Consider the following 57671-nt stretch of genomic DNA (forward strand, 5'->3'; position numbering starts at 1 on the left):
CGGCGCCTTGTTTGGTTGTTTGTTGCGGCGGGTGGCGGGTTGTCTGGGGGTTGTTATTGGGCTCACTTCCCCCCAGCCCTAGAACCCACACTCCTACATGGAGCAAGCGGTGTTACGGCTTACTTGGCAGACTTGATCGCAGCGCCCAGCTTCTTCGCCGCGTCGGCCGGATCGGCTTTCGGGTCGTTGATGAAGTTGGTTACGACGTCAAAGAACGCGCCCTGCACGGCCAGTGTGGTGGCCATGTTGTGCGCCATGCTTGGTTGCAGGCCGCCGGTTTTGGCGTCAGCCAGGAAGTCCTTGGCAGCGGTCTGGGCGCACGAGTCGAAACCGTACTTGCCCATGTCAGCCAGCATGTCGTTGCGAACAGGAATCGAGCCCTTGTTGATGCTGAAGACTTTCTGGAAGTTTTCACCCAGCACGACCTTGGCGATGTCCTGCTGACCGGCAGCAGTACCCGCGTCCTTCTGCTTGAACACAGCCAGGGAGTCGATGTTGTAGGTGAATGCCTTGTCGGTGCCCGGGAACGCTACGCACTCGTAGTCCTTGCCGGCGACTTTCTTGGCGGCGGTCCATTCACTCTTGGCCCAGTCACCCATGATCTGCATGCCGGCCTTGCCGTTGATGACTTTGGCGGCTTCCAGGTTCCAGTCCTGGCCTTTGCCGTCGACATCCATGTAGGTGGCGACTTTCTTCAGTTCGGTCAGCGACTTGACCATTTCAGGACCGGTCAGCGCACCGTTGTCGAGGTCGACCAGTGCCTTCTTGTAACCGTCAGCGCCCATGACAGAGAGAACGACGGCTTCAAAAACGGTGCTGTCCTGCCAAGGCTGGCCTCCGTGGGCCAGAGGGATGAAGCCTGCCGCTTTGAGCTTGTCGCCCGCTGCGTAGAATTCTTCGAGGGTGGTAGGGGCTTTTTCGATACCGGCTTTCTTGAAGACTTCCGGGTTGATCCACAGCCAGTTGACGCGGTGGATGTTCACCGGAACAGCGACGTAATCACCTTCGTACTTCACGGTGTCGGAGACTTTCTTGTCCAGCAGGCTGTCCCACTTCTCCTCTTTGGAGACGTTTTTCAGCACGTCGGTATCAAGCAGGCCGGTAGAGGCCCATTCCTGGATGTCCGGGCCTTTGATCTGGGCAACGCCAGGCGGGTTGCCAGCAACGGCGCGGCTCTTGAGCACAGTCATTGCAGTTGCACCGCCGCCGCCTGCAACGGCGCCGTCTTTCCAGGTGAAACCGTCTTTTTCAACTTGCGCGCGGAGCACATCGACAGCGGCTTTTTCGCCACCGGACGTCCACCAGTGCACAACTTCGACAGTGCCTTTGGCATCAGCCGCCATGGCGCTCAGAGGCAACAACGAGGCGAGGGAAATAAGTGCAGCGAGACGGGAAATCGAATTCATATCTGACCTTTCTTGTTGTTATGCATGAGCAAGTCGTGGCGCTTGCGCTGCGTGGATTCTAACCAAGGGGTTAGAGCGGACGGTAACGAAGGGATGCGCAAATGTCACAGAGCTGTGACATTGAGGAAAGGGACCGGATTACTCCACACCACGCGGCAGATAGAGTGTGACCCGCAACCCGCCTTCGCGCATGTTCTGCAAGGTCACTTCGCCGCCATGGCTGTGGGCAATATTGCGGGCGATTCCGAGCCCTAGCCCATAGCCCTGCTGGTGTTTGCCGGCCAGCCGGAAGTGCGGCTCGAAGACCTGTTCCATTCGCTGTTCAGGCACGCCCGGGCCTTCATCTTCGACGTGAAGAATGAACGCATCGGCGTCGTCTTCAACGAACAGGTGCGCACGGTCGCCGTATTTGATGGCGTTGTCGATCAGGTTGCCCATGCACCGGCGCAGCGCCAGGGGCTTGCCGTAGTACATCGACATCGCCTTACCGTGCAACGTGACACGACCCGCACCGTCGGCAGAGAGATAGGGCTCGATCAGGCAATCCAGCGCGTGATTGAGGTCGACCGGCTCGATGTTCTCGTGAATGTCGGTGTCCTTCACGCACTGCAACGCGCCTTTGACCAGCAACTCCAGCTCATCCAGGTCACGGGTGAATTTGGCCTGCATCTGTTCGTCTTCGAGCAGCTCGACGCGCAGCCGCAAGCGAGTGATCGGGGTGCGCAGGTCGTGGGAAATCGCGCTGAAGAGCTGGCCGCGTTCGGTCAGGTAACGGCTGATGCGATCGCGCATGGTGTTGAACGCGCGGGTCACTTCCACCACTTCACTGCCGCCGCCCTCCACCACCGGCTCGACGTCTGCACCCAACGACAGATCCCGCGCAGCATGGGCCAGACGCTTGAGCGGACCGCTTTGCCAATGCACGAGCAGACCGATGAAGACCAGCAGAAAGATACTGGTCAGCGCGATGAACCAGACCTGCTGGGAGGGCAGACCCTCCGACTCGAGCATGGTGTAGGGCTCAGGCAGCAGCGAGGCGATGTACAGCCATTCCCCCGGCGACAGCTCGATCTGCGTGACCAGCACGGGCGGGTTCACCGGTTCGAGGGTCAGCGCGTAATGGGCCCATGAGCGTGGCAGCTCGTCGAGCCTCAGGCCGCTGTTGAAAATGCGCAGGTCTTCGGGACGCACGAAGCGCACGAGGATGTCGGGATCAGCGCCCAGGTTCTGCCGCAGTACCTGACCGACCACATCGATGACCGCTGTTTTGCGCACGGTAGGCTCAAGCACCTGCATTTCCAGCGGACGATCGTTGAGCGAGACGAAGAAACGCGTGCCGCCCATGCTGCGCAGCTGATCGAGCACCAGCGGCCGGAACGCGACCGGCAGCGAGCGGAAGTAACTCACGCTCGCCGCCATGGAAAAACCCAGACTGCGGGCGCTGGTGACCAGGCCTTCCATCTGCGTGGCGCGCAATTGCGAGAGCCAGATCAGGCTGGACAGGGTTTGCGCCAGCAACACGGCGAGCAAGGTCAGCAGCAGCATGCGTCCGAGCAGCGAACGCGGCACCGGCAAGCGGCGTTTCCTGTCGGTCACCATTGAGTATCAGTAACCGTTGCCGGCTTGGGGCAGCACATTGGCCGCCAGCAGATAGCCACTGCCTCGCACGGTGCGGATCAATCGCGGCGCCTTGCCAGTGTCACGCAAACGCTGACGCAGGCGGCTGACCGCCATGTCGACGATGCGCTCCAGCGGCATCAGCTCACGGCCGCGGGTGGCGTTGCCGATGGTGTCGCGATCAAGGATCTGTTGGGGGTTGTCGAGGAACAGCTTGAGCAGCGCGAAATCGGCGCCGGACAAGATCACCTCTTCGCCGTCGTTGTGAAACAGCCGATGGCTGACCATGTCCAGCCGCCACTCATCGAACACCAGCACTTCACCGCCGCTGCGCTCCTGGCCGAACTGGGCGCGGCGCAACAGGGCCTTGATCCGGGCCTGAAGTTCGCGTGGGCTGAAGGGTTTGGCCATGTAGTCATCGGCGCCAAGTTCCAGCCCGATAACGCGATCGGCCTCGTCGGAGCTGGCGGTGAGCATGATGATGGGAATATGCGGCTGACGCGGATGCTGCCTGACCCAGCGACACAAGCTGAAGCCGTCTTCATCGGGGAGCATGACGTCGAGGATCAGCAGGTCGCTGGCCTCTTCGTTGAACGCCTGACGAAACTCGGCCCCATCGCCGACCGTGCGCACCTGAAAACCGGAACGGCTCAGGTAGGCTTGCAGCAACTCGCAAATCTCCTGGTCATCGTCGACCACCAGAATCGATTTACTGACAGCGTTCACATGGTCGTCCTTGTGAGCAATGGATTGTTGTTATAGGTGGGGCAGTTGCAAGCTTCAAGCCGCAAGCTCAAAGCTGCAAGTCAGACGTGCACGGTCTTTACTTGCAGCTTGCCGCTAGCGACTCGCCGCATATTGATCCAGCGCCACGCCTGCGCCCATCAGGCCGGGGTACTCGGCCGTGACCAGCCAGACCGGCACGTCATTGAAGTAATCCTTCATCAGTCCCTTCTCGGCGAACGCCTTGTTGAAGCCGCTCTGCATGAAGAAATCAACGAACCGCGGGATTACGCCACCGGCAATATACACGCCGCCGCGTCCGCCGACAGTCAGTACGTTGTTGCCCGCCACGCGGCCAAGGAATACACAGAACTGCTCGAGCACCGCGCTGGCGACCGGATCGCCTTTGAGCGCCGCCGAGGTAATGGCCGCCGGGGATTTGAGTTCCGGCTCGATCTCGTCCAGTCCGCAGCTGACTTGATACAGCAACAACAGCCCGGCGCCACTCAAAATCGTCTCGGCGCTGACGTGCTCATGGGTTGCCATCAACCGCATCCACAGCAGGGCTTCGCGAGGCGTACCGATCGGCAGATCAACGTGACCGCCCTCCCCGGGTACGGCTGACCAGCGGGCTTCGCCAGAGCGGATCAACGTGCCGACGCCAAGGCCGGTGCCTGGCCCGATCACCACCCGCGCGCCGCGAGGATCGCCCTTGCCATGACGCACGGTCAGGTACTCGTTGTCCTTCAGGCGGGTCATGCCCAAGGCCATGGCGGTGAAGTCGTTGACCAGGATCAGGTGGTCGATCTTCAGCTCGGCGCAGAATGTCTGCCGATTAATCTTCCAGTGACTGTTGGTGAAGTGGAAATCGTCGCCGGTCACCGGCCCGGCCACGGCCAGGCAAATGGAAGTGACATCACCGCGCTGCAATTCCAGGTCCTGCAGATAGACCGTCAGGGCCTTTTCAGGACTGGCGTAATCGACCGTCGCGAATACGCGAATCGAATGCAACTGGTCGTCTTCCCAAATGGCAAACCGCGCATTTGTGCCGCCGATATCACCCACCATCGCCAATGTCACTTGAGCGTCTCCAGATTCGAAGTAAAGGCGCTGGCGCCCTTCTCTGCCGAGCTGAAGGCCATGCGCATGAAGCCGAACAATTCACGCCCGCTGCCCACGTTATGGGACAGGCGACCGATCGCCGGTTCTCTGGCGGCCAATTCTGCCGGTTCGACCAGAACTTGCAACGTTCCTTTCACGCCATCGACACGAATGAGATCCCCATCACGCACCAACGCCAGCGGTCCGCCATCAGAGGCTTCCGGGCAAACGTGAATCGCCGCCGGAATTTTTCCGGAGGCGCCGGACATGCGCCCGTCAGTAATGAGCGCCACCTTGAAGCCACGGTCCTGCAGCACGCCCAGGAACGGCGTCATCTTGTGCAGCTCCGGCATGCCGTTGGACCGCGGCCCCTGGAAGCGCATCACCGCCACGAAATCGCACTCCAGCTCACCGGCCTTGAAAGCGTCGGCAAGGTCCTGCTGGTCTTCGAATACCTTCGCGGGGGCTTCGACGATCTGATGCTCCAGCGCAACGGCGGAGACTTTCATCACGCCACGGCCCATGTTGCCTTCCATCACCCGCAGGCCGCCCTCGGCCGAGAACGGACGTGCGATCGGACGCAGGACGTTTTCGTCGAGGCTTTCGACCGGGCCGTCGCGCCACACCAGTGTGCCTTCTTCCAGGAACGGCTCCTGGGTGTAGCGACGCAGACCACGGCCCATGACCGTGTTGACGTCTTCGTGCATCAGGCCCGCGTCGAGCAGCTCACGGATCAGGAACGACATGCCGCCGGCAGCCTGGAAGTGGTTGATGTCGGCTTTGCCGTTCGGGTAGACGTGGGACAGCGTCGGCACGACTTCCGACAGATCGGCCATGTCCTGCCACGTCAGTTGAATGCCCGCGCACTGGGCAATCGCCGGCATGTGCAGCGTGTGGTTGGTAGAACCGCCCGTCGCGTGCAGGGCAACAATCGAGTTGACCAGCGAACGTTCGTCCACAATCTCTCCGAGAGGGATGAAGTCGCCGCTTTGTTTGGTCAGACGCGTGACCTGAAATGCCGCCTCGCGTGTCAGGGCATCGCGTAGCGGTGTGTAGGGATTGACGAAAGAGGCGCCCGGAAGATGCAGACCCATGACTTCCATGAGCAACTGATTAGTGTTCGCCGTGCCGTAGAACGTGCAGGTGCCCGGGCCGTGGTAGGACTTCATCTCCGAGTCCAGCAGCTCTTCGCGGGTCGCCTTGCCTTCGGCGTAGCGCTGACGCACGTCGGCTTTCTCCTTGTTGGAGATGCCCGAGACCATCGGCCCGCCCGGCACGAAGATCGTCGGCAGATGACCGAAACGCAGCGAGCCCATCAGCAGGCCCGGAACGATCTTGTCGCAAATGCCCAGCATCAGCGCGCCGTCGAACATGTTGTGGGACAACGCCACCGCCGTTGCCATCGCAATGACTTCTCGGCTGGCGATACTCAATTCCATGCCCGGCTCGCCCTGGGTGACACCGTCACACATGGCCGGAACGCCACCGGCAAACTGCCCCACCGAGCCAATTTCGCGCAGCGCTTTTTTGATCTGTTCGGGGAAGTGTTCGTACGGCTGATGCGCCGAGAGCATGTCGTTGTAGGAAGAGACGATGGCAATGTTGGCCGCATTCATCATGCGCAGGCTGTTCTTGTCTTCGGGACCACATGCCGCGACGCCGTGGGCGAAGTTGGCACATTGCAACTTGCCGCGCATCGGCCCGTCGCTCGCCGCACCCCGGATCAATTGCAGGTAGCGTTGACGGGTTTCACGGCTGCGAGCAATCAGCCGTTCGGTTACCTCAAGGACGCGGGGATGCATGTCATGGACTCCAGGCTAGCGATGTGGTCACTCGTTCAGGCGCTTTCACCAGGCTGCGATCAAATCCGTGGCTCAGACGAGAGCGGCGGCAAGCACTTGATTTTCAGCCAGTTGTGACGGCCAGACGGGTTTCTATTTGTAGATAAAACAAAATACTGCCACTAAAAGGGGTTGTTTTCTATTTTTATGAGAATAATCTTGTAATTCCAACAACAAATTCTTGAGGACGGGTGTATGACTCTCCGCATCGCAATCAATGGCTTTGGCCGAATCGGCCGCAACGTCCTACGCGCACTCTATACCCAAGGCTACCGCCAGGACCTGCAAGTCGTCGCCATCAATGACCTGGGCGACAGCGAGATCAACGCCCACCTCCTGAAATTCGACACCGTGCACGGGCAATTCGACGGCACTGTTGAACACGATCAGGAAAGCCTGACCGTCAATGGTGACCGAATTGCGGTCAGCGCGATTCGCAACCCGGCCGAGCTGCCTTGGAAATCCCTGGACATCGACGTGGTGTTCGAATGCACCGGCCTGTTCACCGATCGCACCAAGGCTGCTGCCCACATCACCGCCGGCGCCAAGAAAGTGATTATTTCTGCACCGGCCAAAGGCGCCGATGCGACGATCGTCTACGGCGTTAACCATGATGTGCTGCGCCAATCCCATCAGGTCATCTCCAACGCATCCTGCACCACCAACTGCCTGGCGCCGGTCGCTCAGGTGCTGAACCGTGAACTGGGCATCGAGAGCGGTCTGATGACCACCATCCACGCCTACACCAACGACCAGAACCTGATCGACGTCTACCACACCGACCCGTACCGCGCGCGTTCGGCTACCCAGTCGATGATCCCGAGCAAGACCGGCGCTGCCGAAGCGGTCGGTCTGGTGCTGCCGGAACTGGCGGGCAAGCTGACCGGGATGGCCGTGCGTGTGCCGGTGATCAACGTGTCGCTGGTCGACCTGACCATTCAGCTCAAGCGCGACGCGACGGCCGAAGAAGTCAACGCGATCATGAAAGAAGCGGCCCAGCATTCGAAAATCCTCGGCTACAACACCCTGCCGCTGGTGTCCCACGACTTCAATCACAACCCGCTGTCGTCGATCTTCGATGCGAACCACACCAAAGTCAGCGGTCGCCTGCTGAAGGTGCTGGCGTGGTACGACAACGAATGGGGCTTCTCCAACCGCATGCTGGATAACTGCCTGGCGTTGATGAACGCCGAGTAAGTAACGAGATCATTCTGTGCAGGAGCGAGCTTGCTCGCGAAGACGGACTTCTGGCCGCTGGACAGTCAGCGGATTTACCAGGCCCTTCGCGATCAACTCCCTCCCCGGTAATGACTGCCGTCCCGGTGAACGGCCCTTACAATCTGTGCAAATCCCTGCCTTGACCTGACGTCCAGATGATAAGCATTATCATCTACTGAATTCCCGTCGGGTGTCCCCGTGACTCAGTCGCACTTCAATACCGTCTTCCTCGCCCGGCGAACCATGCTGTTGCGCACGCTTCAGCGCATGGTCCGCAATCACACCACCGCCGAAGACCTGCTCCAGGAAACCTACCTGCGTGTCACCCGCGCGCTCACCGAGCGAGCCATCGAACACCTCGAACCCTTCGTCTTCCAGACCGCGCGCAATCTGGCCCTGGATCATCTGCGCGCCCGCCGCGTTCACGCGCGCACCATCAATGACGATGCGCCCATCAGCGATATTCATAATGTCGTCGCCCCTCACTCCGCGCTGGAGGACGCCGCCCACGCCAACCGTTTGCTGGAAAGCCTGAGCGCGAGCCTGGAAACCCTGTCGCCCCGGCAGCAGAAAATCTTCACCCTCAGCCGGCTCCATGGCGCGAGTTATCTGGAGATCGCCGAACAGTTGGGGGTGTCCACCAGCACCGTGCAAAAAGAACTCAAGCTGGTCATGACCCTTTGCATGAGTGTGGCCGCGCGTCTGGATCACTGAGCTTCACCCGTCAGAATCGTCAGCTGGCGCTCCAGAGTGACGCTACACTGCCGCCTAAACCGTGGACCCGAGAACGCTCCTTGACGGACTCCCAATCACCCCGCCGCGCTCCAACCGGCGCAGCGCGCGCTGCCGAGACGATGGACCAGGCCCTGACCTGGCTGATCGAGCTGGAAATCGCAGATGCCGCAACCCATGCGCGCTTTCTCGAGTGGCTCGAAGCCGATCCCGCCCACCGCGAAGCGTTCGCCAGCGCAGAAGCAGTCTGGCACTCGCAAACGGTATTCGACGCAGCAGAGGTGCTGGCTGTGCGGAAAAAAACCTAGCGCCGGAAAATGTGCTCGCGAAACCCGGGCGCCATTGCGTCGAACCTGATGATCTGACACTCACCGAAATTATTTTTACGCGATAGCCGCGACCCGTACGTCTAGTCATAGCCAATGCAACTGATTCCTATTTGAATCATCTCGCAACAACTATGACGACCCGCACGACAGGGAGCGCTATCCATGCTGTCCAGCTTCAACCCCGCCTCACCCACCTCGCCGAACACCACTCACCACCTCGGGCTTTCGCTGCTGACCATCGCCGTTTTGGCTGCAGCGGTGCATAGCCCCGCCGTCGCTGCCGCCGAGCAAGCCCGCGCGCTGGAACTGGAGCAGATCACGGTCAGCGCCACGCGTCAGGCGCAGTCGGTGGGTTCGGTACCCGGCACGGTGACCGTGCAGGACCGAGCGTCCCTGGATCGTCGCAACGTCAACAGCATTCGCGACCTGGTACGCGACGAGCCTGGCGTTTCCGTGGGCGGGGCCGGCCAGCGTGCGGGCACCAGCGGCTACAACATTCGTGGCATCGATGGCGACCGGATCCTGACGCAAGTGGACGGCGTCGAAGTGCCGGACAACTTCTTCCAGGGCCCCTTCGCCAACACTCACCGCAATTACGTGGATCCGGAGATCATCAAGCGCGTCGAGATCCTGCGCGGGCCTGCGTCGGCGTTGTATGGGAGCAGCGCCATCGGCGGCGCGGTGAGCTATTACAGCCTCGACCCCGAGGACATCATCAAGCCGGGCAAGGATGTGGGCGCCCGCCTGAAAACCGGCTACAGCTCGGCGGACAACAGCTGGCTGAATTCATCTACGGTTGCCGGCCGCGCGGGGGATGTCGACGGTTTGCTGCACGTCAGCCAGCGCAACGGCCACGAGACCGAGTCCTACGGTGAGCATGGCGGGACCGGGCTGTCCCGTACGGCGGCCAATCCGGAGGACGCCCGCGCCACCAATGTGCTGGCCAAGCTGGGCTGGAACTATGGCGACAATGATCGTCTGGCGTTCACTTACGAGAAGTACAAGGACGATACCCATACGAATCAGAAGAGTGTGGTGGGTGGGCCTTTCAGTAATGGAAGGGGCATGGGCATGTACACCAGCAGGGAGGGCAACGATGTCATTACCCGCGAGCGGTTTGGCCTGGAAAACAGTTTCGCGCTGGACAGCGTATTAGCTGACAACGCCAAGTGGAGCTTGAATTACCAGATTGCCAAGACCGATCAAAATACCCTTGAGCGTCTCCTCGTTCCTGATCGCACGTTTCGTCCCGATCGCGACATCTGGCGCACCCGCGACACCCACTATAAAGAACGCCAGTGGATCCTCGACGCCCAGTTGGATAAAGCGTTCGACATTGGCGACACCCAGCACTTGCTGACGTACGGCACGACCCTCAAGCAACAGAAGGTGACAGGGCTTCGGACAGGATCAGCCACCTGTGCGTCGGTCGTCGGAACCTGCCGCACCCTCGGCGCAGTCAGTGCCAGCGCGAACGACATCGTGGCACCCACCAACGACTTCCCGAACCCGACGATCACCTCCTACGCGCTGTTCGCCCAGGATCAGATCAAATGGGGCGACTGGACCTTCATGCCCGGCGCCCGCTACGACTACACCACGCTCGAACCAGACGCCACAGATTCATTCCTCAAAAGCGTGAACCTGAAAAGCAAGAGCGAGTTCGACGACAGCACGAAAAAATGGCATCGCCTGTTACCCAAGCTGGGCCTGACGTATGCGTTCAACGACGCCTACACCTGGTTCGGCCAGTACGGCGAGGGTTTCCGCACGCCGAGCGCCAAGGCCTTGTATGGCCGCTTCGAAAACACCCGGGGCAATTACGTCGTCGAGCCCAATCCCGACCTGAAACCGGAGACCAGCAAGAGCTACGAAACCGGGCTGCGCGGTCACTTCGACGAGGGCACGTTTGATCTGGCGGTGTTCTACAACACGTATCGCGACTTCATTAATGAGGACGCAGTGATTCCAGCCACCTCCACCACCACGACCTTCCAGTCCAACAACATCAAGCACGCCACGATCAAGGGCATTGAGCTCAAGGGTCGTTTGAACCTGGACAGCTTCGGCGCACCCGAAGGCCTCTACACCCGAGGCTCGCTGGCCTATCTGTACGGCCGAAACAACGACACCGGCCAGCCCATCAACAGCATCAACCCGCTCACCGGCGTAGTCGGGCTGGGTTATGACCAGAACAGCTACGGCGGTTTGCTGAACTGGACGCTGGTCAAGCGCAAGACGCGGGTCGACACCAGCAACTACTACGCCCCCGACGGTGCCACCCGGTTCAAGACGCCGGGCTTTGGCCTCGTCGATCTGACGGGCTATTACAAAGTCACCAACGACGTCACCGTCAGCGGTGGCCTGTACAACCTCGCGGACAAAAAATACTGGCTGTGGGACGACGTGCGCGGCTACGACAGTGTCGGCGAAGCAGGCGCCACTGCTCCCGCCAACCTCGACCGCCTGACCCAGCCAGGACGCAATTTCGCCGTCAACGTGGTGTGGGACATCTGACCGATCCCCGTTGCAGGCGCGTGTTTTTTTACGGGCCTGCAACGCTCGTTCGTCTTGTTAACAAGCGCCTCATTTACAAGGAAGACCCTATGACCGACAACGCCATTCGTCGCTCGCAACGACTGAACCAGATCACCCATGCCCCCCATGAACAACTGGACAAGGCGGTGAAAGCCAACGCGCCGTTCGAGACACTGGCCAGCTACCGCCGATTCCTCAGCGCCCAATACCTGTTCCAGGAAGAGCTGAAAACGCTGTACACGCACCCGCAGTTGATCGAGCTGATTGCCGACCTGCCGGATCGATGCCGCGCCGAACAGGCAAAAGCCGATCTGCTTGATCTTCAGGCTGACATCCCTGCCCCGGTCGCCGGCGCGGTCGATGGCCCCAGCCTTGCCGGGGCGCTGGGCTGGCTGTTCGTGTCGGAGGGTTCGAAGCTGGGCGCCGCCTTTCTGATCAAACGCGCCGTGGCCTTGAACCTCAGCGGCACGTTCGGCGCCCGCCATCTGGGTGAGCCGTCAGGCGGTCGCGCCGATGGCTGGAAACGATTCATCCGGATCATTGACGATCTGCCGTTCAACGCCGAGCAGGAGCGCGAGATAGACCGTGGCGCAGTGGCGGCCTTCGAACGTTTCAACGTGCTGCTGCAACACGCCTACGCTGCAGCGTCTGAAGCGGAACCCGCCTGATGCCGGGCCTTTTGCGCCCGGCACTGATAAGCTGATCGCCTTTGCGGGACCTGAAAATCCCGCAACACCTGCTCACTCTGCATTACCGAGACCATGACCCGTACTCCACCCGGCAGCAAATTGTCCCGCATCCTGTTTGGCATCCTCGCCTACGTGAGCCTGACCATCGGCATCATCGCGATTTTCATTCCGGGCCTGCCCACCACCGAATTCATTCTGCTGGCGGCATGGGCGGCGACGCGAAGCTCGCCGCGCTTGAGCGCCTGGCTGGAAAACCATCGGCTGTTCGGACCGATGCTGAGCAACTGGCGAAACGGCAAGATGATTGCGCGCAGGGCCAAGATCAGCGCCACGGTCACCATGTTGATCTGCGCGGTCATGATGCTGGTGCTGCTGAAACACAATTGGTGGATCTACTTCGCGGTCACCGGAATGGTGCTGGTCAATCTGTGGATCTGGTCACGGCCCGAGCCTCCGCGCCTTTCGCCCGCACAGCCGCTGTCGCCGTCGCCGTCGCCCAATCGTCACGACACTCCCGGACACTGAAATGTAGGACCGGCTTCAGCCGGGAAGAGGCCGGTTTGAACGCTGCTGGTCAAGCGCTGCTGCGCCTGACGCTTTCCCGGCTAAACCCGTCCCACCAACAGCGCGCTGCATATGAACCTGAACCCGAGGCAGCCCGCAGCGGTCTGTCCTCTTAGGTCCATCACCTTTCCCAGGAGCCATCGCCATGTTCGAGCCAGGTCATCTGCACATCGTCCACCCCGCTCTGCAACCACACGATGTCGGCTACGACCTTCACATTCGTTACGAAGTCAGCCAGACCGATTCGGGGCCGGGCATGCAGTTCAGCCTGGAAGGCGACATCAATGGCCAGGCGGTCAGCGAAACATTCGAGCTGCCGAAGGACAAGGCCTACAACTTCGCCAGTGATGCCTCGCGCAGACTCGAAAAGCATGGCCTGCCGAGAACCACTGACCTGCACGCGATGCACGGCGAGTACGACCGGATGTTCGAAGACATCCGCCATAAGCTCGACATGAAATCCGGTGATCCGGTGAAGCCGGAGCACCTGGAATAGACCAGCACGCTGGCACCGTCTCGGGACCGCGATGGGCAATGAGATTACTGGCATAATCGCCTCCCTCACTTCCGCGGGTCCTTTCTCTCCCCATGCGCATTCACGTCACGTTCATTGACCGCGTCGGCATCACTCAGGAAGTGCTGGCCATCCTCGGCGCGCGCAACCTGAACCTCGATGCCGTGGAAATGGTGCCGCCCAACGTCTATATCGACGCGCCGACGCTGAGCCATGACGTGCTTGAAGAACTCAAGGACCGGCTGTTTCGCGTGCGAGGCGTGGAAGCGATCACAGTTGTCGACATCCTTCCCGGCCAACGCCGACATTTGCAGTTGGATGCCCTTCTGGCAGCGATGACCGACCCGGTGCTTGCCCTCGACGGCGCCGGCCATGTGCTGCTGGCAAACCCGGCGCTGGTTGCGTTGTATGGCCGGGAACCGGCGGGGGAATCGATTGGCGAACTGTTCTCCGATGATGGCCTGCAATCGGCGCTGCTGGAAAACGGCTTTCGTCTGCCACTGCGCGAAGTCACGCTCAACGGCGAGGCCTTGCTGCTCGATGCCACACCCATCACCGACGCGGGCGCATTGCTGACCCTTTACCAACCGAGCCGAATCGGCGAACGCCTGTCGGCACTGCACCATGATCACGCCGAAGGCTTCGACGCGCTGCTGGGCGATTCCGCGCCGATCCGCACACTCAAAGCCCGCGCACAGCGGGTCGCGGCACTGGATGCGCCGCTGCTGATTCAGGGCGAAACCGGGACGGGCAAGGAACTGGTGGCGCGGGCGTGCCATGCCGTGAGCGCGCGCCATGGAGCGCCTTTTCTCGCGCTGAACTGCGCGGCGCTGCCGGAGAACCTCGCCGAAAGTGAACTGTTCGGCTACGCCCCCGGCGCCTTTACCGGTGCGCAGCGGGGCGGCAAACCCGGGCTGATGGAACTGGCCAACAAAGGCACCGTGTTCCTCGACGAGATCGGCGAGATGTCGCCGTACTTGCAAGCCAAATTGCTGCGCTTCCTGAATGACGGCAGTTTTCGGCGGGTCGGCGGCGACAAGGAAGTGCAGGTCAACGTGCGCATCTTGAGCGCTACCCACCGCGACCTGGAAAAAATGGTCGCCGAGGGCACCTTTCGCGAAGACCTCTTTTATCGCCTCAACGTGCTCAATCTTGACGTGCCGCCTTTGCGTGAACGAGGTCAGGACATCCTGATGCTGGCGCGCTATTTCATGGAGCAGGCCTGCACGCAGATTCAGCGACCGGTCTGCCGTCTCGCCCCGACCACCTACCCTGCCCTCCTTGGCAATCGCTGGCCGGGCAACGTGCGTCAGTTGCAGAACGTGATTTTCCGCGCGGCGGCCATCTGCGACAGTTCGCTGGTCGACATCGGCGACCTCGACATCGCCGGCACGTCAGTGGCGAGGGGCAGTGATGGCGAAATCGAAAGCCTTGAAGCGGCGGTCGAGGATTTTGAAAAGTCCCTGCTGGAAAAGCTCTACAGCCAATACCCATCCACCCGGCAACTGGCCGCGCGGCTACAGACATCCCACACGGCGATCGCCCATCGGCTGCGCAAATACGGCATTCCCGGAAAAAGCTGAAAAGCTCGACGGAGATTCACGGTCGCTCAAGCGCCGCCATCTCGGATCAATCCCCGGTCGGGTGGGAGCGAGCTTGCTCGCGAAGACATTATCCCTGCCGCTGCATATTCGGCGACTGTACCTGCCCCTTCGCGAGCAAGGTGGAGCGCCACCCCGGTCGCTCCCACAAGTCCGAGACACCCCACTCACCCCACGGCGCCCGGAACGATATCGAAACACCGTACTGAAATCGTTCCGCTCGCCTCATTCCAGCGCTCTTCGGCATGGCAAAGCTCCGGTCAGCCCGAAGTGCTAAAACCGCGTATCGATTTCGTTCCAGCCACGATCACTCAAGAACCACAGCTAGCGCGCAGAGCCCAACGTTTACGCCCCCTTCCCCACCTTGGCCGCAAACTTGCTATGCACTCACCCCATCACGCCCGGGCATAACGGGCGATTTACCATCTGGGGAGATTTCATGAGCGAGTTGCGTTTTACCGAAGACCACGAGTGGCTGCGCGCCGAAGCTGACGGCAGCGTTACAGTCGGCATCACCGCCTTTGCGCAGGACACACTGGGTGACGTGGTTTTCGTGCAACTGCCGGAGCTGCAGGCCTACGTTAAAGGCGCAGAAGCGGCCACCGTCGAATCGGTCAAAGCCGCCAGCGGCGTGTACATGCCCCTTGATGGCGAAGTCGTCGAAGCCAACCCCGCGCTGGACGCCAACCCGGAGCTGGTCAACGAAGACCCGCTCGGCCAGGGCTGGTTCTTTCGCTTTATTCCTTCCAATCCCGATGCTGTCGGCCAACTGCTGACCCAAGACGCCTATGATCGTCTGATCAAAGCCAACGCCGAAGCCTGAGGAGCGCGCAATGACTGACCGTATTGAACTGAGCACCGCCAACGAGTTCATCGCCCGCCACATCGGCCCGCGTGCCGCTGATGAAAAAGCCATGCTGACCACGCTGGGCTATGACTCCCTCGACGCGTTGACCGCCAGCGTCATCCCTGAGTCCATCAAGGGCACCAGCGTTCTCGGCTTGTCCGCCGGGCAAAGCGAAGCCGACGCGCTGGCCGACATCAAAGCCATCGCCGGCAAGAATCAGCTGTTCAAAACGTACATCGGCCAGGGTTACTACAACACCCACACGCCAGCGCCGATCCTGCGCAACCTGCTGGAAAACCCGGCGTGGTACACCGCTTACACGCCGTATCAGCCGGAGATTTCCCAAGGCCGTCTGGAGTCGTTGCTGAACTTCCAGACCCTGATCAGCGACCTGACCGGCCTGCCGATCGCCAACGCCTCGCTGCTCGACGAAGCCACCGCCGCCGCCGAAGCCATGACCTTCTGCAAACGCCTGAGCAAGAACAAGAGCAGCAACAAGTTCTTCGCCTCCGCCCATTGCCATCCCCAGACCCTCGACGTGCTGCAAACCCGCGCCGAGCCGCTGGGCATTGAAGTGGTCGTCGCGGACGAAGCTCAACTGACCGACGTCAGCGAGTTCTTCGGCGCGCTGCTGCAATATCCCGCCAGCAATGGCGACGTGTTCGACTACCGCGAGCTGGTCGAGCGCTTCCATGCGGCCAATGCCTTGGTCGCCGTGGCGGCAGACCTGTTGGCCCTGACCTTGCTCACCCCGCCCGGCGAATTTGGCGCTGACGTGGCCATCGGCAGTGCGCAGCGCTTCGGCGTGCCGCTGGGTTTCGGCGGCCCGCACGCGGCCTATTTCTCTACCCGCGACGCCTACAAGCGCGACATGCCAGGCCGGCTGGTCGGTGTGTCCATTGACCGCTTCGGCAAGACCGCCCTGCGTCTGGCCATGCAAACCCGCGAGCAACACATTCGTCGCGAGAAGGCCACCAGCAATATCTGCACCGCGCAGGTGCTGCTCGCCAACATCGCCAGCATGTACGCCGTTTACCACGGCCCGCGCGGCCTGACCCGCATCGCCAACCGCGTGCATCACCTGACCGCGATTTTCGCCGAGGGCTTGAATCAGCTGGGTTTGAAGGCCGAGCAGTCGTTCTTTTTCGACAGCATCACCCTGAACACCGGCGCGAAAACGGCCGACCTGCACGCCAAGGCACGCGCCCACGAAATCAACCTGCGTGAAGTAGACGCCGAGCGTCTGGGCGTTTCGCTGGACGAAACCACCAAGCAAGCCGACGTCGAAGTGCTGTGGTCGCTGTTCGCTGCAGAAGGTCAGGCCCTGCCTGACTTCGCCGCGCTGGCAGATAGCGTCCAAGCGCGCCTCCCTGCCGAGCTGAAGCGCCAGTCGGCAATCCTCAGCCATCCGGTGTTCAATCGCTACCATTCCGAAACCGAGTTGATGCGCTACCTGCGTCGCCTGGCGGACAAGGACCTGGCGCTGGATCGCACGATGATCCCGCTGGGCTCGTGCACCATGAAGCTCAACGCCGCCAGCGAAATGATCCCGGTGACATGGGCCGAATTCGGCAACCTGCACCCTTTCGCCCCGGCCGAGCAAAGCGCCGGGTATCAGCAACTGACCGATGAACTGGAAGCGATGCTCTGCGCCGCTACCGGTTATGACGCGATCTCCCTGCAGCCGAACGCTGGCTCCCAGGGCGAGTACGCCGGTCTGCTGGCGATCCGCGCTTACCACCAGAGCCGTGGCGATGAGCGTCGCGACATCTGCCTGATTCCGTCCTCGGCCCACGGCACCAACCCTGCAACCGCCAACATGGCCGGGATGCGCGTGGTCGTGACCGCCTGCGATGCCCGCGGCAACGTCGACATCGAAGACCTGCGCGCCAAGGCTATCGAGCACCGCGAACACCTCGCCGCGCTGATGATCACCTACCCGTCGACCCACGGCGTGTTCGAAGAAGGCATCCGCGAAATCTGCGGCATCGTTCATGACAACGGCGGCCAGGTGTACATCGACGGCGCCAACATGAACGCCATGGTCGGCCTCTGCGCACCGGGCAAGTTCGGCGGCGACGTGTCTCACCTCAATTTGCACAAAACCTTCTGCATCCCCCACGGCGGTGGCGGGCCGGGCGTTGGCCCGATCGGCGTGAAATCGCACCTGGCGGCGTTCATGCCGGGTCACGCGAAGATGGAACGCAAGGAAGGCGCGGTCTGCGCGGCGCCGTTTGGCAGCGCGAGTATCTTGCCGATCACCTGGATGTACATCCGCATGATGGGCGGCGAAGGCCTCAAGCGCGCCTCGCAACTGGCGATCCTCAACGCAAACTACATTTCCCGTCGTCTGGAAGAGCACTACCCCGTGCTCTACACCGGCAGCAACGGCCTGGTCGCCCACGAATGCATTCTCGACCTGCGGCCGCTGAAGGAAACCAGCGGCATCAGCGTTGATGACGTTGCCAAGCGCCTGATCGACTTCGGCTTCCACGCACCGACCATGTCCTTCCCGGTCGCGGGTACGTTGATGATCGAGCCGACCGAAAGCGAATCGAAAGAGGAGCTGGACCGCTTCTGCGACGCGATGATCAAGATCCGCGAAGAAATCCGCGCGGTCGAAAGCGGCGTACTGGACAAGGACGACAACCCGCTGAAAAACGCGCCGCACACCGCCGCTGAACTGGTGGGCGAATGGAGCCATCCGTACAGCCGCGAGCAGGCCGTGTACCCGGTGGCGTCGTTGATCGAAGGCAAATACTGGCCGCCGGTCGGTCGCGTCGACAACGTGTTCGGCGACCGCAACCTGGTCTGCGCCTGCCCGTCGATCGAAGACTACGCTTAAAACAGCCACGAGCTTCACGCTGCAAGCTACAAGTGAGAGCCGACCCGCTTTTGCTTGCGGCTTGTAGCTTGCTGCTTGCTACTGCTTCACCTCCCGGAATCCCATCATGTCGCTGAGCGTATTTGACCTGTTCAAGATCGGCATTGGCCCCTCCAGCTCTCATACGGTGGGCCCGATGCGAGCGGCGGCGCGTTTTGCCGAAGGCTTGCAGCGCGATGGCCTGCTGGAAACCATCATCTGCGTCAAAGTCGAGCTTTACGGCTCACTCGGTGCCACCGGCAAAGGCCACGGCAGCGACAAGGCCGTGTTATTGGGCCTTGAAGGTGAGCACCCGGACACCGTTGACACCGAAACCGTTGCGGCGCGCCTGCAGCAGATCCGCAGCAGCGAGCGCCTGAACCTGCTCGGCCAGCACAGCATCGAATTCATCGAAAAGCATCACCTGGCGATGATTCGCAAGCCCTTGGCCTACCACCCCAACGGCATGACTTTCCGCGCCTTCGATGCCTCCGGCATACAGGTCCGCAGCCGCGAGTACTACTCCGTCGGCGGCGGCTTCGTGGTGGATGAGGACGCCGCTGGCGCGGATCGCATCGTGGAAGACCAGACGCCGCTGGTGTATCCCTTCAAAACCGCACGGGATCTGATGGTGCATTGCACTGCCAGCGGTCTTTCCATCAGCCAGATCATGCTGGCGAATGAAGCCGCGTGGCGCCCCGAAGCCGAAACCCGTCAGGGCCTGTTGCACATCTGGCAGGTCATGCAGGACTGCGTCGAAGCGGGTTGCCGCAACGAAGGCATTTTGCCGGGTGGCCTGAAGGTCAAACGGCGTGCGGCGGCGCTGCATCGCCAGCTGTGCAAAAACCCGGAAGCCGCGCTGCGTGATGCATTGTCGGTGCTCGACTGGGTCAACCTGTACGCGCTGGCGGTCAACGAAGAAAACGCCAACGGCGGCCGTGTGGTCACCGCGCCCACCAACGGCGCGGCCGGCATCATTCCGGCGGTGCTGCATTACTACATGCGCTTCATCACCGGAGCGAACGAGGACGGCGTCGTGCGTTTCCTGCTCACGGCGGCGGCGATCGGCATTCTTTACAAAGAGAACGCGTCGATCTCCGGCGCCGAAGTCGGCTGTCAGGGCGAAGTCGGCGTGGCCTGCTCCATGGCGGCCGGCGCCCTGTGCGAAGTCCTGGGCGGCAACGTTCAACAGGTGGAAAACGCCGCTGAAATCGGCATGGAACACAACCTCGGCCTGACCTGCGACCCCATCGGCGGCCTTGTTCAAGTGCCGTGCATCGAACGCAACGCCATGGGTTCGGTGAAGGCCATCAACGCGGTGCGCATGGCCTTGCGCGGCGACGGCCAGCACTTTGTCTCGCTGGATAAAGTGATCCGCACCATGCGCCAGACTGGCGCCGACATGAAAAGCAAATACAAGGAAACAGCCCGTGGCGGGCTGGCCGTGAACATCATCGAGTGCTGACATCAGCCCGAATTCATAGGGTCCCTGCCCTGCGCGGGTAACCCGGAACCGCTTTCAAGGAGTGACCCATGACCACCGAATTGCTGAAGACCCCGCTCAACGCCCTGCACCGTGAACTCGGCGCGAAGATGGTCGAGTTCGCCGGCTACGACATGCCCGTTCAGTACCCCGCTGGCGTCATGAAAGAACACCTGCACACCCGCGATCAGGCCGGCCTGTTCGACGTTTCGCACATGGGTCAGATCCTGTTGAGCGGCGCGAACGCAGCGAACGCACTGGAAACCCTGGTGCCCGTAGACATCATCGACCTGCCGGTCGGCATGCAGCGCTACGCGATGTTCACCAACGAGAACGGCGGCATTCTCGACGACCTGATGGTTGCCAATCTGGGTAACGATCAGCTCATGCTGGTGGTCAACGCCGCCTGCAAGAACCAAGACTTGGCGCACCTGCAGCAATACATCGGCAATCAGTGCGAGATCACGCCGCTGTTCAACGAACGTGCATTGCTCGCGCTGCAAGGTCCGCAGGCGGTCACCGCACTGGCGCGACTGGCACCGGAAGTCGCGAAAATGACTTTCATGCAGTACACCTCGACCAAGATCGACGGCATCGACTGCTACGTCAGCCGCTCGGGCTACACCGGTGAAGACGGCTACGAAATTTCAGTGCCGGCAGATCAGGCAGAAGCTCTGTCACGTCGACTGCTCGCGGAGCCCGAAGTGGCGCCGATCGGCTTGGGCGCACGCGACTCGCTGCGACTGGAAGCCGGCCTGTGCCTCTACGGCCACGACATGGACACCGACACCACGCCGATCGAAGCCAGCCTGCTGTGGGCGATTTCCAAGGTTCGTCGTGCCGATGGCGCCCGTGCAGGCGGCTTCCCCGGTGCCGACAAGATCTTCACCCAGCACCAAAGCGGTGCGGCGCGCAAACGTGTCGGCCTGCTGCCACAGGAACGCACACCCGTGCGAGAAGGCGCTGAAATCGTCGATGCCGATGGAAAGCCCATCGGGACTGTCTGCAGCGGCGGTTTTGGCCCGACGCTGGGCGCTCCATTGGCGATGGGCTATGTCGACGCCAGTTTTACCGCGCTGGAAGCACAGGTGTGGGCAATCGTCCGCGGCAAGAAAGTCCCGATGCAAGTGACGAAAACGCCTTTCGTTCCGCCACGTTACTTCCGCGGCTAAGTAACATCGTCAAAAAATGCGGCACCGCAACAGTGCATAACACTGTGCGTGTGTCGCAGTCGGGCGCCAATGTTTACAACCGTTAAACTGTCAAAATATTGAACTTAGATACCCCTCTAAACATTAAAAACTATCGATCTTGCGAACGTGGTTAATGTTTTCAAAAAAGCCGAAAACCCCCGTGAACACTGGCCCAGCCGGGGCTTGTTTTTTCGACGAGAGTTAGCGTAGAGTTTCCCGACTGTGTTTGCATGGGTCGCTGGGATCGTGACCCGGGCAGTAGCGCCAAAAGCAATGCTACATCCCGCTCTACGTTTCTTCTTCCTGCAACCAGCCCAGTACTCTTTCGCGTGAAAGAGGCTGTCATTAATTTAATGCGTCAAGGAATAAGAAAATGTCTACACGTCAGAGCGGCACCGTTAAGTGGTTTAACGATGAAAAAGGTTTTGGTTTTATCACGCCTGAAAGCGGTCCGGATCTGTTCGTCCACTTCCGCGCTATTCAGGGCAATGGCTTCAAAAGCCTGAAAGAAGGCCAGAAAGTGACGTTCGTCGCAGTGCAGGGCCAAAAAGGCATGCAGGCTGACGAAGTACAAGCTGAAGCCTGATCAGCCGACGCAAAAAGCCCCTGATGGCCAACATCAGGGGCTTTTTTATGCCTGCGATTCCGTAAACTGCCGCTCCCGTGTGAATGTGCGCTGCCATGACCTCAGCTAACAATAATGCGCAGATGTTACGCCCCCTAGGCGACTTTCCCGCCGTGGGATTGGGCCGGCGCATGGCTGCGATCAGCTACGACGCGCTGCTGTGCGTGGCATTGCTGATGGTCACTACGTTTATCTACAAGCTGGTCTGGATGGGCTTCATCGGCGAAGCCAGACTGCGCCAGCTCTCCGAGTCCGGCGCGCTCGACGCCGACCCGCTGCTGTCATCGATTTTGCTAGTGACGCTGTTCGGCTTCTTCGCCAAGTTCTGGACCCATGGGGGCCAGACGCTGGGCATGCAGGTATGGGGAATACGCGTGCAGAACGCCGACGGAACTGCCATCAGCCTGTGGCAAGCGCTGCTGCGCTTCGTCGTCGCCATCGCATCGTGGCTGTGTGTCGGGCTGGGTTTCTTCTGGAGCCTGTTCGACAAACAGAAACGCTGCTGGCATGACCTGTATTCCGAGACGCAACTGGTGCGGGTGCCCCGCACCAGGAAGTGAACCCTCTGCATCTCGCCCACAAAAAAGCCGACCCAGGGGTCGGCTTTTCATAACGCGGTGAGTATCAGCCCGCGCGGCGCAGCAACCAGATCCCCGCCAGGGCGCACACACCCGCCGGCACCAGCACGGCGAAGAGTGGCGAAAAGCCGAATACAAGGCTCGACGGGCCCAGCAGATCCTGAGCGATGCGGAAGGTGAAGCCCACGAGCACGCCCGTGAACACCCGTTGCCCCAGCGTCACCGAGCGCAACGGACCGAAGATGAAGGAAATCGCCATCAGCACCAGCGCCACAGTCACCAGCGGCTGCAGAATCTTGGTGTAGAACGCCAGCCAGTAGCGACCGTTGTTCAACCCCTGATCGGCCAGATAACGCGCGTAACCATAAAGGCCAGTCATCGACAGCGACTCCGGCGGCAGCACCACCGTGCTCAGCAACTGCGGGCTCAACGCGACGTTCCAGCGCTCTTCGGGTGCAGTGACCACTTCGGTGCGACCGTCGTGGAAGACCGTCGTGGTGACGTCCTTCAGCAACCAGTAATCGGTCTTGAAGTTGGCTTGCTTGGCAAAACTCGACGTCAGCATGTGGCGCTGGTCGTCGAAATGGTAACGGGTCACGCCATACAGCAGGCCGTTCGGTTGCACCGTGTTGATGTGGATGAACTCCTCACCCTGACGGTGCCACAGGCCGTGTTTGGCGCTCTGGGCGTCGCCGGTGCCTTGAGCCAGCGAGCGCGCGGCCTGGGCCGAGGCTTCGGTCACCGGCGCGACGTACTCGCCGATCAACAGCCCGGCCACCATCAACACCAGCATGGGTTTCATGACCGCCCAGACGATACGGCCGATCGACACACCGGCGGCACGCATGATCGTCAGTTCGCTGCTGCTCGCCAGCGCGCCGAGACCGATCAGGCAACCGATCAGCGCGGCCATCGGCAGCATGTCGTAGAGCCGACGCGGCGCCGTCATCACGACAAAACTGCCAGCGTCCCAGAAGGTATAGGTATCGCTGATGTCGGCCATTTCATCGATGAAGGCAAACAGCGATGCGAGCCCGAGGATGATCCCCAGTACCGCCAGGATCGCCATGAACACGCTTTTGCCGATGTAACGATCGAGCTTAACCATGAGCCACCCCCGACACGCTGCGGCGACTCGCGATCTTCAGACGCAGAGGCTCCCAGTAGAGCAACCCCAGTCCGATGGACAGAAACAGCGCATGCACCCACCACAGGCCGAGGCCCATCGGGATCTTGCCCTTCTCCAGCGCACCGCGCGCGGCGATCAGGATGGTGAGATAAGCCATATAAAGAAGAATCGCCGGAAGGAGCTTGAGGAAGCGGCCCTGACGCGGGTTCACCCGTGCCAGTGGCACCGCCATCAGCGTCACGATGAACACCAGAATCGGCAGCGAGACCCGCCATTGCAGCTCGGCCCGGTTGCGCAGGGTGTCTTCGCCAGTCAGCAGCTCGCTCGTGGAGATGGCATCGCGGTCAGTGACCTCATCGCTGATGTCCGGCTTGGGCAGCAAGGCGCCGTAGGTGTCGTATTTGATCGCGCGGTAATCGGCCTGGCCGGGGTTGCCGTCGTAGCGATAGCCGTTATCGAGAATCAGATAGCGCGTGCCGTCAGGTTTGATTTCCTGCCGGCCCTTTTCCGCGACCAGCACGGTGATGCCGTGGTCTTTCTTCTCGTCGAGCTTCTTCTCGGAGATGAACACGCCGCCCAGGTTGATGCGGTCGTCGCTCATGGTCTCGGTGTAGGTCACGCGGCTGCCGTCACGCAGAAGCTGGAAACGACCCGGCACCAGCGTGTCGAATTCGGTCATCGCGTCCTGCTTGTTGATCAGCAACTGGAACTGGGTCGCGCCCTGGGGGGCGAGGCTGAAGCTGAGCCAGGCCACCAGCAGTGACACCAGCGCAGCCGGCGCGAGGGTAATCAGCAGCAGGCGTTGCTGGCTCATGCCGGTGGCGGCCAGCACGGTCATTTCGCTTTCGAGGTACAACCGGCCATAGGCCAGGAGAATCCCGAGGAACAACCCCAGAGGGAGGATCAGCTGCAGGAAGCCCGGCAGACGGAACCCCATGATCAGAAACAGGACACCCGGATCGAGTGCACCCGATGCAGCCTGGGCCAGGTATTTGATGAAGCGGCCACTCATGATGATTACCAGCAGCACGGCACTGACAGCGCTCAGGGTAACCAGCACTTCTCGGGACAGGTAACGGAAGACAATCAAACCAGACACTCCAGGGTTGTCACGCTAAGGCGGCATGACAATGAAATGAATCAGCCATGATGCGCGCGACGGCGTACCACCAAAAAAATATGCGGCATTATCCTGTGATTGGGTGTGTCTGTCACTGCGCGCGCGGGATACTTCTGCAACCGGCACACGCGCGCACCCGGACGGGGTTGTCATCCATTGGCTCGCAGGGTCAAACTGCGGGCCTTGCCGCAGGCATGCCGGTGTAAATACCTCTGCGCCGCTGCCGAGCCGTGTGCTCAAGTGCGATAACTCACAGTTTATTCGGGGACCCCGACATGGAATTGGTTGTTAAAAGCGTCAGTGCAGAAACCTTGAAGACCGCCACGCTGGTGGTCGCCGTCGGTGAAGGCCGCACGCTGAGCGACACCGCGAACACCCTCGACACCCTGAGCGGCGGCGCCATCAGCGCGGTCCTCAAGCGCGGCGACCTGTCGGGCAAGATCGGCCAGAGCCTGTTGCTGCACAGCCTGCCCAACCTGAAAGCCGAACGCGTATTGCTGGTCGGTTCGGGCAAAGAGCCGGAACTGAACGATCGTCAATTCCGCAAAATCATCAGCGGCGCGCTCAGCACCCTGAAAAGCCTGGGTGGCGTTGATGCCGCCTTCGCCCTCGATCAGTTGAATGTCAAAAACCGCGACGTGTATGGCAAGAACCGCCTGCTGGTCGAATCCCTGGCCGACGGCGAATACGTCTTCGATCGCTTCAAGAGCCAGAAAGTCGATCCCCGCGCCCTGAAAAAAGTCACCCTGCTGACCGCCAAAGCCAACGTCGCCGACGTCGAGCGCGCGGCCAAGCATGCACAGGCCATCGCTGCCGGCATGGCCGTGACCCGCGACCTGGGCAACATGCCGCCGAACATCTGCCACCCGACCTACCTGGGCGAGCAAGCCAAGGCGATGGGTAAAGCCAACAAGGGCCTCAAAGTCGAAGTCTTCGATGAGAAAGACATCGAAAAGCTGGGCATGGGTTCGTTCCTGGCGGTTGGTCAAGGCAGCGCTCAGCCGCCACGTCTGATCGTCATGCAGTACTCCAACGGCAAGAAAAGCGAAAAGCCCTTCGTGCTGGTGGGTAAGGGCATCACCTTCGACACCGGCGGCATCAGCCTCAAGCCAGGCCTGGGCATGGACGAAATGAAATTCGACATGTGCGGCGCCGCAAGCGTGTTCGGCACGTTGAACGCCGTGCTCGAACTGCAACTGCCGATTAATCTGGTGTGCATCGTCGCGGCGGCTGAAAACATGCCGAGCGGCAACGCCACGCGTCCGGGCGACATCGTCAAGACCATGAGCGGCCAGACCGTCGAGATCCTCAACACCGACGCCGAAGGCCGTCTGGTGCTGTGCGACGCGCTGACCTACGCCGAACGCTTCAAACCACAAGCCGTGATCGACATCGCTACGCTGACCGGCGCTTGCGTCGTTGCGCTGGGCGGTCACACCTCCGGCCTGCTGGGCAACAGCGATGCGTTGATCACTCAAGTGCTGGAAGCGGGCAAACGCGCCGACGACCGTGCCTGGCAGCTGCCGTTGTTCGATGAGTATCAGGAGCAACTGGACAGCCCGTTTGCCGACATCGCCAACATCGGCGGTCCGAAAGCCGGCACCATCACCGCGGCGTGCTTCCTCTCGCGCTTTGCCAAGGCCTACGAGTGGGCGCACCTGGACATCGCCGGTACGGCATGGCTGAGCGGCGGCAAGGACAAAGGCGCCACGGGCCGTCCGGTTCCGCTGCTGACCCAGTACCTGATCGACCGCGCTGGCGTTTAAGCCGCTGCAAACGCGCCGGCCTCCCCGGTCGGCGCGTCCAGCGCTCTGGAATCACCCATGACCCAAGTCGATTTCTACATTCTGCCGAGTGCCGACCCCGTCGCGCGCCTGGACTTCGCCTGCAAACTCACGGACAAGGCCTGGCGCCTCGGCCATCGGGTGTACCTGCATTGCAGCGATGCCGGGCAACGCGATGAACTGGACGCCCGACTGTGGCGGTTCAGGGGGGAAGCTTTCGTTCCCCATGGCGCGGTCGAAGACGACCAGGACGCACCCGTGGCACTGGGTATCGGCAGCGACCCCGGCCAACATCAGGATCTGCTGGTCAATCTTGACCTGCGCATCCCGGAATTCTTCAAACGATTCGCGCGTGTCGCCGAGATCGTTGTCGAGGATCCCGCCATCCGCCTCGCGGCGCGCGAGAGTTTTCGCTTCTACCGCGAACAGGGCTATCCTCTGCAAGATCACCGGCTGCAGCGTCTTTGAGCACACGATGGATAATTCAAAACACCTGAAAGATTCAGCGCACCTGCTGGATGACCTCGAGTCGATTCGCCAGTTGTTGGGCGATGATCCGGCCCAGCCGCCCCTGCTGACCGAGTCCGTGCACAGCGACGAGCAGATCCCGCTGCTGTTCGACGTGGTCACTGGCCAGGTCATGACGCTCGATGAGCACGAAGCCGACATCGACAATATTCCCCTGCTCACCCCCGAGCCGGTTGCGGCGACACCTCCCGCGCCAGCTGCCAACGCGTCGAGCGCGTCGAGCGCCAAAGCACCGAATGCAGAGGCGCTGCTGCATCTGGACGCCGAACTGCGTGCCGCCGCGCAGTTGATCATGCAAGACGTGATCGACGATTTCGCCCCGTACATCGAGAACGAGATCAAACGCCGCCTTGATGCGCGAATGGAACGGCTGCTGAGTCAATACAACAACTGAAGCTGTCTTCTTCCCCGACCCGGGAACGTGCGCAAGCACAGTCCTACAGATGCCCGCGATGATTCCGGGCATCACCGCTCGTAGCACCCGACCTACCGCTTGTAGCTTGACGCCGCCTTGAAAAGCTATACTCGTCGGCTTTTCCGACTCAAAGCAGATCAGGTTCCCGCCTCGCATGGACAAGACCTACCAGCCGCACGCCATCGAATCTTCCTGGTACCAGACCTGGGAGTCCGAAAACTATTTCGCTCCGCAAGGCGCGGGCGACTCGTACACCATCATGATTCCGCCGCCGAACGTCACCGGCAGCCTCCACATGGGGCACGGTTTCAATAACGCGATCATGGACGCCCTGATCCGCTTCCGCCGCATGCAGGGTCGCAACACCCTGTGGCAGCCGGGCACCGACCACGCCGGTATCGCCACGCAGATGCTGGTGGAGCGCCAACTCGAAGCCCTGGGTCAGAGCCGTCACGACCTGGGTCGCGACAAATTTCTCGAAAAAGTCTGGGAATGGAAGGATCAGTCCGGCGGCAACATCAGCCGCCAGATCCGTCGCCTGGGCTCGTCGGTGGACTGGAGCCGTGAGCGCTTCACGATGGACGACGGTTTGTCCGAAGCGGTTAAAGAGGCGTTCGTGCGTCTGCACGAAGACGGCCTGATCTACCGTGGCAAACGTCTGGTCAACTGGGACACCAAGCTGCACACCGCAATCTCCGACCTCGAAGTGGAAAACCACGACGAAAAGGGACATCTGTGGAACCTGCGCTACCCACTGGCCGATGGCGCGAAGACTGCTGAAGGTCTGGACTATCTGATCGTCGCCACGACCCGTCCGGAAACCATGCTCGGCGACGCCGCCGTCGCCGTTAACCCGAGCGACGAGCGCTACAAGGCGCTGATCGGCAAATTTGTCGAGCTGCCGCTGGTAGGCCGTCGCATCCCGATCATCGCGGACGACTACTGCGACCCTGAATTCGGCACCGGCTGCGTGAAGATCACCCCGGCCCACGACTTCAACGACTACGACGTCGGCAAGCGCCACAACCTGCCGCTGCTGAACATCTTCGACAAGAACGCTGCCGTTCTGCCCGCTGCCCAGGTGTTCAACCTCGATGGCACGCTGAACGACACCGTCGACGGCACCCTCCCCGCCGAATACGCCGGCCTTGACCGCTTCGAGGCGCGCAAGCAGATCGTGGCCGCCTTCGACGCCGCCGGGCTGCTGGTCAGCGTCGACGACCACGGTTTGAAAGTGCCGAAGGGCGACCGCTCCGGGACCATCATCGAGCCGTGGCTGACGGATCAGTGGTACGTGTCGACCAAGCCGCTGGCCGAACCGGCCATCGCCGCCGTTGAAGATGGCCGCATCGCCTTCGTGCCCAAGCAATACGAGAACATGTACTTCTCCTGGATGCGCGACATTCAGGACTGGTGCATCAGCCGTCAGCTCTGGTGGGGCCACCGCATTCCGGCCTGGTACGACGAGTCCGGCAAGGTTTACGTCGGCCGCGACGAAGCCGAAGTCCGCGCCAAGCACAACCTGGGGCCTGACGTTGCCCTGCAGCAGGACAACGACGTGCTCGACACCTGGTTCAGTTCCGGTCTGTGGACGTTCTCCACCCTGGGCTGGCCGGAGCAGACCGACTTCCTGAAAACCTTCCACCCGACCGACGTGCTGGTTACCGGTTTCGACATCATTTTCTTCTGGGTTGCCCGGATGATCATGCTCACCATGCATCTGGTGAAGAACGAAGACGGTACGGCGCAAGTGCCGTTCAAGACGGTTTATGTCCACGGCCTTGTGCGTGATGGTCAGGGCCAGAAGATGTCCAAGTCCAAGGGCAACGTCCTTGATCCGCTGGACATCATCGACGGCATCGAGCTTGAGGCCCTGGTGCAGAAACGCACCTCCGGCATGATGCAGCCCAAGCTGGCCAAGAAGATCGAGAAGCAGACCCGCGACGAATTCGCCGACGGCATCGCCAGCTACGGCACCGATGCCCTGCGCTTCACCTTCTGCTCGCTGGCGTCCACTGGCCGTGACATCAAGTTCGACATGGGTCGCGTCGAAGGTTATCGCAACTTCTGCAACAAGATCTGGAACGCCGCGCGGTACGTGCTCGACAAGGGTGAAGACTGCGGTCAGAACGGCGAGGCGTTCGAGCTCTCGCTGCCGGATCGCTGGATCATCTCGCAGCTGCAACGCACTGAAGCCGAGGTGACCCGTCAGCTGGATCAGTTCCGTTTCGACCTCGCGGCCCAGGCGCTGTACGAGTTCATCTGGAACCAGTATTGCGACTGGTACCTGGAGCTGTCCAAGCCGGTTCTGTGGGACGAGACGGCGCCGATCGAGCGTCAGCGTGGCACTCGTCGCACGCTGGTTCGCGTGCTGGAAGTCGCACTGCGTCTGGCCCATCCGTTCATGCCGTTCATCACCGAAGAAATCTGGCAGCGCCTTGCGCCGCTGGCCGGCATCGAAGGCAAGACCATCATGCTGCAACCGTGGCCGGTGGCAAATGATGCGCGCATCGACGTCGCGGCCGAAGGCGATATCGAATGGCTCAAAAGCCTGATGCTCGGCGTGCGCAACATCCGTGGCGAAATGAACATCGGCCCGGGCAAGCCGCTGCAGTTGTTCCTCAAGAACGTCAGCGCCGAAGACCAGCGCCGCCTCAACGAGAACGAGCACCTGCTGAAGAAGCTGGCCAAGCTTGAATCGTTCACCGTGCTGGAAGCCGGCGCCGAAGCACCGCTGTCCGCGACCGCGCTGGTCGGTGAGATGGAAGTGCTGGTGCCGATGGCCGGATTGATCGACAAGGACGCCGAACTGGCGCGTCTGGACAAGGAAATCCAGCGTCTGCAGGGCGAAGTGCAGCGAGTCGGCGGCAAGCTGTCCAATGCCGCGTTCGTCGACAAGGCGCCGCCTGAGGTCATCGCCAAGGAACGCGCGAAGATGGCCGAAGCCGAACAAGCGCTGGGCAAACTGGCCGAACAGCACGCGCGCATCGCGAGTTTGTAATCCGATAAAATCAGCCAGCCTGAATCGCAGGCCGGCTGACGATCACGCCCCTGTAGGCGTGAGCGTGCTCGTGATAGCGGTAAATCAGCAACCTAACCGTTGACTGACACACGGTTATCGCGAGCACGCTCACTCCTACAGGGGTTGTGCTTTCACGAGAATCGCATCACCGATGACCAGCCCCGACGCCCCCAAGCCCCAACGCAACACCCCACGCAAGAAAGCCAAACCTGCTCAACAGGCCAAGCCTGCCGCGCTGCGTGAGAAAGCCACCCTGCACCCGCGCAACCGCCATCAGGGGCATTACGACTTTCCGCGCCTGATCAAAAGCAGCCCGGAACTGGGCCAGTTTGTGATCCTCAATCCCTACGGCAAGGAAAGCATCGACTTCGCCAATCCGGCCGCGGTGCGGGTGTTCAACCGCGCCTTGCTCAAAGCGTTCTACGGCATTGTCCATTGGGATATTCCGGCGGACTACCTCTGCCCGCCAATTCCGGGGCGCGCGGACTACCTGCACTTTCTCGCGGATCTGCTGGCGGAACGCAACGATGGGGTTATCCCGCGCGGCGCGTCTGTCACAGCGTTGGACATCGGCACCGGCGCCAACTGCATCTATCCGCTGATCGGTCAGGGCGAATACGGCTGGTCGTTCTTGGGGTCGGACATCGACAAGATTGCCCTTGCGTCGGCGACGACCATCGTCAAAGCCAACAGCTTGAGCAAGAGCATCAGCTTCCGGGAGCAGCCCAACCCTAAACACATCTTGACCCACCTGCTGCAGCCCGATGAGCGCTTCGACATCAGCGTGTGTAACCCGCCCTTCCACGCCTCAGCTGAGGAAGCGTTAAGCGGCAGCCAGCGTAAATGGCGCGCCCTGGGCAAGGCAGACCCCAAGCGCAAGCTGCCGGTGCTGAATTTCGGCGGCCAGGCGGCGGAGCTGTGGTGTGAAGGTGGCGAGGCGCGCTTTGTGACGCAGTTGATCAGTGAAAGTGCGCAAGTGGCGACGCAGGTGTTGTGGTTCAGCACACTGGTGTCCAAGGCTTCGAACCTGCCGCTGATCCAAAGCGCGCTGAAAAAAGCCGGGGCCGTTGAGAGCCATACGGTGGAGATGGGCCAGGGTCAGAAACAGAGCCGCTTCGTTGCCTGGACCTTTCACGACACAGCCCGTCAGCAAGCCTGGCGGGAACAGCGCTGGACCGCGCGCAAGCCCTGAGCCTCAACGGCAGTGTCATTTCTGTCAGTAGACGGCAAACGCTCCCGTTCATAAGCTGAATCCTCGTTGCGTGCCCCGGCACAAGGAGGTCAGCCATGCGCGTCTTAGCCTGCGTTATCTGCATGTTGATGGTCTGGAACTGCCCGTCGTGGGCAGTTGAATTGAAGACAAACCTTGATCCGGTAGAAACGGTCAGGCGCATCAACGCCAGTTACAACCGGATCGACAACCACTGCACAGAGCCGGACACCGGCGCCGCCCGGGGCCATTACTACTGCAGCGGGATCACGTTGCGCATGGTCAATGACGGCAACTTCAATCCTTGGGATTACAGTCCCTACGCCCTGCAAACCGGCGCAACGTCCTACACCTGGATACGCCGGGACCTGAGCACAACAGTGCTTGTTCATCCCGCTGGCTTCATCCTCAGGACGCCAACGGACGGGCTCGCGCTGCAGCTTCCGGTCAAGCAGGAGGGCTGGGCCTGTATCTACACGTTCGATGGCTACACCGGACCGGATCGCAAGTGGTACGGCTGCGGGCCCTTCAACGACGCCACGTTCGTTCCCCCTTCCCAGCCCACAACGGCGAACAAGAACGCTCAATGGGCCTACGGCACCTGCGCCGATCAGAACGTCAACACAGCCGAGCAGTGGAAACAGAAATATCAGGGCGGTGCCCGACAACCGATTCAGACGACACAGTGCTCATGGAACGCCGAGGTGCCTGCGCAGTGGGACGCGATGATCCAGGCCCATGAAGCCCGAGTGACCACCACCAACGCCGACCCTTATTCGCGCAAGGACTTCTTCAACGAATTCATGCTCAAGAATGCCGCCGGCGGCAGCGACATCATGGATGACATCGATGCGTTTATTTACCAGGGGAAGAACACGTTCAACTACCCCGTCCGAGGCGACAACGGTAAAGCGGCGGTACAGCAGGACGGCCTGGCCAACGCGCGTACCTTCCAACGCAAACTCTATGATCAGGGCTACGCGGTGCCCATTCTGAATATTGATTTCACCCGGCCGCCAGAGCAACGCTTCACTTACAGCGCGGCCGATCAGGGGGTGTCGCTTAACCTCAACCGCAACGTCACTGCGAAATACATCGCATGGAGCAACTGGGAGCAGCGCCTGGACCCAGGCACGGGAAAAACGGAGTGGACGCTGAATGTCGTACTGACTGAGCTTGGCAAAAAAGTACAGGCGAGTCAGCAGCAAGACGTTTATCAGGAGCTCTACGACTTGCGCGGTTCAGACCTACAGTGGCGCAATGAAGAAAGAGACGCAGGCAGCATGAAGCAACAAATCGCCTGCATCGTGCGCAACTATCCACAACGCGCTGACTGGAACCTGGAACCCTTCCGCCCGGTAGTGTCAGAGGCAGCAGCGAAAGCGGCCGGGTGCAACCCCTTCAAGAAATAGCGGGCACAAAAAAACCGTGTCCGGATCGCTCCGTCACACGGTTTCCTCAACCAAGCAGCGTTTTCGCTTACTTGTTGACCGAGTCAGTCAGCACTTTGGCTGGTACGAACTTGACGACTTTCTTGGCAGCGATTTCGATGGCTGCGCCAGTCGAAGGGTTGCGGCCGGTGCGTGCTGGACGCTCGGTGACTTTCAGTTTGCCGATGCCTGGCAGAGTGATTTCACTACCGTTTTCCAGTTGGTCAGCGACGATTTGACCCAATTGGTCGAGAGCGTTGCGCGCGGTGGTTTTAGGCGCGTCGATAGCTTCTGCGATATCGGCGATCAATTGGTCTTTAGTCAGAGCCATGGTGGTGTTCCTTCCCTATCAAATTCGAATGGTTTGCAGAGTGTGGTACAGACGCGAAATGTAGATACTGTAAACGGCCTTTGGTTCGGCCGAACGCCCACAAACTGCACGCCTGGCGCGCTTGGGCGCTCAGGACCGGGCAAAACTAGCACAGCGCAACGCAAATATCCGCCCCTACCTACCCATTTGGTCAGCTTTATCGCCCATGAGGCGTAAAAAAGTCATATTAATGGCCCGAGGTCAGCGTTTTCGGCCCTTCCAGAGCGTTCCGCCCCCCCGCCTGCGGTACACTTGCCGACTTTCGCACGGGCCTGGTCTGGTCCCGTTCAGTTCCCCTTCAGCAGCCGAGAAATCCATGCCGATCCGTCACGCCATCGTCCACCTGATCGACAAAAAACCTGACGGCACGCCCGCCGTGCTCCACGCCCGGGACTCGGAACTCGCCGAGTCGCAGGCCATCGAGAACATGCTGGCAGACCTCAACGAGAGCTATAACGCCAAACAAGGCAAAGCGTGGGGGCTGTTTCATGCCGAGTCCGGCGCGCACCCGTTCAGTGGCTGGCTGAAGGAATACCTGGATCAAGGCAAGGATTTCACCCAATTCAGCCGCATCGCGGTCGAGCATCTGCAGAAGCTGATGGAAGAGTCGAACCTGTCGGTCGGTGGCCACGTGCTGTTTGCGCACTACCAGCAGGGCATGACCGAATACCTGGCGATCGCGCTGCTGCACCACAGCGAAGGCGTGGCGGTGAACGAGGCATTGGACGTAACGCCCTCCCGGCATCTGGATCTGGGCCAGTTGCACCTTGCGGCCCGCATCAACATTTCCGAGTGGCAGAACAACAAGGCGTCCAAGCAGTACATCTCGTTCATCAAGGGCAAGAACGGCAAGAAGGTTTCCGAGTACTTCCGCGACTTCATCGGCTGCCAGGAAGGCGTCGACGGACCGGGCGAGACCCGCACCCTGCTCAAGGCTTTCAGTGATTTCGTCGAGAGCGAAGACCTGCCGGAAGAATCGACCCGCGAGAAGACCAAGGCGCTGGTCGACTACGCCAGCAGCCAGAGCAAAATGGGCGAGCCCATCGCTCTGGAAGAGTTGTCCGGCCTGATCGACGAGGACCGCCCGCGGGCCTTCTACGATCACATCCGCAACAAGGATTACGGCCTGTCGCCCGAGATTCCTGCGGATAAGCGCACCCTAAGTCAGTTCCGCCGCTTCACCGGTCGTGCGGAAGGCCTGTCGATCAGCTTCGAGGCGCACTTGCTGGGCGACAAGATCGAGTACGACGAAGAGAAAGGCACCCTGATCATCAAGGGGCTGCCCACTCAGTTGACCGATCAACTTAAACGCCGCTGAGCCCAGTCGAGGAGCCGAAACCCGAATGTTCGTTCGTACCCTGAAGAAGTTCTTGCTCATCATGCTGGTGGTGGTCGTGTACCAGAACTGGGGCAAGATCGAAAACCTGGTTCACCCCTCCACAGATTTATCGGAGCACGCGCAGGCCAACGCCAAGGTGACGTTGTACGCCACCGACTGGTGCGGCTACTGCAAACAGACACGGCGTTTTCTCGACAGCCAAGGCATCCCTTACACCGAGTTCGATATCGAAAAAGACGCCGCAGGGCGCAAGGCATACGAAGCGCTCGGCGGTCGCGGCATTCCTCTGATCGACGTAAACGGCACGCTGATCAGAGGCTTCAGCGAAGAGCAGATTCTCGCTGCACTCAAGTAACACCGAACGCTTGGCTGCACGGGGTCAAACCGGATTGCAACCCGCTGCCTCGGCCTTCTCTTCAGAGAGATCGGGGCGGAACGGCTCCAGATTGAATTCATCCTTATTGCGCGCAATGCTGAAGTGGCACACCAACTGACGACGCATGCCACCGCCATCATTTTGTTTCCACTGAAAATCATTTTTATACTTCCGGACCAGTTCGGCATACACCGCATCAGAGCCTGAAGAGCCCGTTTGCTTCTTACCCAATTCGGTCAGCACGACCGACAGTGACCACTCCTCTTCTCCAGTGCCCGGGTCGGGGCGTAACGCCCACGTGGCAGACTGGATATAGCGATCGATTGTCTTGCCCGATTCGGAGACAGCTTGATCATCGGCATTGCAGGCAAACGATGCATCTTTTGAAGGAGAGTCCGGGAGTGTCATTGCAATAATGGGCACCCAAACACCGGTTTCTGAGTAATAGCGTTGCTGATCAAACCGGGCATCGTCTTTGCCACCCCCTGGTTTGGGCAAATAGAAAAAGGCCTGGATCGGCAAGTTCTTATCAGGCGTTTCAGCACTCCAGGTATCCAGCCTGAGTTCATTCTGCTTATTGAATGACGTCTTTCCCATCTCGCGCATGGCGCCCAAACTGGCATTGAAGTTGTCAGTTGCGTGACGATCCAGCGGATCGCGCACATCAAACCCGCACTCGTTACGGTTATCACCCTTGGTCTGCGTCTTGTACTGCTCTGCCCACTGGCGGCCGGTCTCGATGTTTTGAGAAAAGCACTCTGCGCCTTTGCCCTGAGCGGTCGCTGCCGAAGAGGTGCCGCAGCCTTTGTCGATGCGCGAGTCGGTGCCGCCGTCCATCGGGAACGAACACAGCACGTTGTAGGGACTTTTGCCAGCCGGCAGAGCCTGGATCGGAAAGAGCACGTAGCCATTGTTTTCATAGCGGACGAGGCGGGAAAACTTCGCGTCCTTACGCAGATAAGAGAATGACGTACCGCCGCTTTTGACCGAGGCCGGGCTCGGATCCCAAGAGTTGTAGTCGTCCGACGGAATGGTAGCCCTGAAAATAACGCCGTTGCACAAAAACGCGGGTGACGAGGCTTTGCCGCAGTTTTCCCTTATATCGTTATATTGACGTTTCAGCGCGTTGGCCGTATCGGCACAACTGGCCCCGTAAACATCAGCGCATTGTATTGCAACAACAAGTAGCGATACCCCGAACGCTTTGACGTTGGCCATGACGTACTCTCCTGTCCCTGGAAATAAAGCGTCCCATGTCACGGAATATGGAACATATCGGCGCCGCACACGTGCCCCGACGTTCTCCTTGACCAGACAACTTTTTATGTAAGATGAAACAAGAGAGTAAACCGCGTGGCTTTTTTAACAACTGTCACAACTGACAGTCACGACAACTTCACGCCAGTCAGCCAGATCAATACGCAATTAAAACAAAGCGATTATTCGGCACCGCGATAAGCCCGGCATTGCACCGGGCTTATTTCCACATCAGATGTTTAAACAGCCTTGATTTGAAAACCGAAGCGCGGGAAGTGCACATGCACGGTGCCGGCGCGGTCGTCTTCGCGGCGCAGGATAATCTCTTCACGGCCGCTGAATACCAACTCTCCCGCCACTGCGTTAACGCCGTAATCCACTGCAGACACGGTGACCTGCTGCCCGACAGTAAAGCCGTTGGGGTCGGTGAAATCTTCATCGGGCACCGGCGCCGGGGTAGCCGCACGCGCGATTTCAACCGCGTCGCCCGAACTCAATTCACTCGGTGCGCCATGACCGAATGCAATAACGCGCTCGTACCAGCTCAACACCGCCGGATAGGCATCGACCAGCGGGGACGTGACAGGCGTTTGTTTGAGGAACCACAGGGTGTGGGCCACCGAGAAATCAGCGATCGAGGGAACACCCAGGAGGAAATCACCGTTGCTCTCCAACTGGGTTTCCAGACGCGCCATCAGCGTCGGCCATTGATGCTGCGCCACTTCCAGTGGCACACGATTGGCGCTGCCGCCCTCGAAGAACGTGGCGCGGTCGGCAACGAATGCCTTAACAGCCTCAGGCGGAACCTTGGCGAAACGCACAGCGAGGGAGGCCGGTTGAAACACCAGGCTGACCGCGTGCAGGAACAGCACCGAATCCGCCCATGCCGCGAGGCCCGCCGCGGTGAACTCATGGCCTTCGGGATAGAACGTGGGTGACGATTTCTCCTGCTCCAGGCGCCGTGCGATCAGCGCGGTGTCGCAATAAATGTCGGCGCCCACTTGCAGGACGGGGGTTTTGCGATAGCCGCCGGTAAGGGGCATGAGGTCGGGCTTGGGCATGATCGACGGGATGTTGACCGAGCGCCATGACAGGCCTTTGAAGCCCAGCATCAGACGGGCTTTTTCGGCGAACAGGGACGTTGGATAATGGTGAAGAATCAACTCAGACATGCTTCGGGCCATCCGCAGGGAGAAACCACCAGCTTATCCCCCCGAAGCCCCACGGCATACCCGCTCAGGGTGATGGCGCGGCATCACTCGGCTGGATGTAGCCGGCGGCCAGGCACTCCTTGGCGCTTTTGCGCAGCTTTTTGATCAACCGCTCCTGCCGCAGGGCGTCGCCTTTGTCGCGGCAGGCCTCCACATACACCAGCGCCATCGCCGGGCTCGAGCTGAAGAAGCGCGCACCTTTACCGCTTTGGTGCTGGGCGAATCGGCGCTGCGGGTCATTGCTGATGCCGCAGTACAACGAACCGTTGGCCGCGCGCACCAAGTACACGAACCAGGATTTGACCAGCACGGCTTCGGGCACAGGTGCGGTGGCGATTTCGGCTTCAGACATGCGGGACCGTGGACCAGTAGCGAGGGGAGCGGATTCTATCAAAGCGTCAGCGACTGGCCTGAAAAGCCTTCAGCCCTTTCTGGCCCTGTGCACGGATGGCGTTTTGCACAAGCGGCGTCCAGCCCAGTAATACGCCCTTCGTGCCGAGGGCCTGACGCGACCACCGCCACAGATCGAACTGATCGTGGTGCTCGCAGATCTTGCCGTCCCGGAAAACAAACCGCGCCTGAATGTCGTTGACCACCGTGCGACCGGTCTGGCTGAACAGGTAGGTTGCGACCCAGTGTGCAGCGCCGGTCGTGGCGTCGGCACGGACGTGGTCGAACACCACCGAGAAGTCACGGGCGCGGGAGGTCAGCATGCGCCACATATCGCCGGCATCCTGACCGTGCAACTGGCCAAACACCGGGTCGGAAAACACCACGTCTTCGCCGTAGCACGCGGCCATCGCCTCGGCGTCCAGACGGCTGAACGCCTCATAAAAGCGCGTGATCAGCGCGCTGTTGTGTTCGCTGGTAAAGGTCTCGCTCATGGGAACGCCGTCCATGGAAATAGGATGCCTGCACGATAAGCGGCTGCACTGCGGTTTGCACGGGCATTCGCAGGGGAAATGTCAGCCCTCAGACTTTCTCGCTGCTGACACCCACGTAAAGCGCGCGCCCGGCGCCGAGACCGGCGATGATCGCGGCGACGCCGATGATGCCGAAGATCCAGCCGACCGAGTCCCAGTTGCCGGTCCAGTCATGCACGACGCCGACCGCGAAAGGCCCGAGCGACGCCAGGGTGTAGCCGAAGCCCTGGGCCATGCTCGACAGGTTCGCGGCGACGTGGGAGTCCCGCGAGCGCAACACGATTAGCGTCAGCGCCAGGCTGAACGTGCCGCCCTGCCCTACGCCGAGCACGACGGCCCAGCCCCACAATTGCTCAAGCGGCGCATACAGGCAGCCGAACAGACCGGCCAGTGTGAGCAGCATCACCAGCACAATGGCGATGCGCTGGTCCTTGCCGCGAGTGGCCAGCCATGGCGCAGTGAGCGAGCTGACCAGTTGCACCATGATTGAACCGGACAACAGCAGACCGGCATCAACGGCAGTCAGTCCTCGCCCGATGAGGATCGACGGCAGCCAGCCGAACACGATGTAGGCCAGTGACGATTGCAGGCCCATATAAAGGGTGACTTGCCAGGCCAGAGGATCGCGGCGCAAACCGCGCACCCGATAAGCCACCTGATGTTGGCCATGACGTTGACGCGTCTGCGGCCACCAGAAGATCGCGGCGAGAATCGCCGGGACGATCCAGAAGCCGAGGCCAAGCGTCCAGTCGCTGCCGTTGCCGCTACCCAACACTTCGCTCAACGGAACCGTTGAGCCCGCCGCGACAGCAGCGCCCAGGCACAGCGCCATGGTGTAGACACCCGTCATCGCACCAGCCTGCTTGGCGAAATCGCGTTTGACGATGCCGGGCAGCAATACCCCGATGATGCCGATGCTCGCCCCGGCCATGACGCTGCCGGCAAACAGCCCGAACTCGCCCAACGAGCTCCGCAAAATGATGCCGCACGCCAGGGTCAGCAGAATGCCCAGCACCACGCGCTCGCTGCCAAAGCGCCGCGCAAGGATCGGCGCAAGCGGCGCGAACAGGCCCAGGCACAACACCGGCAGCGTGGTCAGCAAGCCGGCCGTGGCCGCCGAAAGTCCCAGGCTTCGTGACACCTCACTCAACAATGGCGCCATGCTCGACAACGCCGGACGCAGGTTCAGCGCCACCAGCACCAGGCCCAACAACAGGAACCATGGGCGTTTGAGCACAGGATGTTGCTGCTGCACTTGCTCATCATCCGCTTCCGCGTCGATCAGCAGCTCGTTGATGTCGTGAGGGGTCGAAGCATTGGAACGGGAACTGCTCGCCGTCGGCGCCTTGGTCGTCATGGGATTCTCGTGGGGGCAGGAGGATGTAACAGCGCATTGCGCAAAGCAGTAATCCTGTTGGAGATCGGCAGAGAACACAAGTTTTACGAGGATTGGGTACAGTTTTGCGGCACGTCCCAGGCGAGCGGCCATAAAAAACCCGGGCACAGGGCCCGGGCTCTTCATTCGAGGTGCTGCTGACTCAATGCAAGAGTCTCAATTAGAATAATTATCGTGGAGATAGGTAGGGACTATGTGCAATTGGGACGGCATAACGAAGTGAATTCTCGTATCAACGTCAACGAAAAAGTCCCATACAAAATTCCTGCAAGCAAAAACACTGACTCTTTACCTCTCCACCCATTCATGATCCAGAAATAACTTGCGGCAACACAGCATGTGAACACCGTGATTAGGAGCAGTCCACTCAGCCCCCTCACATGCCGGCTCAGCCTATTACTGCTAATGAGAATAGCAGCAGTAGTGTAGAAAGGGAGTACGATTAAGGTTGCAATGGCAGTAACTGTAAGTAATACCAAGGTGCCTGGACCGTCCAATGACGCGACTTCACCTGCTGGGCGCCAGTAGAATCCAACCCATGGAATAAGTGAAATCAAGTTCAAGACAAGAATTGATAACAGAGATCTTCTTTCCTTGGGACATGTAGTGTTTTCCGTCATGAAAACCTCCGAGTTAATACCCATACAATTCCTATTAGCGCTGGATCGATATAGGCACCTCTCCTTGAATAACAATTTGATAGGGCTTGCCCTTGTTAGCCCCTAAGTAACGACCACCTGCTGTTGCAGCTTCCCCCAATTCGGACCGATGCGTACTCGCATTAAAATCGTAGACGTCATTATATGCACGGGCAGTGCCGACAAAAGAAACCCTGCCATCATGACCTTTATGAACAGTGCCCTCAATTTTCAAAGAAATATTCCCTAGCCACGTCCATGTAAGAAAAGAGTCCTGGCGAGTATTGTAGGCCACCTTTTGTATACTAAGCGGCGAGGTACCGACCATCGCCGACGCAAACGCACTCTCTAGGGCCGGGATCTTCGCAGCTGACAGGTTGAGACCGAGCCTGTTAATCTGGGTCATCACATCCGCTCCGCTACCATCCAGATAATGAGACCAGGCGGAAAACGGAGACAGAATTCCACCTGAAAGCTCCTTGGCTTCGGTTGTTTTTTTTCTGAAGCCCCAGCCGTTTATTGATTCCCTCATCGCATCAGTGGGTAAAGCGTAAGGATTTAAACACATATATTTATCAGCCACGGGCACTTTTGCAATATCAAAAAGAAGCTCGGCAGTTGGCATATAGCGCCATCCATTTTGCAGCTGTCGATTGACTTCCTCCATGTGTTTAATCGTCATTTCTCGCCAATATCCTTCACCGTATTTTCGAAGTCTGAAAGGATGCTGCGCTGCGATTACATTTCCGGGTCTTGGTAGAGGGTTATGACGACCTGCATTCGGCCTTGAAAAAAGATATGTCACTGACTCCATAGCAACCGGGGGAGTTGGTGAGAGCGCCCTAACAGGGCTAGATGGCAGATAAACAGTATTACTCATGATGATTTCCTAATTAATTAGTCCAATACCGTCGATATACATCCGACAGGAACAGCTAACTATTGTGGCGAACATCGCACAATAAGAAATACTCTGAATGAGGTGTAGGAATCTTCTCTAAATGAACGCGCTCAATTAGCTCGCATCACAAAGTCGCGACCACTCCAAAATTTTGACAATAAAAAACCCGGGCACAGGGCCCGGGCTCTTTGTATTGCTGGTAATGACTCAGTGCAGAATCTGGCTCAGGAACAGGCGCGTACGATCACTCTGCGGATTATCGAAGAAGTCGTTCGGTGCGGCTTGTTCGACGATCTCGCCCTTGTCCATGAAGATCACGCGGTTGGCCACGGTGCGTGCGAAGCCCATTTCGTGGGTTACGCAGAGCATGGTCATGCCTTCTTCCGCCAGGCCAACCATGGTGTCGAGCACCTCTTTCACCATTTCCGGGTCGAGGGCCGAGGTCGGCTCGTCGAACAGCATGATCTTCGGCTTCATGCACAGCGCGCGGGCGATCGCCACCCGCTGTTGCTGACCACCGGACAGCTGGCCCGGGTACTTGTGCGCCTGCTCCGGAATGCGCACGCGCTCCAGATAATGCATGGCGATTTCTTCAGCCTTGCGCTTGGGCATCTTGCGCACCCACATCGGCGCCAGCGTGCAGTTCTGCAGAATGGTCAGGTGCGGGAACAGGTTGAAGTGCTGGAACACCATGCCGACTTCGCGGCGAATCGTCTCGATCTGCTTGAGGTCCGAGGTCAGCTCGGTGCCATCGACCACGATGCGACCCTGCTGGTGTTCTTCCAGACGGTTGAGGCAGCGAATGGTGGTCGACTTGCCCGAACCCGACGGGCCGCACAAAACGATACGCTCGCCCTGACGCACGTTCAGGTTGATGTCTTTCAACACGTGGAACTGGCCGTACCACTTGTGTACGCCTTCCATCCGGATCATGCCTTCGGCGCCCAGAGGCTTACTGATAGCTTCACTCATCACAAAACTCCTAACGCTTGTGGCCTGTGTCCAACTTACGCTCCAAGTGCATGGAGTAGCGGGACATGCCGAAACAGAAGATCCAGAACACCAGGGCCGCGAACACGTAACCCTCGGTCGCCATGCCGAGCCACTTGGGGTCGGCGGCAGCTTGTTTGACGCTGTTGAGCAGGTCGAACAGGCCGATGATGATCACAAGGCTCGTGTCCTTGAACAACGCAATCACGGTGTTGACCAGGCCTGGGATGACCAGCTTCAAGGCCTGCGGCAGAATCACCAGCCCCATGCGCCGCCAGTAGCCGAGGCCCATGGCCGCAGCGGCTTCGTACTGACCCTTCGGAATGGCCTGCATGCCGCCCCGAACCACCTCGGCCACATACGCCGACTGGAACAGGATCACGCCAATCAGCGCGCGCAGCAGCTTGTCGAAGTTCATGCCTTCAGGCAGGAACAACGGCAGCATCACCGACGACATGAACAGCACAGTGATTAATGGAACGCCTCGCCAGAACTCGATGAACGTCACGCACATCACGCGGATGGCCGGCATTTCGGAGCGACGCCCCAAGGCCAGGATCACGCCCAGCGGCAATGCGCCGGCGATACCCACCGTGGCGATCACCAGGGTCAGCATCAGGCCGCCCCACTGACTGGTCGCAACCAGGTCCAGGCCGAACACGCCGCCGTGCAGCAGGAAGTACGCAACGATCGGGTAGATGAACAGGAACGACAGGCCGTAGATCGCCTTGCGCGGCATTACTTTGATGAACAGCGGCGCGACGCCGATGATCGCCAGCCAGACGGTCAGATCAACCCTCCAGCGCAGTGCCTGCGGGTAGTAGCCGTACATGAACTGGCCGAAGCGCTGTTCGATGAACACCCAGCAGGCGCCGGCCTTGGTGCAGTCTTCGCGGGTGGTACCGACCCAGTTGGCATCAAAGATGGCCCAACTCAGCAGCGGTGGAACAACCAGCCAGATCAAGTAGATCGCGAACAGGGTCAACAGCGTGTTGATCCAGCTCGAGAACAGGTTCTGGCGCATCCATGCCACCGGGCCGAAGACTTTGCTCGGCGGTGGCATGTCGGGTTTGAAAGTATGGGATGTCATGCGCGTTTCCTCACCGCTCGATCAGCGCAATGCGCTTGTTGTACCAGTTCATCAGCAGGGAAATGCTGATACTGATCGCCAGGTACACGCTCATGGTGATGGCAATGACTTCGATGGCCTGACCGGTCTGGTTGAGCACGGTACCGGCGAACAGCGAAACCATTTCCGGGTAACCGATACCGGCGGCCAGCGACGAGTTCTTCGCCAGGTTCAGGTATTGGCTGGTCAATGGCGGGATGATCACCCGTAGCGCCTGCGGAATGATGACCTTGCGCAGCGTCGGCCCTGGGCGCAGGCCCAGCGAACGTGCCGCTTCAGTCTGGCCGTGGCTCACGGACTTGATGCCCGAACGCACGATTTCGGCAATGAACGCCGCCGTATAGACCGTCAGGGCGAGGGTCAGGGCCAGCAGTTCAGGGATCAACACCCAGCCGCCAACGAAGTTGAAGCCTTTGAGCTCGGGCACTTCCCAATGCACCGGCGCACCGAAGATCAACGCGCAGAGCGCCGGGATCACGATGAACAGCGCAAGGCCTGCCCAGAACTTGTGGAACGGTACGCCCGTGGCTTCGAAGCGCTTGTTCGCCCAGCGCGTCATCAACACGATGGCAACAATGGCCAGCACCACGCTGATCACAAACGGCCACGCCGCATCGGTGGCAATCGCGGCCGGCATGTTCAGGCCACGGCTGCTGACGAAGAACGAGCCGAGAAACCCGTGGGCAGCCCGCGGCCCCGGCAGGGTCAGGAACACGGCGAAGTACCAGAACAGGATCTGCAGCAGCGGCGGAATGTTACGGAAGACTTCAACGTAAACCGTCGCCAGCTTGTTGATGATCCAGTTGTTGGACAGACGCGCGACGCCGACGATGAAGCCCAGCAGGGTCGCGAGGATCACGCCGATGAACGTCACCAGCAGCGTGTTGAGCAAGCCGATCAGGAAAACCCGCGCGTAGGTGTCCGACTCCGTGAACGGAATCAGGTGCTGCGCGATGCCGAAGCCGGCACTGTTTTCAAGGAAACCGAAACCTGAGGTGATACCCCGGTGTTGCAGGTTGGTCTGGGTGTTATCGAACAGATACCAACCCATCGCGACTACGGCGACAACCGTAATTATCTGAAATAGCCACGCACGCACTTTAGGGTCGCTGAGGCTGAGCCTCTGCTTGGGTGCGCTGATTTGATTTTGCATGGAGTGCCCCGGAAGAAATGCAACAAAGCGCCCGGCTGCGATTCACGCAGCCGGGCGCAGGTCAATCAACGCACTGGTGGTGCGTATTGAATGCCGCCAGCGTTCCACAGAGCGTTCTGACCGCGAGCAATCTCCAGAGGAGTGCCTGCGCCCAGATTCTTCTCGAACATTTCGCCGTAGTTACCGACTTGCTTGACGATCTGCACGACCCAGTCTTTCTTCAGCTTGAGCTGCGGACCGTAATCGCCGTCGGCACCCAGCAAACGCGCAACGTCAGGGTTTTTGGTGGATTTGGCTTCGGCTTCAACGTTTTTCGACGTGACACCTGCTTCTTCTGCGTTCAGCAGCGCGTAGCCCACCCAGCGAACGATGGTGGTCCAGTCTTCATCGCCACGGGCGACAACAGGGCCCAGCGGTTCTTTGGAGATGGTTTCAGGCAGAACGACGTAGTCCTTCGGCGAAGCCAGCTTGGAGCGCTGTGCGTAGAGCTGGGATTTGTCGGAGGTCAGCACGTCGCAACGACCGGATTCCAGCGACTTGGCGCTTTCGTCGGAGGTGTCGAAGGTGATCGGGGTGTACTTGAGGTTGTTGGCGCGGAAGTAGTCCGACACGTTCAGCTCAGTGGTGGTACCGGCCTGAATACAGATGGTCGCGCCGTCCAGTTCCTTGGCACTTTTCACGCCCAGCTTGCTGTTGGCCAGGAAGCCAACGCCGTCGTAATAAGTAACGAAGCCCGGGAACACCAGACCCATGCTCGCGTCGCGGGAGCTGGTCCAGGTGGTGTTGCGCGACAGGATGTCGATTTCGCCGGACTGCAGCGCGGTGAAGCGTTCTTTGGCGTTCAGCTGGCTGAACTTGACCTTGGTCGCGTCGCCAAAAATCGCAGCAGCGACAGCACGGCAGAAGTCGGCGTCGATGCCCTGGATCTTGCCGCTTGCGTCCGGAACCGAGAAGCCTGGCAGACCGTCACTGACGCCGCACTGAATAAAGCCCTTCTTCTGAATGGCGTCCAGCTTGGCACCCGCTTGAGCGAACCCGGTCAGACCGAGCGCTGCAGCGGCGGCCACTACAGCCAGGGTGGATTTCAACATCTTCATTCAAACCTCCAGTTTGCTCTTTGTTGTGTAGGAGCCTTAGCCCCGTCGCACCCTTGTGAGGCATTCATGACCCGTGCTGGCTTGTTTTTGGGTCATGCGACGTTGAACCCGTTAACCGCCACCGACGCCAGGCATCTGGTCATCGCGTGTTCGGCATGTTGCGAGTCCAGCAGACTGAAGCCCCATGATGTCCTTGAACCCCGAGGTTCAAAGCGAATCGTGCCGGGAATCCTGCTCGATGATCCCATGCTGCCTCTGACGCAACACACGGCTGTCTGCTTGATAGCCTATTAGTGTTACCGCCTGAGGTGAGCGCCTTCACTCCGCGGGTTGTGTAGCAAAGCCCGTACCACCATGCTGGCAATGTCGAATTAGCGACAGGTCAAGTTCAAAACTTGTAACCTTGCGACATCTTTCACTCACCCGCACACGAGCTGACGCACCGCCTTAAAGCGCTGCGCCAGAGGTGCCGCACACTAATGGAGCACACATGACTGAACCGCTGATCATCGACCCGGAATTGGCAGTCGACGCCTGCGTCATCTGGCTGCACGGTCTGGGGGCTGATCGCTACGATTTCCTGCCGGTGGCCGAGATGCTGCAGAAGACGCTGAAGACCACGCGGTTCATTCTGCCGCAGGCCCCGACCCGGGCCGTCACCATCAACGGTGGCTACGCGATGCCCAGCTGGTACGACATCAAGGCCATGAGCCCGGCCCGCGCCATCGACAGCGGCGAGCTGGAAGGCTCGGCACAAGACGTCATCAAACTGATCGAACAGCAACGGGACAGCGGCATCGACCCGGCCCGAATCTTCCTGGCAGGCTTTTCCCAAGGCGGCGCCGTGGTGTTGCACACCGCCTTCCTGCGCTGGGAAGGCCCCCTCGGTGGCGTGCTCGCGCTGTCCACGTACGCACCGACTTTCAGCGACGAGATGAGCCTGTCTGCGAGCCAGCAACGCATCCCGGCCTATTGCTTGCACGGGAGCAATGACCCGGTGGTCTTGCACGCCATGGGGCGAGCGGCTTACGAGCATTTGAAGGCCCAGGGCGTCACCGTGACATGGCAGGAATACCCAATGGAGCACGAAGTGTTACCGCAGGAAATTTCCGACATAGGTGTCTGGCTCGCGGATAAGCTTCGCTAGTCCACTCATTTGATCCTTCCAATTACGTTGCGGATTTGCTAGGACACTACGCCGCGCCGGGTTCTTGCTTTACACTCCCCGGCGTACATTCCTAAATCTATCGATGAGATCACCGTGCTCAAAGCACTTAAAAAGATGTTCGGAAAAAGCGAGGCTGAGCCGCTCGCGCCTGCTGCTCCCCTCCCCGTCCCCCAGCGCCAGACCGAAAGCGTCTCGCGGGAACCGTCAGCAGCAGACGTGCACGTGCCTGCGCCCGAGCATTTGCCAGCCACCGCACCGGCCGTTACGTCACCCGCCAAGGCTGAACGCCCGCGCCGTGAACGGGCGCCCAAGCCCGTCGTCATTCCCTGGAAATCAGAAGACTTCGTCGTCGAGCCCCTGGAAGGCAAAACCCGTTTCCACGATTTCCCCCTCGCCCCCGAACTGATGCACGCGATTCAGGACCTGGGCTTCCCGTACTGCACGCCGATCCAGGCGGGCGTTCTGGGTTACACCCTCAAAGGCCGCGATGCCATCGGCCGCGCCCAGACCGGCACCGGCAAGACCGCCGCCTTCCTGATTTCCATCATTACTCAACTGACGCAGACGCCTCCGCCGAAAGAGCGCTACATGGGTGAACCCCGTGCGCTGATCATTGCGCCGACCCGCGAGCTGGTGGTGCAAATCGCCAAAGACGCCGAGGCGCTGACCAAGTACACCGACCTCAACGTGATGACGTTCGTGGGCGGTATGGATTTCGACAAGCAGCTTAAACATCTCGAAGCGCGCCACTGCGACATTCTGGTTGCCACGCCAGGCCGTCTGCTGGACTTTGCCCAGCGCGGCGAAGTGCACCTGGACATGGTTGAAGTCATGGTGCTGGACGAAGCCGACCGCATGCTCGACATGGGCTTCATCCCTCAGGTCCGCTCGATCATTCGCCAGACTCCGCACAAGGGCGAGCGTCAGACGCTGCTGTTCTCCGCCACCTTCACTGAAGACGTGATGAACCTGGCCAAGCAGTGGACTACTGACCCTGCGATCGTCGAGATCGAATCACTGAACGTCGCCAGCGACACCGTCGAGCAGCACATCTACGCTGTTGCCGGCGCCGACAAGTACAAGCTGCTGTTCAATCTGATCAATGATCACGGTTGGGAGCGGGTCATGGTGTTCGCCAACCGCAAGGATGAAGTGCGGCGTATCGAAGAGCGCCTGGTGCGTGACGGCATCAATGCCGCGCAGTTGTCAGGCGACGTGCCGCAGCACAAGCGCATCAAGACGCTGGAAGGGTTTCGCGAAGGCAAGATTCGCGTACTGGTGGCCACTGACGTTGCCGGTCGCGGGATTCACATCGACGGCATCAGCCACGTGATCAACTTCACCCTGCCGGAAGTCCCGGACGACTACGTGCACCGCATCGGCCGCACCGGTCGTGCTGGCGCAGACGGCGTGTCCATCAGCTTCGCCGGTGAAGACGATTCGTATCAGCTGCCGTCGATCGAAGAGAAGCTGGGTCGCAAGATCAGCTGCGAAACGCCGCCGACCGTGTTGCTACGGCCGGTGGTGCGCGTGCAGCGGGCGATTCCTGCAGCGGAATAAGCTGCTCAGCAGTTGACCGCACTGACTGCGAATCACTGGGAATTCTTGGCACGGTGCCTCCCCTGGCACCCTGTGTCCAGCAGGTTACTTCCAGCGATCTGCAGCCTTGTGATCGCTGTCGCGGCCCTCAACCCAGCGCGGCCCTTCTGAAGTGTTTTCCTTCTTCCAGAACGGCGCGCGGGTTTTCAGATAGTCCATGACGAAATCACAGGCTTCAAATGCCGCCTGGCGATGGGCGCTGGCCGCCGCGACGAGCACGATTGGCTCACCCGGTTCCAACTCGCCTACCCGATGAATCACTTCCAGCTTGAGCAACGGCCAGCGCTGCTGCGCCTCATCAACGATTTTAAGCAGCGCCTTCTCGGTCATGCCGGGGTAGTGCTCGAGAAACATCCCCGCGACCTCACGGCCGTCGTTGAAATCCCGCACATAGCCCACAAAGCTGACCACCGCACCCACGCCGACGTTGGCGTCGTGCATGGCATTGACTTCCGCGCCCGGATCGAACGCGGCGGCTTGTACTCGAACTGCCATATCAGCCTCCGGTGACGGTCGGAAAGAACGCCACCTCATCGCCTGGTTCGACGGGCGTGTCCAGCGAGCACAGCTCCTGGTTGCGGGCGCACATGATGCCTTTCTCACTCAGCACTTCCCACACACCGCCGCGCTCGAGCAAATGCTGGCGCACGGCGTCGATGGTGGCGAATGAACCTTCAAGGTTCTCGCTCTCGGTGCCGAGGGTTTCGCGAAAACGCGCGAAGTATTGGACTTGTACGTGAATGGTCATTGGGCGCTCACCTGGTCGTTGGCGATGAAGTGTCCGCTCTTGCCACCGAGCTTTTCGAGCAACCGCACGTGTTCGATGGTCATGCCGCGGTCAACCGCCTTGCACATGTCGTAGATCGTCAGGGCCGCGATGCTGGCGGCGGTCAACGCTTCCATTTCCACCCCGGTCTGGCCTGAGAGTTTGCAGCGCGCAACGATGTGCACGGTGTCAGGGCTTTCGGCGGTGAGTTCGACCTTTACGCCCGTGAGCATCAACGGATGACAGAGGGGAATCAGATCGCTGGTTTTCTTCGCGGCTTGAATGCCCGCAATGCGCGCGACGGCAAATACGTCCCCTTTGGGATGCCCGCCTGCGACGATCATTTGCAGGGTTTCGGGCAGCATGCGCACGCGCGCTTCGGCCACCGCCTCGCGGAACGTAACGTCTTTTTCAGTGACGTCGACCATGTGGGCGCGACCTTGGGAATCGAGATGAGTGAGCACGGGATGACTCCTGAACAGGAGCGGGGATTGTAGGGAGTTAGGGCTGGAAGCTACAAGCTGCAAGCTGCAAGCTGCAAGCTGCAAGCTAACGACCCTGAGCGGACGTCGGCTTGCAGCTTGAGGCTAGAGGCTTGAAGCTGCTGTCACTTTACAAATGGCTCTCCGCGTATTCAGCCAGGATCGAGCGTGGGACACCTTGCAGACTGATGTGCACGCCGTTGGGGAAGTCTTTGAAACGCTCCGTCAGGTAGGTCAGCCCCGAACTGGTGGCCGACAGATAAGGGGTATCGATCTGCGCCAGGTTGCCCAGGCAGACCACTTTAGAGCCGGCGCCGGCACGGGTGATGATGGTTTTCATCTGGTGCGGTGTGAGGTTCTGGCATTCATCGATCAGGATCAGGCTCTGCTGGAAGCTTCGGCCGCGAATGTAGTTGAGGGATTTGAACTGCAGCGGCACCTTGCTCAGGATGTAATCGACGCTGCCATGGGTGTTTTCATCATCCATGTGCAACGCTTCCAGGTTGTCGGTGATCGCGCCGAGCCATGGCTCCATTTTTTCCGCTTCGGTGCCGGGCAGAAAGCCGATCTCCTGGTCGAGCCCTTGCACGCTTCGGGTGGCGATAATGCGGCGATAACGCTTGCTGACCATGGTCTGCTCGATGGCAGCGGCCAGGGCGAGAATGGTTTTGCCCGAGCCGGCCGCGCCGGACAGGTTGACCAGATGAATGTCCGGATCGAGCAGCGCAAACAGCGCCAGCCCTTGATAGATGTCACGCGGCTTCAGCCCCCACGCTTCCTGGTGCAGCAGCGGCTCCTGGTGCATGTCCAGCAACAGCAGCTCGTCAGGCTTGACGCCTTTGACCCAACCGACGAAGCCTTGCTCATCGATGATGAACTCATTGATGTGCACAGACGGAATCTGCTCGATCATCTGCACTTTGTGCCAGGTACGGCCATGATCCTGGCGGGTATCGACTTTGCTCACCCGGTCCCAGAAAGAGCCGGTCATGTTGTGGTAACCGCGGGACAGCATCGACACATCGTCGACCAGTTGGTCGGTGCTGTAGTCCTCGGCCTCGATGCCGCAGGCACGCGCCTTCAGGCGCATGTTGATGTCTTTGGTGACCAGCACGATGCGCGTGTCCTTTTTACGCGCATGCAGGTCAATCAGCTGGTTGATGATGATGTTGTCATTGAGGTTGTCGGGCAGCACCCGGTTGGGCTCTTGCCGCTTGTTCATGAGGATGGACAGATAACCCTTGAAAACGCCTGTACCGCGATCGATAGGTACGCCTTTTTCGACCTCCTCCGGGGTCGCTTCGCCGAGGGTCTTGTCAATCAACCGGATCGCCTGCCGACATTCAGCAGCCACCGAGTGCTTGCCCGCCTTGAGCTTGTCCAGTTCTTCCAGGACTGTCATGGGGAGTGCAACGTGATGTTCTTCGAAATTCAGAAGTGCGTTTGGATCATGGATCAATACGTTGGTATCGAGCACGTAAAGGATTGGCTGGTTAGAGGAAGGGGTGCGTCCGTGGTCATCCATACTCGCTCACCTTTGTAGTAGCCAAGTGACGCAACACACAGCGATGCTGCGCCACGAAAAGGCCGCCGAGGCTTTCCCCTTGAGGCAGGAGAAAATTGCGCAAAGTGGGGTCTGGAATGACGCCACCTGTGTTGCAGGGTTCGGCGGTCTGTTGTCGTAATACCGCAAAACCGATGACATAAAAACGCGTTTCGGCGCTTTTTGAAGTTTATTTCTCAGGGGGCAAATTAGCCCTTGGCGGATGGGTCAGCCGCGTTTAAAGTCGGAAGTCCGGTCCGGGACAAATCCTCAGAAATTTCCCACCTACCCTCTCATTGTTCTCCTTCTTTCACTGGCGGCGCCGTCTGCTCAACCGCTGCGCCCGGCTGCTCGGCTGGTTCGTCTGCGGCGTCATCGTCGGGCGTATCATCCTCCTCATCCGGTGTATCCTCTTCGTCCGCCAACTGCTGCGGATAGATATGGCAGTCTTCCCACATCACCCCGCTTTGCGCGGTATTGGCCATCAGCCATGGCACCGCCTGCTGCGGTTTGTCCGTGCTGTCATGGAACACCACATTGCCGCGCCGCCAGAGCAGCATCAGCGTGAGCACCCGGTTGGCAGCCTGCTCGGCGCTGATGCGTCCGGTGCTGTCCTGGGAATCGATGTTCCACAGCGAGACTCGCAGCTGCTGATCCCGGAAAAATGCCGCGCTGTCGGCACGACGATGGCCGTAAGGCGGGCGGAACAGCGGCACGAAATTGTCCGGCAGCTGCTGCTGAACCAGCGCGGCCGTACGCTCGATGGAGTCTTGCCAGTCGCGCCAGTGGGCGTGGGATCTGAACTCCCAGCCCTGCAGGCCGACGCATTGCTGGCGGTAGAGCGTTTGCAGCGCCTGGGGCGAGGTGCTGTCCAAACGACTTTGCAGGGCCTTGCCCAGCACAAAAAATGTGGCGGTGATCTTTTGCTGGCGCATGAAATCGGCCAGCCAGTCGGTCGCCCCGTCAGCAACGGTCGGACCGCTCTCGAAATTGAGCAGGAAAGTCCGGTCCGGCATTTCTTCGCCGCTGAGTTCGTCGGAGTTGTAGCGCTCGATCTCGCTGCTGGTCTGCGGGAACAAGGCGGCCATGCGCAACAGTTCGTTGAGATAACGCTGGTTGAAGGCATCGGCCGGCGCAGCCCACTTCGCATAGAAGGAATCATCGGCCACTTTGTATTCGGCGGCGCGCTGACGCAGCATCGGCACGTCGTCAACCAGCACACAGAATGATGCATCGGCTTCACAGGTCTTTTCAGCGAATGTCCAATTCTCGAACAGCCGCGTCCATAGCCGTGTGCGGATCAGGTTCACCGTCGGCAGGTTGATCTGCCGCAGGCCGAGACGCGCACTCAGCTGGGCGTCGCTGAGGTTTTCGCTTTCCAGCAACTGATGGGCGAAGCTGAGAATTTGCGCACGAGACGCGACGTCAAACAGCTGCGGCGTTTCCAGCGCCTCCGGCCAGACTGTGCGATCCAGCATCGCAATATCGCCAGTGGCCGCCTGTGCGTTGAGCCCCAGCAAGCAGGCTCCGATCATTAACAGCATGCGCAACACGACGTGCTCCCAATCCTTGATAAAGAGGCCGAAAACCGGCGAGGCACTATAGCGGATTTGCTTTGGGCCAGAATGCCGGATTCCGGCACCGCTGCTGTAGGAGCGCGCCTATCGACACCATAGCTGGAGTGATCCGCACGCAACCCCTAGAATCGCCCGACGATCAAAGGAGACATGCCCATGCTGATGGTGATTTCCCCAGCCAAAACCCTCGATTTCGACACGCCACCTACTACCAAACGCTACACCCAGCCGCAATTTCTGGATCACTCCCAGGAGCTCATCAGCCAGCTGCGCGACATGACCCCGGCGCAGATCGGTGAGCTGATGCATCTGTCCGACAAGCTCTCCGGCCTCAATGCCGCCCGCTATGGCAGCTGGAATCCGGCGTTCACCCCAAAAAACGCCAAGCAGGCGCTGCTTGCATTCAAGGGCGACGTGTACACCGGTCTCGACGCCGACACCCTGAGCGGACCTGATCTGACGTACGCCCAGAAGCACCTGCGTATGCTGTCCGGGCTCTATGGATTGCTGCGCCCTCTGGACCTGATGCAACCCTATCGCCTGGAAATGGGCACCAAGCTGGCCAACGCGAGGGGCAAGGACCTTTACGCATTCTGGGGCGACCGCATCAGCGAGTGGCTGAACGAAGCGCTGAAAGAACAGGGCGACGATGTGCTGCTCAACCTGGCGTCGAACGAGTACTTTTCAGCGGTCAAGCGTCCGGCACTTAATGCCCGCGTGATCGAAACCGAGTTCCGCGACCAGAAAAACGGTCAGTACAAGATCATCAGTTTCTACGCCAAGAAAGCCAGGGGCATGATGACTCGCTTCGTGATTTCCGAGCGCATCAGCAAGCCCAAAGACTTGACGCAGTTCGATGCTCACGGCTATCGATACAGCAAAGAGCTGTCCTCCCCGGACAAGCTCATCTTCCTGCGCGATGAGCAAGACGCCTGACCTGCACCTACCCGTCCTTTTCGCCCGCAAGCATCGCCCGTCTTCAATCGTTGACGGGCGCCGCAACGTCATTCGATCCCCACTTCGGTGCACCTCTCAGGACACATGCCTTGCATTTTAAGTGCGCATCGGGTGGTCCCATCATTCGAATGCGTCTATCCATCCAACCGAAAGTAAAGATTAACAGTGACTCTGTTCGCAATTTCCCCACTTACTTAGTTCATAACCTGCAGTTTGCGCGGACGAACGGTAGTGCTGCCGACTAATTGGCGCCAACTAACAGTCAAAAAATTAGTGATCATTTTTTTCTCAAAAATTTAACAACTTTTTTTGCGGATTTCGGCACGTTCATTTGAACTAGTGGCACTCCAGTCTGCACGTCGGCCAAAGCCTTACAAACTAAGGCTCAAACCTTGATTGGGTTCACGTTGGATCCTGCTGAAAACCGCCGGGTGTTACGAAAAATCTCAAAAAGAGGACGAGCGGCCAGGAACTTATGGGGAATGCCCACGCTCCTACTTCCCGTAACAATTCTCGTCCCCCATGTAGGATATCTCTTACATGGCACATGGACAGATCTGGAAGTTGCTTCTCAACGAAGTTAGACCCATTGGTCAAGTGGTACGTACAAGGAGTCACGCACCAAACTAGTTGAAGTGAACTGAGCTAGCACCATTCGGGTGCCCGCAGTCGTGAATCGGGGCTGATTCATCGGGAGACGGCTAAAAGCCTTGTCCTTGACCGCCTGAGCACGACGCGCAAACCATCCGTTGGAGTGCCTGCCACATCCCAGATCGGGAACCTATATAAATATGTATGGGCTACTCGACACTTTTGATCTGTAACATTCGGGTTTGCCTTTCATATAGGTAACTCACCCTTAATTCTGCCTGTGCTTGTCACGCGACATTCATTGCCGTGCGTACGAGTGCGCAAAAGTTGTAAGACAGTTTTTATATTCGGCCAACTAATGGCGTAAACATCGAGGAGATTACTATGCGTATCAGCATCTTTGGTTTGGGCTATGTCGGTGCAGTCTGCGCAGGCTGCCTCTCGGCGCGTGGTCATGATGTTGTTGGCGTGGACATCTCCGCCGCCAAGATCGATCTGATCAACAAGGGCAAATCGCCAATCGTTGAGCCAGGTCTGGGCGAGTTGCTGGAAACCGGCATCAAGACCGGCAAACTGCGCGGCACAACAGACTTCTCCGCAGCCATTCGCGACACTGACCTGTCGATGATCTGCGTCGGAACGCCAAGCAAAAAGAACGGCGATCTGGAGCTGGACTTCATTGAATCGGTCTGCCGCGAAATCGGCTTCGTACTGCGTGACAAGAGCACCCGTCACACCATCGTCGTGCGCAGCACCGTTCTGCCGGGCACCGTCGCAAACGTTGTCATCCCGATCCTCGAAGACTGCTCGGGCAAGAAGGCCGGCGTCGACTTCGGTGTCGCAGTCAACCCTGAATTCCTGCGTGAAAGCACCGCGATTGCCGACTACGACCATCCGCCAATGACCGTTATCGGCGAATTCGACAAGGCGTCCGGTGACGTTCTGCAGTCCCTGTACGAAGAACTCGACGCACCGATCATCCGCAAGGACATCGCCGTTGCCGAAATGATCAAGTACACCTGCAACGTATGGCACGCGACCAAGGTCACCTTCGCCAACGAAATCGGCAACATCGCCAAGGCAGTCGGCGTCGACGGCCGTGAAGTGATGGACGTGGTTTGCCAGGACAAGGCTCTGAACCTGTCGCAGTACTACATGCGCCCAGGCTTCGCGTTCGGCGGTTCCTGCCTGCCGAAAGACGTCCGTGCCCTGACCTACCGCGCCAGCTCTCTGGACGTTGAAGCTCCCCTGCTCAACTCCCTGATGCGCAGCAACGTCTCCCAGGTGCAGAACGCTTTCGACATCGTCGCCGCCAGCGACACTCGCAAAGTTGCCCTGCTGGGTCTGAGCTTCAAGGCCGGTACCGATGACCTGCGCGAAAGCCCACTGGTCGAGCTGGCAGAAATGCTGATCGGTAAAGGCTATGACCTGAGCATCTTCGACAGCAACGTTGAATACGCTCGCGTTCACGGCGCCAACAAAGACTACATCGAGTCCAAGATCCCGCACGTTTCGTCCTTGCTGAACTCGGACTTCGACGCGGTCATCAACAACTCCGACGTGATCATCCTGGGTAACCGCGACGAGCGCTTCCGTGCACTCGCCAACAACGCGCCAGCCGGCAAGCGTGTGATTGACCTGGTGGGCTTCATGAAAGGCACCACCACCGAAAACGGTCAAATCGAAGGTATCTGCTGGTAACACACAGCGAGCTGCAAGCCACGAGCTGCAAGTTTCAGGCTTCATCCCTCCAGTCCCGGGCTTCAGCGCCAGCGACTGGAGGTTTGAAGCTTGCGGCTTGAGGTTGCAACTGACTTAGGGATACACACTATGCAAAGGCTGAAGCACGGCTTCCTCCAGGCCGCAGGTTGGCTGTTTTATCTGACGTTGCTGGCGGCCATAGCCATGGCGCTGCCTGCATCGCTGTTTGACTCGCACTCCAAAGATTTTATTTTCCTGATCGGTATCGTCGGCATCTGGCGTTACTCGATGGGCGCAACGCACTTCGTGCGCGGCATGATTTTCCTGTACATCGTCTACCCGCACCTGCGCCGTAAAGTGCGCAAGCTGGGCAAGGCAGCCGATCCATCCCACGTGTACCTGATGGTCACCAGCTTTCGTATCGATGCGCTGACCACCGCTCAGGTGTACAGCTCGGTGATTCGCGAAGCCATCAACTGCGGCTTCCCGACCACCATCGTGTGCTCCCTGGTGGAAATGTCCGACGAGCTGCTGGTCAAGGCACTGTGGGCCAAGTACAACCCGCCGGAGCACGTGAAGCTCGACTTCGTGCGCATCGCCGGTACCGGCAAGCGTGACGGTCTGGCGTTCGGTTTCCGCGCCATCTCCCGCCACATGCCGGACGACCGCTCCGTGGTTGCCGTGATCGACGGTGACACCGTGCTGGCTGAGGGCGTGGTACAGAAAACCGTTCCGTGGTTCCAGCTGTTCGGCAACGTCGGCGGCCTGACCACCAACGAGTTCTGTGAAGTCCGCGGCGGCTACATCATGAGCGAGTGGCACAAGCTGCGTTTTGCTCAGCGTCACATCAACATGTGCTCGATGGCGCTGTCCAAGCGCGTGCTGACCATGACCGGCCGTATGTCGGTTTTCCGCGCCACCGTGGTGACGGACCCGGCGTTCATCGCCGACGTGGAAAGCGACTCGCTGCAGCACTGGCGTCTGGGCCGCTTCAAGTTCCTGACCGGCGACGACAAGTCCAGCTGGTTCAGCCTGATGCGCCTGGGCTACGACACGTTCTACGTGCCGGATGCCGCGATCAACACCGTTGAGCACCCGCCGGAAAAAAGCTTCCTGAAGGCCAGCCGCAAGCTGATGTACCGCTGGTACGGCAACAACCTTCGGCAGAACTCCCGCGCATTGGGTCTGGGCGTTGGTCGTCTCGGGGTCTTCACCAGCATCGTGCTGTTCGACCAGCGCGTGTCGATGTGGACGTCGATCCTTGGCCTGACCGTCGCGATGCTGGCGAGCCTGAAGTTCGGTATCGAATACCTGCTGGCGTACCTGCTCTGGATTGGCATCACCCGTCTGATACTGACGCTGCTGCTGTCGTGCAGCGGTCACAAGATCGGCCCGGCCTATCCGATG

49 protein-coding genes and 1 pseudogene (1 of these 50 running past the window's edge) are annotated in these 57671 nt (G+C 59.9%); 27 read left to right on the forward strand and 23 right to left on the reverse strand.

Translation table 11 applies throughout. The annotated features are described in order from the left end of the window. Window positions 1–119: 119 nt before the first annotated feature. The 5 genes from QWI20_RS22285 to edd form a co-directional block, all read right to left on the reverse strand. Window positions 120–1406 carry an ABC transporter substrate-binding protein gene (locus QWI20_RS22285; RefSeq protein ID WP_369307262.1) on the reverse strand — a complete coding sequence of 429 codons (1287 nt, stop codon included), beginning with the start codon at window positions 1404–1406 and terminating at the stop codon, window positions 120–122. A 138-nt stretch (window positions 1407–1544) separates the two neighbouring features. Beyond that, window positions 1545–3005 (reverse strand): ATP-binding protein, encoded by a 1461-nt coding sequence (locus tag QWI20_RS22290; RefSeq protein ID WP_369307263.1) that lies wholly within the window; start codon window positions 3003–3005, stop codon window positions 1545–1547. A 6-nt stretch (window positions 3006–3011) separates the two neighbouring features. Next, on the reverse strand, window positions 3012–3749 hold the full coding sequence (locus tag QWI20_RS22295; protein ID WP_122535887.1) for a response regulator: 738 nt from the start codon (window positions 3747–3749) through the stop codon (window positions 3012–3014). 114 nt (window positions 3750–3863) lie between these two features. Beyond that, complete coding sequence (locus tag QWI20_RS22300) at window positions 3864–4826, reverse strand: glucokinase (RefSeq protein ID WP_369307264.1); 963 nt, start codon at window positions 4824–4826, stop codon at window positions 3864–3866. Next, on the reverse strand, window positions 4823–6649 hold the full coding sequence (gene edd / locus QWI20_RS22305) for a phosphogluconate dehydratase (protein ID WP_369307265.1): 1827 nt from the start codon (window positions 6647–6649) through the stop codon (window positions 4823–4825). The genes QWI20_RS22300 and edd overlap by 4 nt, the downstream gene beginning before the upstream one ends. A gap of 234 nt (window positions 6650–6883) precedes the next feature. On the opposite strand from edd, the gene gap reads away from it, so the two are divergent. The 14 genes and pseudogenes from gap to QWI20_RS22375 all read left to right on the forward strand — a co-directional run bounded on the left by gap (window position 6884) and on the right by QWI20_RS22375 (window position 22444). Continuing rightward, window positions 6884–7885: a type I glyceraldehyde-3-phosphate dehydrogenase gene (gap, locus tag QWI20_RS22310; RefSeq protein ID WP_369307266.1), complete on the forward strand. Its 1002-nt coding sequence runs from the start codon at window positions 6884–6886 to the stop codon at window positions 7883–7885. Between the two features lie 219 nt (window positions 7886–8104). Then, window positions 8105–8620, forward strand: coding sequence for an RNA polymerase sigma factor (locus tag QWI20_RS22315; RefSeq protein ID WP_369307267.1), 516 nt, complete (start codon window positions 8105–8107; stop codon window positions 8618–8620). Window positions 8621–8760: 140 nt separating this feature from the next. Further along, window positions 8761–8946, forward strand: a complete 186-nt coding sequence (locus tag QWI20_RS22320) for a FecR/PupR family sigma factor regulator (protein ID WP_369307268.1) — start codon at window positions 8761–8763, stop codon at window positions 8944–8946. 321 nt (window positions 8947–9267) lie between these two features. After that, window positions 9268–11484, forward strand: a pseudogene (locus QWI20_RS22325) (TonB-dependent hemoglobin/transferrin/lactoferrin family receptor); the annotation flags it as partial. Window positions 11485–11573: 89 nt separating this feature from the next. Continuing rightward, complete coding sequence (locus QWI20_RS22330; protein WP_369307269.1) at window positions 11574–12173, forward strand: biliverdin-producing heme oxygenase; 600 nt, start codon at window positions 11574–11576, stop codon at window positions 12171–12173. Window positions 12174–12266: 93 nt separating this feature from the next. Continuing rightward, a complete protein-coding gene (locus QWI20_RS22335) occupies window positions 12267–12719 on the forward strand; it encodes a YbaN family protein (RefSeq protein ID WP_369307270.1) in 453 nt (150 codons plus the stop codon). Between the two features lie 184 nt (window positions 12720–12903). Further along, window positions 12904–13254: a DUF5064 family protein gene (locus QWI20_RS22340; RefSeq protein ID WP_369307271.1), complete on the forward strand. Its 351-nt coding sequence runs from the start codon at window positions 12904–12906 to the stop codon at window positions 13252–13254. Between the two features lie 92 nt (window positions 13255–13346). Then, window positions 13347–14855, forward strand: a complete 1509-nt coding sequence (locus QWI20_RS22345; RefSeq protein WP_369307272.1) for a sigma-54-dependent transcriptional regulator — start codon at window positions 13347–13349, stop codon at window positions 14853–14855. Between the two features lie 457 nt (window positions 14856–15312). Then, entirely contained in the window at window positions 15313–15696 is a 384-nt protein-coding gene (gene gcvH, locus QWI20_RS22350) for a glycine cleavage system protein GcvH (RefSeq protein WP_369307273.1), read from the forward strand. A gap of 10 nt (window positions 15697–15706) precedes the next feature. After that, entirely contained in the window at window positions 15707–18565 is a 2859-nt protein-coding gene (gene gcvP / locus QWI20_RS22355) for an aminomethyl-transferring glycine dehydrogenase (RefSeq protein ID WP_369307274.1), read from the forward strand. Window positions 18566–18671: 106 nt separating this feature from the next. Then, window positions 18672–20048 carry an L-serine ammonia-lyase gene (locus tag QWI20_RS22360; RefSeq protein ID WP_369307275.1) on the forward strand — a complete coding sequence of 459 codons (1377 nt, stop codon included), beginning with the start codon at window positions 18672–18674 and terminating at the stop codon, window positions 20046–20048. A gap of 68 nt (window positions 20049–20116) precedes the next feature. Further along, window positions 20117–21238, forward strand: coding sequence for a glycine cleavage system aminomethyltransferase GcvT (gcvT, locus tag QWI20_RS22365; protein WP_369307276.1), 1122 nt, complete (start codon window positions 20117–20119; stop codon window positions 21236–21238). A gap of 394 nt (window positions 21239–21632) precedes the next feature. After that, window positions 21633–21845, forward strand: coding sequence for a cold-shock protein (locus QWI20_RS22370; protein WP_003227496.1), 213 nt, complete (start codon window positions 21633–21635; stop codon window positions 21843–21845). Between the two features lie 95 nt (window positions 21846–21940). Beyond that, the gene (locus QWI20_RS22375; protein ID WP_369307277.1) at window positions 21941–22444 is read left to right on the forward strand and encodes an RDD family protein; all 504 of its coding nucleotides are present in this window, start codon (window positions 21941–21943) and stop codon (window positions 22442–22444) included. Window positions 22445–22508: 64 nt separating this feature from the next. On the opposite strand, the gene lptG is transcribed toward QWI20_RS22375, so the two are convergent. Continuing rightward, window positions 22509–23570: an LPS export ABC transporter permease LptG gene (lptG, locus tag QWI20_RS22380; RefSeq protein WP_192171812.1), complete on the reverse strand. Its 1062-nt coding sequence runs from the start codon at window positions 23568–23570 to the stop codon at window positions 22509–22511. Next, window positions 23563–24681: an LPS export ABC transporter permease LptF gene (gene lptF, locus QWI20_RS22385; protein ID WP_369307278.1), complete on the reverse strand. Its 1119-nt coding sequence runs from the start codon at window positions 24679–24681 to the stop codon at window positions 23563–23565. The genes lptG and lptF overlap by 8 nt, the downstream gene beginning before the upstream one ends. Before the next feature lie 305 nt (window positions 24682–24986). On the opposite strand from lptF, the gene QWI20_RS22390 reads away from it, so the two are divergent. The 6 genes from QWI20_RS22390 to QWI20_RS22415 all read left to right on the forward strand — a co-directional run bounded on the left by QWI20_RS22390 (window position 24987) and on the right by QWI20_RS22415 (window position 33082). Continuing rightward, window positions 24987–26477 (forward strand): leucyl aminopeptidase, encoded by a 1491-nt coding sequence (locus QWI20_RS22390; protein ID WP_282369593.1) that lies wholly within the window; start codon window positions 24987–24989, stop codon window positions 26475–26477. Between the two features lie 57 nt (window positions 26478–26534). Continuing rightward, window positions 26535–26963 (forward strand): DNA polymerase III subunit chi, encoded by a 429-nt coding sequence (locus QWI20_RS22395; protein ID WP_369307279.1) that lies wholly within the window; start codon window positions 26535–26537, stop codon window positions 26961–26963. A gap of 7 nt (window positions 26964–26970) precedes the next feature. Further along, window positions 26971–27417: a DNA polymerase III subunit chi gene (locus tag QWI20_RS22400; protein ID WP_369307280.1), complete on the forward strand. Its 447-nt coding sequence runs from the start codon at window positions 26971–26973 to the stop codon at window positions 27415–27417. Window positions 27418–27592: 175 nt separating this feature from the next. Beyond that, on the forward strand, window positions 27593–30439 hold the full coding sequence (locus QWI20_RS22405) for a valine--tRNA ligase (protein WP_369307281.1): 2847 nt from the start codon (window positions 27593–27595) through the stop codon (window positions 30437–30439). A 172-nt stretch (window positions 30440–30611) separates the two neighbouring features. Continuing rightward, window positions 30612–31652, forward strand: coding sequence for a 23S rRNA (adenine(1618)-N(6))-methyltransferase RlmF (gene rlmF / locus QWI20_RS22410; RefSeq protein ID WP_369307282.1), 1041 nt, complete (start codon window positions 30612–30614; stop codon window positions 31650–31652). 95 nt (window positions 31653–31747) lie between these two features. After that, window positions 31748–33082 carry a DUF2599 domain-containing protein gene (locus QWI20_RS22415; RefSeq protein ID WP_369307283.1) on the forward strand — a complete coding sequence of 445 codons (1335 nt, stop codon included), beginning with the start codon at window positions 31748–31750 and terminating at the stop codon, window positions 33080–33082. 67 nt (window positions 33083–33149) lie between these two features. On the opposite strand, the gene QWI20_RS22420 is transcribed toward QWI20_RS22415, so the two are convergent. Further along, window positions 33150–33431 (reverse strand): HU family DNA-binding protein, encoded by a 282-nt coding sequence (locus tag QWI20_RS22420; protein WP_037014905.1) that lies wholly within the window; start codon window positions 33429–33431, stop codon window positions 33150–33152. Window positions 33432–33786: 355 nt separating this feature from the next. Between QWI20_RS22420 and yejK the strand changes: the two genes are divergently transcribed. Beyond that, window positions 33787–34788 (forward strand): nucleoid-associated protein YejK, encoded by a 1002-nt coding sequence (gene yejK, locus QWI20_RS22425; RefSeq protein WP_074884246.1) that lies wholly within the window; start codon window positions 33787–33789, stop codon window positions 34786–34788. A 25-nt stretch (window positions 34789–34813) separates the two neighbouring features. After that, window positions 34814–35164: a glutaredoxin family protein gene (locus tag QWI20_RS22430; RefSeq protein ID WP_369307284.1), complete on the forward strand. Its 351-nt coding sequence runs from the start codon at window positions 34814–34816 to the stop codon at window positions 35162–35164. A gap of 24 nt (window positions 35165–35188) precedes the next feature. Here the strand turns inward: QWI20_RS22430 and QWI20_RS22435 are convergent, their stop codons facing one another. The 10 genes from QWI20_RS22435 to QWI20_RS22480 all read right to left on the reverse strand — a co-directional run bounded on the left by QWI20_RS22435 (window position 35189) and on the right by QWI20_RS22480 (window position 45880). Continuing rightward, on the reverse strand, window positions 35189–36403 hold the full coding sequence (locus tag QWI20_RS22435; RefSeq protein ID WP_369307285.1) for a DUF2599 domain-containing protein: 1215 nt from the start codon (window positions 36401–36403) through the stop codon (window positions 35189–35191). Window positions 36404–36681: 278 nt separating this feature from the next. After that, window positions 36682–37614: a glutathione S-transferase family protein gene (locus QWI20_RS22440; RefSeq protein WP_369307286.1), complete on the reverse strand. Its 933-nt coding sequence runs from the start codon at window positions 37612–37614 to the stop codon at window positions 36682–36684. Window positions 37615–37678: 64 nt separating this feature from the next. After that, complete coding sequence (locus tag QWI20_RS22445) at window positions 37679–38005, reverse strand: GIY-YIG nuclease family protein (RefSeq protein ID WP_369307287.1); 327 nt, start codon at window positions 38003–38005, stop codon at window positions 37679–37681. A gap of 46 nt (window positions 38006–38051) precedes the next feature. After that, window positions 38052–38537 carry a nuclear transport factor 2 family protein gene (locus QWI20_RS22450; RefSeq protein WP_369307288.1) on the reverse strand — a complete coding sequence of 162 codons (486 nt, stop codon included), beginning with the start codon at window positions 38535–38537 and terminating at the stop codon, window positions 38052–38054. Window positions 38538–38625: 88 nt separating this feature from the next. Further along, window positions 38626–39933: a CynX/NimT family MFS transporter gene (locus tag QWI20_RS22455; RefSeq protein ID WP_369307289.1), complete on the reverse strand. Its 1308-nt coding sequence runs from the start codon at window positions 39931–39933 to the stop codon at window positions 38626–38628. A 693-nt stretch (window positions 39934–40626) separates the two neighbouring features. After that, window positions 40627–41490 (reverse strand): lipid II-degrading bacteriocin, encoded by an 864-nt coding sequence (locus QWI20_RS22460; protein WP_369307290.1) that lies wholly within the window; start codon window positions 41488–41490, stop codon window positions 40627–40629. A gap of 228 nt (window positions 41491–41718) precedes the next feature. After that, window positions 41719–42483, reverse strand: coding sequence for an amino acid ABC transporter ATP-binding protein (locus QWI20_RS22465; protein ID WP_037014923.1), 765 nt, complete (start codon window positions 42481–42483; stop codon window positions 41719–41721). A 10-nt stretch (window positions 42484–42493) separates the two neighbouring features. Then, window positions 42494–43591 carry an amino acid ABC transporter permease gene (locus tag QWI20_RS22470; protein ID WP_346630847.1) on the reverse strand — a complete coding sequence of 366 codons (1098 nt, stop codon included), beginning with the start codon at window positions 43589–43591 and terminating at the stop codon, window positions 42494–42496. A 10-nt stretch (window positions 43592–43601) separates the two neighbouring features. Further along, window positions 43602–44783 (reverse strand): amino acid ABC transporter permease, encoded by a 1182-nt coding sequence (locus QWI20_RS22475; RefSeq protein WP_369307291.1) that lies wholly within the window; start codon window positions 44781–44783, stop codon window positions 43602–43604. Window positions 44784–44848: 65 nt separating this feature from the next. After that, window positions 44849–45880: an amino acid ABC transporter substrate-binding protein gene (locus QWI20_RS22480; protein WP_369307292.1), complete on the reverse strand. Its 1032-nt coding sequence runs from the start codon at window positions 45878–45880 to the stop codon at window positions 44849–44851. Between the two features lie 490 nt (window positions 45881–46370). On the opposite strand from QWI20_RS22480, the gene QWI20_RS22485 reads away from it, so the two are divergent. After that, a complete protein-coding gene (locus QWI20_RS22485; protein WP_282369562.1) occupies window positions 46371–47027 on the forward strand; it encodes an alpha/beta hydrolase in 657 nt (218 codons plus the stop codon). Window positions 47028–47141: 114 nt separating this feature from the next. After that, entirely contained in the window at window positions 47142–48608 is a 1467-nt protein-coding gene (gene rhlB / locus QWI20_RS22490; protein WP_369307293.1) for an ATP-dependent RNA helicase RhlB, read from the forward strand. Between the two features lie 84 nt (window positions 48609–48692). Here rhlB and moaE read toward each other — a convergent pair whose 3' ends face one another. From moaE to QWI20_RS22515, 5 genes are all read right to left on the reverse strand, one after another. Continuing rightward, on the reverse strand, window positions 48693–49142 hold the full coding sequence (moaE, locus tag QWI20_RS22495) for a molybdopterin synthase catalytic subunit MoaE (RefSeq protein WP_369307294.1): 450 nt from the start codon (window positions 49140–49142) through the stop codon (window positions 48693–48695). Window position 49143: 1 nt separating this feature from the next. Next, window positions 49144–49389: a MoaD/ThiS family protein gene (locus QWI20_RS22500; protein ID WP_346630880.1), complete on the reverse strand. Its 246-nt coding sequence runs from the start codon at window positions 49387–49389 to the stop codon at window positions 49144–49146. 2 nt (window positions 49390–49391) lie between these two features. Then, complete coding sequence (gene moaC / locus QWI20_RS22505) at window positions 49392–49877, reverse strand: cyclic pyranopterin monophosphate synthase MoaC (protein WP_369307295.1); 486 nt, start codon at window positions 49875–49877, stop codon at window positions 49392–49394. 148 nt (window positions 49878–50025) lie between these two features. Next, entirely contained in the window at window positions 50026–51420 is a 1395-nt protein-coding gene (locus QWI20_RS22510) for a PhoH family protein (protein ID WP_122535850.1), read from the reverse strand. A 311-nt stretch (window positions 51421–51731) separates the two neighbouring features. After that, entirely contained in the window at window positions 51732–52988 is a 1257-nt protein-coding gene (locus QWI20_RS22515) for a polysaccharide deacetylase family protein (RefSeq protein WP_369307313.1), read from the reverse strand. Between the two features lie 183 nt (window positions 52989–53171). Between QWI20_RS22515 and yaaA the strand changes: the two genes are divergently transcribed. The 3 genes from yaaA to QWI20_RS22530 all read left to right on the forward strand — a co-directional run. Further along, on the forward strand, window positions 53172–53951 hold the full coding sequence (gene yaaA / locus QWI20_RS22520) for a peroxide stress protein YaaA (RefSeq protein WP_369307296.1): 780 nt from the start codon (window positions 53172–53174) through the stop codon (window positions 53949–53951). A gap of 996 nt (window positions 53952–54947) precedes the next feature. Then, entirely contained in the window at window positions 54948–56264 is a 1317-nt protein-coding gene (locus QWI20_RS22525) for a nucleotide sugar dehydrogenase (protein WP_192171832.1), read from the forward strand. A 129-nt stretch (window positions 56265–56393) separates the two neighbouring features. After that, on the forward strand, window positions 56394–57671 hold the 5' portion of the coding sequence (locus tag QWI20_RS22530; protein WP_369307297.1) for a glycosyltransferase family 2 protein. The gene runs 204 nt beyond the window's last position; the window shows 1278 of its 1482 coding nt (coding positions 1–1278); its start codon is at window positions 56394–56396; its stop codon lies off the right edge, out of view.

The organism is Pseudomonas sp. W2-17, from assembly GCF_041060445.1.
Lineage (GTDB): Bacteria > Pseudomonadota > Gammaproteobacteria > Pseudomonadales > Pseudomonadaceae > Aquipseudomonas.

What these genes read in the sequence shown, in the direction of transcription:
- rlmF (WP_369307282.1), top strand. Translation starts at nt 30,612, where the DNA reads ATGACCAGCCCCGACGCCCCCAAGCCCCAACGCAACACCCCACGCAAG.
- QWI20_RS22335 (WP_369307270.1), top strand. Translation starts at nt 12,267, where the DNA reads ATGACCCGTACTCCACCCGGCAGCAAATTGTCCCGCATCCTGTTTGGC.
- QWI20_RS22435 (WP_369307285.1), bottom strand. Translation starts at nt 36,403, where the DNA reads ATGGCCAACGTCAAAGCGTTCGGGGTATCGCTACTTGTTGTTGCAATA.
- lptG (WP_192171812.1), bottom strand. Translation starts at nt 23,570, where the DNA reads ATGGTTAAGCTCGATCGTTACATCGGCAAAAGCGTGTTCATGGCGATC.
- QWI20_RS22455 (WP_369307289.1), bottom strand. Translation starts at nt 39,933, where the DNA reads ATGACGACCAAGGCGCCGACGGCGAGCAGTTCCCGTTCCAATGCTTCG.
- gcvH (WP_369307273.1), top strand. Translation starts at nt 15,313, where the DNA reads ATGAGCGAGTTGCGTTTTACCGAAGACCACGAGTGGCTGCGCGCCGAA.
- gcvP (WP_369307274.1), top strand. Translation starts at nt 15,707, where the DNA reads ATGACTGACCGTATTGAACTGAGCACCGCCAACGAGTTCATCGCCCGC.
- QWI20_RS22465 (WP_037014923.1), bottom strand. Translation starts at nt 42,483, where the DNA reads ATGAGTGAAGCTATCAGTAAGCCTCTGGGCGCCGAAGGCATGATCCGG.
- QWI20_RS22510 (WP_122535850.1), bottom strand. Translation starts at nt 51,420, where the DNA reads ATGGATGACCACGGACGCACCCCTTCCTCTAACCAGCCAATCCTTTAC.
- QWI20_RS22395 (WP_369307279.1), top strand. Translation starts at nt 26,535, where the DNA reads ATGACCCAAGTCGATTTCTACATTCTGCCGAGTGCCGACCCCGTCGCG.
- QWI20_RS22485 (WP_282369562.1), top strand. Translation starts at nt 46,371, where the DNA reads ATGACTGAACCGCTGATCATCGACCCGGAATTGGCAGTCGACGCCTGC.
- QWI20_RS22290 (WP_369307263.1), bottom strand. Translation starts at nt 3,005, where the DNA reads ATGGTGACCGACAGGAAACGCCGCTTGCCGGTGCCGCGTTCGCTGCTC.
- QWI20_RS22360 (WP_369307275.1), top strand. Translation starts at nt 18,672, where the DNA reads ATGTCGCTGAGCGTATTTGACCTGTTCAAGATCGGCATTGGCCCCTCC.
- yejK (WP_074884246.1), top strand. Translation starts at nt 33,787, where the DNA reads ATGCCGATCCGTCACGCCATCGTCCACCTGATCGACAAAAAACCTGAC.
- QWI20_RS22330 (WP_369307269.1), top strand. Translation starts at nt 11,574, where the DNA reads ATGACCGACAACGCCATTCGTCGCTCGCAACGACTGAACCAGATCACC.
- QWI20_RS22480 (WP_369307292.1), bottom strand. Translation starts at nt 45,880, where the DNA reads ATGAAGATGTTGAAATCCACCCTGGCTGTAGTGGCCGCCGCTGCAGCG.
- QWI20_RS22445 (WP_369307287.1), bottom strand. Translation starts at nt 38,005, where the DNA reads ATGTCTGAAGCCGAAATCGCCACCGCACCTGTGCCCGAAGCCGTGCTG.
- edd (WP_369307265.1), bottom strand. Translation starts at nt 6,649, where the DNA reads ATGCATCCCCGCGTCCTTGAGGTAACCGAACGGCTGATTGCTCGCAGC.
- yaaA (WP_369307296.1), top strand. Translation starts at nt 53,172, where the DNA reads ATGCTGATGGTGATTTCCCCAGCCAAAACCCTCGATTTCGACACGCCA.
- gcvT (WP_369307276.1), top strand. Translation starts at nt 20,117, where the DNA reads ATGACCACCGAATTGCTGAAGACCCCGCTCAACGCCCTGCACCGTGAA.
- QWI20_RS22525 (WP_192171832.1), top strand. Translation starts at nt 54,948, where the DNA reads ATGCGTATCAGCATCTTTGGTTTGGGCTATGTCGGTGCAGTCTGCGCA.
- QWI20_RS22415 (WP_369307283.1), top strand. Translation starts at nt 31,748, where the DNA reads ATGCGCGTCTTAGCCTGCGTTATCTGCATGTTGATGGTCTGGAACTGC.
- QWI20_RS22320 (WP_369307268.1), top strand. Translation starts at nt 8,761, where the DNA reads ATGGACCAGGCCCTGACCTGGCTGATCGAGCTGGAAATCGCAGATGCC.
- QWI20_RS22430 (WP_369307284.1), top strand. Translation starts at nt 34,814, where the DNA reads ATGTTCGTTCGTACCCTGAAGAAGTTCTTGCTCATCATGCTGGTGGTG.
- moaE (WP_369307294.1), bottom strand. Translation starts at nt 49,142, where the DNA reads ATGGCAGTTCGAGTACAAGCCGCCGCGTTCGATCCGGGCGCGGAAGTC.
- QWI20_RS22475 (WP_369307291.1), bottom strand. Translation starts at nt 44,783, where the DNA reads ATGCAAAATCAAATCAGCGCACCCAAGCAGAGGCTCAGCCTCAGCGAC.
- QWI20_RS22390 (WP_282369593.1), top strand. Translation starts at nt 24,987, where the DNA reads ATGGAATTGGTTGTTAAAAGCGTCAGTGCAGAAACCTTGAAGACCGCC.
- QWI20_RS22370 (WP_003227496.1), top strand. Translation starts at nt 21,633, where the DNA reads ATGTCTACACGTCAGAGCGGCACCGTTAAGTGGTTTAACGATGAAAAA.
- QWI20_RS22450 (WP_369307288.1), bottom strand. Translation starts at nt 38,537, where the DNA reads ATGAGCGAGACCTTTACCAGCGAACACAACAGCGCGCTGATCACGCGC.
- gap (WP_369307266.1), top strand. Translation starts at nt 6,884, where the DNA reads ATGACTCTCCGCATCGCAATCAATGGCTTTGGCCGAATCGGCCGCAAC.
- QWI20_RS22340 (WP_369307271.1), top strand. Translation starts at nt 12,904, where the DNA reads ATGTTCGAGCCAGGTCATCTGCACATCGTCCACCCCGCTCTGCAACCA.
- QWI20_RS22345 (WP_369307272.1), top strand. Translation starts at nt 13,347, where the DNA reads ATGCGCATTCACGTCACGTTCATTGACCGCGTCGGCATCACTCAGGAA.
- QWI20_RS22440 (WP_369307286.1), bottom strand. Translation starts at nt 37,614, where the DNA reads ATGTCTGAGTTGATTCTTCACCATTATCCAACGTCCCTGTTCGCCGAA.
- QWI20_RS22405 (WP_369307281.1), top strand. Translation starts at nt 27,593, where the DNA reads ATGGACAAGACCTACCAGCCGCACGCCATCGAATCTTCCTGGTACCAG.
- QWI20_RS22375 (WP_369307277.1), top strand. Translation starts at nt 21,941, where the DNA reads ATGACCTCAGCTAACAATAATGCGCAGATGTTACGCCCCCTAGGCGAC.
- QWI20_RS22285 (WP_369307262.1), bottom strand. Translation starts at nt 1,406, where the DNA reads ATGAATTCGATTTCCCGTCTCGCTGCACTTATTTCCCTCGCCTCGTTG.
- QWI20_RS22420 (WP_037014905.1), bottom strand. Translation starts at nt 33,431, where the DNA reads ATGGCTCTGACTAAAGACCAATTGATCGCCGATATCGCAGAAGCTATC.
- QWI20_RS22460 (WP_369307290.1), bottom strand. Translation starts at nt 41,490, where the DNA reads ATGAGTAATACTGTTTATCTGCCATCTAGCCCTGTTAGGGCGCTCTCA.
- QWI20_RS22470 (WP_346630847.1), bottom strand. Translation starts at nt 43,591, where the DNA reads ATGACATCCCATACTTTCAAACCCGACATGCCACCGCCGAGCAAAGTC.
- QWI20_RS22400 (WP_369307280.1), top strand. Translation starts at nt 26,971, where the DNA reads ATGGATAATTCAAAACACCTGAAAGATTCAGCGCACCTGCTGGATGAC.